Annotated in this window: 31 protein-coding genes, 3 tRNA genes, 2 pseudogenes and 1 riboswitch; of the genes and pseudogenes, 6 read left to right on the top strand and 30 right to left on the bottom strand. The window is 61.4% G+C overall.

The window, feature by feature from the left end; translation table 11 throughout:
- Positions 1 to 121: pseudogene (locus ACYVL5_RS20375) on the top strand (IS1595 family transposase); the annotation flags it as partial.
- Positions 122 to 279: 158 nt separating this feature from the next.
- Positions 280 to 2,211, top strand: coding sequence for an alpha-amylase family protein (locus ACYVL5_RS20370; protein ID WP_460597409.1), 1,932 nt, complete (start codon positions 280 to 282; stop codon positions 2,209 to 2,211).
- Between the two features lie 273 nt (positions 2,212 to 2,484).
- Here the strand turns inward: ACYVL5_RS20370 and ACYVL5_RS20365 are convergent, their stop codons facing one another.
- From ACYVL5_RS20365 to ACYVL5_RS20305, 13 genes are all read right to left on the bottom strand, one after another.
- Complete coding sequence (locus ACYVL5_RS20365; RefSeq protein WP_460597408.1) at positions 2,485 to 3,645, bottom strand: sensor histidine kinase; 1,161 nt, start codon at positions 3,643 to 3,645, stop codon at positions 2,485 to 2,487.
- Between the two features lie 730 nt (positions 3,646 to 4,375).
- Positions 4,376 to 4,966 (bottom strand): PAS domain-containing protein, encoded by a 591-nt coding sequence (locus tag ACYVL5_RS20360; protein ID WP_460597407.1) that lies wholly within the window; start codon positions 4,964 to 4,966, stop codon positions 4,376 to 4,378.
- Positions 4,967 to 5,255: 289 nt separating this feature from the next.
- Positions 5,256 to 6,491 (bottom strand): group II intron reverse transcriptase/maturase, encoded by a 1,236-nt coding sequence (gene ltrA / locus ACYVL5_RS20355; protein ID WP_460597406.1) that lies wholly within the window; start codon positions 6,489 to 6,491, stop codon positions 5,256 to 5,258.
- Between the two features lie 764 nt (positions 6,492 to 7,255).
- A complete protein-coding gene (locus tag ACYVL5_RS20350; protein WP_460597405.1) occupies positions 7,256 to 9,358 on the bottom strand; it encodes a hybrid sensor histidine kinase/response regulator in 2,103 nt (700 codons plus the stop codon).
- Positions 9,355 to 9,963, bottom strand: a complete 609-nt coding sequence (locus ACYVL5_RS20345) for a DUF1638 domain-containing protein (protein WP_460597404.1) — start codon at positions 9,961 to 9,963, stop codon at positions 9,355 to 9,357. Before ACYVL5_RS20345 ends, ACYVL5_RS20350 begins: the two co-directional genes overlap by 4 nt.
- On the bottom strand, positions 9,960 to 10,973 hold the full coding sequence (locus tag ACYVL5_RS20340) for a uroporphyrinogen decarboxylase family protein (RefSeq protein ID WP_460597403.1): 1,014 nt from the start codon (positions 10,971 to 10,973) through the stop codon (positions 9,960 to 9,962). The genes ACYVL5_RS20345 and ACYVL5_RS20340 overlap by 4 nt, the downstream gene beginning before the upstream one ends.
- A gap of 17 nt (positions 10,974 to 10,990) precedes the next feature.
- The gene (locus ACYVL5_RS20335; RefSeq protein ID WP_460597402.1) at positions 10,991 to 11,659 is read right to left on the bottom strand and encodes a cobalamin B12-binding domain-containing protein; all 669 of its coding nucleotides are present in this window, start codon (positions 11,657 to 11,659) and stop codon (positions 10,991 to 10,993) included.
- Between the two features lie 267 nt (positions 11,660 to 11,926).
- Positions 11,927 to 13,597, bottom strand: coding sequence for a sensor histidine kinase (locus ACYVL5_RS20330; protein WP_460597401.1), 1,671 nt, complete (start codon positions 13,595 to 13,597; stop codon positions 11,927 to 11,929).
- A 51-nt stretch (positions 13,598 to 13,648) separates the two neighbouring features.
- Positions 13,649 to 14,551, bottom strand: coding sequence for a GGDEF domain-containing protein (locus ACYVL5_RS20325; RefSeq protein ID WP_460597400.1), 903 nt, complete (start codon positions 14,549 to 14,551; stop codon positions 13,649 to 13,651).
- Between the two features lie 598 nt (positions 14,552 to 15,149).
- On the bottom strand, positions 15,150 to 18,608 hold the full coding sequence (locus ACYVL5_RS20320) for an IPT/TIG domain-containing protein (RefSeq protein ID WP_460597399.1): 3,459 nt from the start codon (positions 18,606 to 18,608) through the stop codon (positions 15,150 to 15,152).
- A 147-nt stretch (positions 18,609 to 18,755) separates the two neighbouring features.
- A riboswitch (cyclic di-GMP riboswitch) is annotated at positions 18,756 to 18,832 on the bottom strand.
- A 1,059-nt stretch (positions 18,833 to 19,891) separates the two neighbouring features.
- A complete protein-coding gene (locus tag ACYVL5_RS20315) occupies positions 19,892 to 21,259 on the bottom strand; it encodes a radical SAM protein (protein ID WP_460597398.1) in 1,368 nt (455 codons plus the stop codon).
- Positions 21,256 to 24,429 carry a C25 family cysteine peptidase gene (locus ACYVL5_RS20310; protein ID WP_460597397.1) on the bottom strand — a complete coding sequence of 1,058 codons (3,174 nt, stop codon included), beginning with the start codon at positions 24,427 to 24,429 and terminating at the stop codon, positions 21,256 to 21,258. Before ACYVL5_RS20310 ends, ACYVL5_RS20315 begins: the two co-directional genes overlap by 4 nt.
- 533 nt (positions 24,430 to 24,962) lie before the next feature.
- A tRNA-Gly gene (locus tag ACYVL5_RS20305) sits at positions 24,963 to 25,037 on the bottom strand.
- Positions 25,038 to 25,198: 161 nt separating this feature from the next.
- Between ACYVL5_RS20305 and ACYVL5_RS20300 the strand changes: the two genes are divergently transcribed.
- Together ACYVL5_RS20300 and ACYVL5_RS20295 are read left to right on the top strand one after the other, a co-directional pair.
- Positions 25,199 to 25,645 (top strand): acyl-CoA thioesterase, encoded by a 447-nt coding sequence (locus tag ACYVL5_RS20300; RefSeq protein ID WP_460597396.1) that lies wholly within the window; start codon positions 25,199 to 25,201, stop codon positions 25,643 to 25,645.
- On the top strand, positions 25,635 to 25,883 hold the full coding sequence (locus ACYVL5_RS20295) for a hypothetical protein (protein WP_460597395.1): 249 nt from the start codon (positions 25,635 to 25,637) through the stop codon (positions 25,881 to 25,883). Before ACYVL5_RS20300 ends, ACYVL5_RS20295 begins: the two co-directional genes overlap by 11 nt.
- Before the next feature lie 135 nt (positions 25,884 to 26,018).
- Here the strand turns inward: ACYVL5_RS20295 and gluQRS are convergent, their stop codons facing one another.
- The 5 genes from gluQRS to ACYVL5_RS20270 all read right to left on the bottom strand — a co-directional run bounded on the left by gluQRS (position 26,019) and on the right by ACYVL5_RS20270 (position 29,805).
- Positions 26,019 to 26,963 carry a glutamyl-Q tRNA(Asp) synthetase gene (gene gluQRS / locus ACYVL5_RS20290; RefSeq protein ID WP_460597394.1) on the bottom strand — a complete coding sequence of 315 codons (945 nt, stop codon included), beginning with the start codon at positions 26,961 to 26,963 and terminating at the stop codon, positions 26,019 to 26,021.
- Positions 26,964 to 27,091: 128 nt separating this feature from the next.
- Positions 27,092 to 27,406 carry a pyrimidine/purine nucleoside phosphorylase gene (ppnP, locus tag ACYVL5_RS20285; RefSeq protein WP_460597393.1) on the bottom strand — a complete coding sequence of 105 codons (315 nt, stop codon included), beginning with the start codon at positions 27,404 to 27,406 and terminating at the stop codon, positions 27,092 to 27,094.
- A gap of 25 nt (positions 27,407 to 27,431) precedes the next feature.
- The gene (locus ACYVL5_RS20280) at positions 27,432 to 27,779 is read right to left on the bottom strand and encodes a hypothetical protein (protein ID WP_460597392.1); all 348 of its coding nucleotides are present in this window, start codon (positions 27,777 to 27,779) and stop codon (positions 27,432 to 27,434) included.
- 237 nt (positions 27,780 to 28,016) lie between these two features.
- Complete coding sequence (glnA, locus tag ACYVL5_RS20275) at positions 28,017 to 29,429, bottom strand: type I glutamate--ammonia ligase (protein ID WP_460597391.1); 1,413 nt, start codon at positions 29,427 to 29,429, stop codon at positions 28,017 to 28,019.
- A gap of 37 nt (positions 29,430 to 29,466) precedes the next feature.
- A complete protein-coding gene (locus ACYVL5_RS20270; RefSeq protein WP_250678879.1) occupies positions 29,467 to 29,805 on the bottom strand; it encodes a P-II family nitrogen regulator in 339 nt (112 codons plus the stop codon).
- 339 nt (positions 29,806 to 30,144) lie between these two features.
- Here ACYVL5_RS20270 and ACYVL5_RS20265 point away from each other — a divergent pair, with 339 nt between their 5' ends.
- Positions 30,145 to 30,852, top strand: coding sequence for a M23 family metallopeptidase (locus ACYVL5_RS20265; protein ID WP_460597390.1), 708 nt, complete (start codon positions 30,145 to 30,147; stop codon positions 30,850 to 30,852).
- 210 nt (positions 30,853 to 31,062) lie between these two features.
- On the opposite strand, the gene ACYVL5_RS20260 is transcribed toward ACYVL5_RS20265, so the two are convergent.
- The 11 genes from ACYVL5_RS20260 to ACYVL5_RS20210 all read right to left on the bottom strand — a co-directional run bounded on the left by ACYVL5_RS20260 (position 31,063) and on the right by ACYVL5_RS20210 (position 43,620).
- Positions 31,063 to 33,150: a glutamine synthetase III family protein gene (locus ACYVL5_RS20260; RefSeq protein WP_460597389.1), complete on the bottom strand. Its 2,088-nt coding sequence runs from the start codon at positions 33,148 to 33,150 to the stop codon at positions 31,063 to 31,065.
- Positions 33,151 to 33,438: 288 nt separating this feature from the next.
- Complete coding sequence (gene hrpB / locus ACYVL5_RS20255) at positions 33,439 to 35,922, bottom strand: ATP-dependent RNA helicase (protein ID WP_460597388.1); 2,484 nt, start codon at positions 35,920 to 35,922, stop codon at positions 33,439 to 33,441.
- A gap of 6 nt (positions 35,923 to 35,928) precedes the next feature.
- Positions 35,929 to 36,603: an HAD family hydrolase gene (locus ACYVL5_RS20250; protein WP_460597387.1), complete on the bottom strand. Its 675-nt coding sequence runs from the start codon at positions 36,601 to 36,603 to the stop codon at positions 35,929 to 35,931.
- A 203-nt stretch (positions 36,604 to 36,806) separates the two neighbouring features.
- Positions 36,807 to 37,652: a phosphatase PAP2 family protein gene (locus ACYVL5_RS20245; RefSeq protein ID WP_460597386.1), complete on the bottom strand. Its 846-nt coding sequence runs from the start codon at positions 37,650 to 37,652 to the stop codon at positions 36,807 to 36,809.
- A 19-nt stretch (positions 37,653 to 37,671) separates the two neighbouring features.
- On the bottom strand, positions 37,672 to 40,467 hold the full coding sequence (locus ACYVL5_RS20240; protein ID WP_460597385.1) for an SLBB domain-containing protein: 2,796 nt from the start codon (positions 40,465 to 40,467) through the stop codon (positions 37,672 to 37,674).
- 123 nt (positions 40,468 to 40,590) lie between these two features.
- Positions 40,591 to 40,665: transfer RNA gene (locus ACYVL5_RS20235), tRNA-Glu, on the bottom strand.
- A gap of 35 nt (positions 40,666 to 40,700) precedes the next feature.
- Positions 40,701 to 40,774, bottom strand: a tRNA-Gln gene (locus ACYVL5_RS20230).
- A 41-nt stretch (positions 40,775 to 40,815) separates the two neighbouring features.
- Positions 40,816 to 41,367 carry a 2-oxoacid:acceptor oxidoreductase family protein gene (locus tag ACYVL5_RS20225; RefSeq protein ID WP_460597384.1) on the bottom strand — a complete coding sequence of 184 codons (552 nt, stop codon included), beginning with the start codon at positions 41,365 to 41,367 and terminating at the stop codon, positions 40,816 to 40,818.
- Between the two features lie 111 nt (positions 41,368 to 41,478).
- On the bottom strand, positions 41,479 to 42,222 hold the full coding sequence (locus tag ACYVL5_RS20220) for a thiamine pyrophosphate-dependent enzyme (protein WP_460597383.1): 744 nt from the start codon (positions 42,220 to 42,222) through the stop codon (positions 41,479 to 41,481).
- 21 nt (positions 42,223 to 42,243) lie between these two features.
- Positions 42,244 to 43,308: a 3-methyl-2-oxobutanoate dehydrogenase subunit VorB gene (locus ACYVL5_RS20215; protein ID WP_460597382.1), complete on the bottom strand. Its 1,065-nt coding sequence runs from the start codon at positions 43,306 to 43,308 to the stop codon at positions 42,244 to 42,246.
- A 108-nt stretch (positions 43,309 to 43,416) separates the two neighbouring features.
- Positions 43,417 to 43,620, bottom strand: a complete 204-nt coding sequence (locus tag ACYVL5_RS20210) for a 4Fe-4S binding protein (RefSeq protein ID WP_250678889.1) — start codon at positions 43,618 to 43,620, stop codon at positions 43,417 to 43,419.
- A gap of 195 nt (positions 43,621 to 43,815) precedes the next feature.
- Here ACYVL5_RS20210 and ACYVL5_RS20205 point away from each other — a divergent pair, with 195 nt between their 5' ends.
- Positions 43,816 to 44,319: a Ros/MucR family transcriptional regulator gene (locus ACYVL5_RS20205; protein WP_460597381.1), complete on the top strand. Its 504-nt coding sequence runs from the start codon at positions 43,816 to 43,818 to the stop codon at positions 44,317 to 44,319.
- 33 nt (positions 44,320 to 44,352) lie between these two features.
- Here ACYVL5_RS20205 and ACYVL5_RS20200 read toward each other — a convergent pair.
- Positions 44,353 to 44,472, bottom strand: a pseudogene (locus ACYVL5_RS20200) (IS1595 family transposase); the annotation flags it as partial.

Here is a 44,472-nt window from a genome sequence, read left to right as displayed (position 1 = left end):
TCAGTACCGCTTTAACCGTCGTTTCGATCTTGCTGCTATGCTTCCCCGCCTCGCTGCTGCCGCTGCCCGGACTGGCAGCCGACCAGAGCGGTGGTTACGCCTAGCGGAAGATTGGCGCTAATCAGGTAAAGAAATAGGTATTGTGCCCCCGGAAAGAGGAAGTCGGCTTTCCCTCTGAGGGTGCCCCGGATTGACTCGGTTTTTTCCCCTTCAGGGTTGCGGCTGTGCCCTCTTACGATAAAAGTTAGATGATTTTATCTTTCGCCAAGGAGGAGCAGCATGACGACTACCCGGCCTAAAAGAATCAACGATTACAAGCTTCCCAAAACTGCGCAGTTGCATCCATCCCCCACCGATTGGCGCGACCAGGTGATTTATTTTCTGCTTCCGGACCGCTTCAGCGACGGGAAGGAAACGGGCGCGCCGCTTGATCGCAGCAAGATAGCGGCAGCGCGGGTGGCCCCTGAAGGAGGGAGCTGGAGCTGGCTTAACTGGGCGGACTCCGGCGCCGGCAGATGGCAAGGGGGAACCATCAAGGGGGTGAAGTCGAAGATCTCTTACCTGAAGGAGCTGGGGGCCACCACCATCTGGCTCGGCCCCATCTTCAAGCAAAGGCGCGGCCTGACCACTTATCATGGCTACGGCATCCAGGATTTCCTGGAGGTGGACCCGCGCTTCGGCACCCGCCAGGACCTCATCGAGATGGTCGCGGCGGCCCACAAGGAAGGGATGTACGTCATCATGGACATCATCTTCAACCATACCGGCTGCAACTGGGTCTACCCTCCCAATGAGCGCAAGGTCGGTTACACGACGGGGCAGTACCCGTTCGGTGCCTGGCTTAACAAGGATAACCAGCCGATCAAAAAAATCGCCGGCAACGAGGATGCGGTCTGGCCGGCGGAGCTGCAGGACCCGGAAGCGTACACGAGGGCCGGAACGGGGGATCTCGGAAAGGGTGACATCGACGATCCCTATGCGGAGAACAAACGGACCGACTTCGAGGATCTGCGGGATCTCGACGTTATCAAGGACCCCGTCCTCACGAACCTGGCGCGCTGCTACAAGTACTGGATTGCGGAGGCCGACGTCGACGGTTTCCGGATCGATACCATGAAACATGTCCCCCTGGCCCAGGCCCGCAACTTCTGCGGCGCGATCAAGGAGTTTGCCGAACAGGTCGGCAAACGCGACTTCTTCCTGGTTGCCGAGGCGGCAGGCGGGAGCTTCGTCCAGAACCGTTACCTCGACATCCTCGGGCGCAATCTCAACGCCGCCCTGGACATCGGCGAAATGAGGTCCACTCTCTGCGACGTCGGCAAGGGGTTCGCCCACCCCAACGCCTACTTCAGCCAGTTCAACGAGTGGGATGACCAGATGGGCTCCCACCGCACCTTTGGCTCGCACCACGTCTCCATCTCCGACGACCACGACCATGTCTTCGGCGACAAGCTCCGCATCAGCGCCGACTGCTCGGTGGAACATCAGGCGGTCGTCCCCACCGCGACCCAGCTCTTCACCCTCGGGATCCCCTGCATCTACTACGGCACCGAGCAAGGCTTCACCGGTCCCGAGAAATCGGAACGGCAATGGCTGCCGGATTGGGGAAAGAGCGACCGTTACCTGCGCGAGGCGATGTTCGGCCCCAAGCACCCGCACAAGAACTGCTTCGAGGAGGTCAAGAAAAACTGCACCGATTGCAGCAACTGCGTGGACAAGACCATGCCGGGCTTTGGCCCCTTCGGGACCTCCGGCGCCCACTGCTTTAACAAAAAGAGTGCGACCTACGTCCGCATGGCGGCACTGGGCTTGGTGCGCAAGGAGATCCTTGCCCTGCGCCGCGGCAGGCAGTACCTGCGCAAGATTTCCTTCCTTTCCAACGGATACGACTTCCACGGTCCGGGTCAGATCATGGCGTGGTCGAGGGTGTTCGATGAGCAGGAGGCCGTCTGCGTGGTGAATCAGCACGGCGCGGAAAGCCGTGGCGCGCGCATCATCGTGGACGCGGGGCTCAACCCGGAAGGGAGCAGCCTGGTCATCAAGGCGAATACCGAGGAGGCCGCAGCGAAGGCGAGCGGCAAGGCGTACGGTAAGCCGCAGTATGCGGTAGGAAAGAAGCTAAAGGTGGAGAGGGAGCCGGACGGCACGGCCTACATCGAGGTGTATGACCTGCAGCCGGCCGAGGTCCTGGTACTGGTGAATCAGGCATAGTCCACCGGGCCACTCCGGCACAGGCCGCCTGTCGCCGAGGAGAAGCGGGGGGAACGCCAGTGCAATTATGCGTTTCTCTCAGGGACCGCAAAAGGGGGCAGGCTACTTAGGTAACCTGCTCCCTTTCATATTACTGGTGACAACCTTTCGGCGAATTCGGGGGACACATATAGGGCAGGCGGCTGAGGTACTCATGTGTGGTAAAGATATCCCGGGAAAAGCACTTCCCTGAAGGGGCGAGGGTATATCACGAACGATTCCTAGGTGGCCGCATTACAGACGGATGCAAAACCGGGCGCCGCCTTCAACGTTGCTAACGGTGAGGCTCCCCTTGAAATGGCTCTCGATGATGGTCTTCGATATGAAAAGACCGATCCCGGTCCCTTTGTGGTCGTCTTTGGTCGTGAAGTAGGGGTCGAAGATCCTGTCTATCACCTCTTCGGGGATGCCCCCTGCGTTATCGGTAACGGTGACGAATACTCCCTCGCATTCCTGTCCCACGCTGGCCACGATCAACGGCTCCGGCGTCTTCCGTTCGGCAAAGGCGTCCACTGCGTTGTTCATGATGTTCAAAAGCACCTGGATGAACTCGTTGCGGTATCCGGTAACGGTGACCGCATCGTCGACCGAACCGGTGCGGACCGTGATCCGCTCGTCCCTGAAGCGCTTTTCCAAAAGGGAGAGGGAACTCGCCAGCGCCTCGCTCACCTTGAAGCGGCTCTCCTCCTTGTCCTGCTTGAAGAAGTTTCTGAAGTCGTCGATGGTCTTCGACAGGTAGTTGACCTGCTCCATCGATTTCCGGGCGTTCTTCAGCACCAGTTCACCGGACAGAGTCCCCATTTCGCAAGCGAGGGAGAGTTCCTGGGCCAAAAGGCCTATGATGTTCAGCGGCTGACGCCACTGGTGCGCGATGTCCCTGATCATGTCCCCCAGGGCAGCCTGCCGGCTCTGAACCAACAACAGCCGGTCCTTTTCCTTGATGACGGCCGTCCGTTGGGAAACCTCCCTCTCGAGCATCTCGTTGAGGCTTAACAGGGCCTCTTCGTTGCTCTTTCGAACGGTGATGTCGCGGGCGATGGTGGATATGCTGAATACCATTCCCTGCGGATCACGGATGGGCGAGACGGTGAGGGCGACGTCTATCAAACGATCGTCTTTGGTGCAACGCCTCGATTCGTACTGGATAAGACTCTCTCCACGCCAAATCGCCGCCTGGATTTCCTTTTCCTCCCCGTGCCTATCGGGAGGGACAATTCTATTTATGGTCTGGCCTATTATCTCATCAGCTCTATAACCAAAGATTTTCTCTGCGCCACGGTTCCAGGTAATAATTGTGCCATCCAGGTTCTTGCCAATGATAGCATCGTCGGAATGTTCTACTATTGCTGCCAGGAATTCAACGCAAACATCGTCGTCACTTATTGAAGTTTTCATGGCCGTACGCCTAACATTGCGGTTAAAACTGCACAACGCCAAGACAGCCTGTTTTGATGCAACTATATCACCACACAAACCGATCGCAAATGTGACACAGGCCAGCTTCCTGTACTACAGTGCCCATTGGCCTCTTACAGTTAAGCAAGTCTTATTGTACAGAGTTAACAGGACAATAAACAGGGCGAGACCTGCCCAGGGGCCAGAAGGCCGCAAAAAGGGGGGCCGTTGGGGGCCGTTGGGGGCCGTTGGGGGCCGTTCCGGGGCCGTTCCGGGGACACAATACCTAGTAAAGGTCGACACAAGTAGGGCCTGCGGCCGGGGGCTCATGTGTTGTAAAGATATCCGTATTGTATCCCGGTAAGAAAGCCCTAAAAACGAGGGGGCACCGGTTCCGCCGGCGCCCCCGAAGTAATTGCCAAGGTGCTGCTACGTTCAATTCCGGGCGGCTGTCGGTACCCAGAAGTAGGAACTCGAGACTCCGGTCCCGCCGCCGGTCGTTACGGAGATCTTCCCACTGGTGGCACCGATGTGAAGTGGGTGGAAGCCGCCTGCGTCACCTGCGGCAACGCCCGCACCCGAAGCCAAGGGAGCCGATGACGTCAAGGTTACCGTCATTGCATCCGCCGAAAGGACTGCCGTCGCCGGGACAGAAACAGAGGTGTTGGCCACTTGCTGGGTCACCCCGGTCACGGTTCTGGTTCCGTGCATCGCCTCACTGATACCACGCTCATCGCGAACGTGGTAGGCCCTCGACGAGCTGGTCATAGCAATGCGGACAGATGCCGTGGCTGAACAGGGCTTCGGAGTGTTCAGTTATGTAAGTTTCCAGTTGTTGCCATATCGCTTGGTCGGTGCGTATTTTTTTACAGTAGCTGCAGATCGGGATCACACCTTTCAGTACCTTGATCTCTTCTTCCAGCTTTTTCCGGAGCGCCTCCTGGGCCTCCACCCGATCGGTCACGTCGATGCAGCTGCCGATGTAACCGGCAAATTCGCCCCGTTCGTCCTCGAAGGGGACCCCGCGGTCGAAAATCCAGCGGTAAACGCCGTCGTGCCGCTGCAGGCGGTACTCCATTTCGAACACCTTGCGCTGTCTGAAGTGGGTCAGATAGATGTCGAGGCAACGCTCGAAGTCGTCGGGATGCACCCCTTCGGCCCACCCGTTGCCATACTCCTCTTCCATGGACCGCCCTCTGAATTCGAGCCACTGGTCATTGAAGTAATCGCAAAGCGATTCGGTGTTGGCTCTCCAAATCAATATGGGAGCTTGTTCCACTAAGGAGCAGTATTCCGGAAGCGATAGACGTTCACCCGCCATTTCTGTCAACTCCTGTAGGTAGCAAAGGGACTCTGGCGCCTCGCTGTCTGGGCGAGGCCACGACATTCATTTCGATGGCAGCACTGGTTTCAAACTATAGCGGATTTTTTCCAGTGGACTCGAAAAAATGCAGCAAGTGGGGTGGGGAAGCAGGAGGGAGCAATGCCAATCGAGTCCCAGGGGGTCTCGAGTCCCTGGGGGGCTGGTCTGAATTCTGAACTTCTGAGGGGATGTACTTGATATTTGATATTTGCACGGTCCTTCCTTAAGCTGCCGGCCCGGTTGTTCATCACGAAATATCAAATATCAGTTCGCGGTAGGGATGCCGGTTTCCCGGCACCCCGTAGTAGTTGTAATGCCCTTGCACCACGGATTTTAACCAACTTCCTTGCTCTGGAAGCGGTCGATGTCGGTTTCGCAGCAACGTTTCACGTATTTCTCCGATCTTGGCTCGCAGCTTCTTTGCGATGGTCTTTCTTCGGATTGTGAAACGTCCGTCTTTTCTGCGCTTTGCGCAGATGTGGGTAAAACCCAGGAAGTCGAACGTTCCCGGCCGCCCCTCTCCTCGCTCGATTCGATTGCTTTCGGCAAATCGCCCGAACTCTATCAGCCGGGTCTTGCTTTCATGCAACTCCAACTCGAACTTGGAAAGCCTTTCCTTCAACGCGGCACGGAATCGTCTTGCATCGGAGCAGTTTTGGAATCCCATCACGAAGTCATCAACATATCTGACGATATAGACTTCGCCGCGTGCATGGTGGCGACGCCACCACTTTACCCACTGGTCCAAGACGTAATGCAGATAGATGTTCGCCAACAACGGCGAGATCACGGCACCCTGTGGCGTCCCCACCACCGTCTTAGTCCACTCACCCTCCTCCGACACTCCGGCTCGCAGAAACTTCCTGACCAGTCGGAGCATTCTCGGATCGGCGATGCGATGCTCCAAGAACTTCATCATCCACCCGTGATCGACCGAGTCGTAGAAGCCTCGTATGTCCGCATCGAGCACCCAGCCTACCTTCATCCGCGTGATCGCAACGTAGATGGCGTCAAGGGCGTCATGCTGGCTTCGGCCCGGTCTCGATCCGTAGCTGAAGCCTATGAAATCCTCCTCGTACACGGCTTGGAGAACTTGCACAAGCGCCTGTTGGACTATCTTGTCTTCCAGCGCGGCTATGCCAATCGGCCTTTGGCTGCCGTCAGGCTTGGGAATCCACGCCCTCTTGCTTGGCCTTGCCCGATAGTGTCCGCCCTGGATACGGTCATGGAGGCCAGGAAGTTTCTCTTCGAGATTTTCCCCGTACTCCTCCCATGTAATGCCATCTATGCCTGCTGCGGCACTCCGTTTGAGGGCATGATACGACGCCCTTAAAAGGTCGATGGTGACATGGTGCAGGAGGCTCGTAAACTGTTGCCGCGAGTCCCTCTTCGCTGCTTCTCGTACCCTGTCCAGGCCGCTCGACATTGCTTCCGGCCTCGGCGTGCCGGTCATGGTCGTCTGGGCAGAGTTTCCCTTGGCCACGGCGCTTCTCTCCACGGACTCCGCATGCGGTTGGCCCACTCTTTCAGGTTGTGCGCATTCGTTCGTCCGCTTCACAGATACTACCCCCGTGTCCGACTTCCCGTTCGCGTGCATGTCGGGATTGTGGCCTCCGGCCTTTCCCCGACCGGGCCTTGCGCGGGACTACGCTCGACCGCTCACGGTATCTCCCGGTTTCCGTACAATGAGCGTTTGCATACATGCCTTGGGTCTTTGACTCCGCGGGTCCAACGTGTCGCTCGCGCTAGCGCGGCACGCCGATGCTGCCTTCCCCACCGTACTACAAGGTCGGCACCCGGACCGGTGATTTCGGAGCTCGTAGCCATGCCTGCATGCCCCCTGTCAACGCTTCGCCGCCACCTTACGGTAGGCCGACGCATGACTCGGAGTGTCAGCTGGTCGCTAGCCTTTACTAACAGTGGATTTTCACCACCGACTCATTGCCGGCTTTTACCGGCGCTTTCAGTACGTCCCTTCGTAATACCCCTGATGTTGCTTTGCCGAAGGAGATCGCCGAGCTTATGATTGTGAAAGAACGAACTTATCTGATTTTCAAGGGTGACGGTTTCTGCTACACTCGGGCTCATAGCGTCCTTTCTCTGTTAAGATGTATTTGCTGTGGAGCAAAGCCATTTTAATACAGATTGCGACGCTATTATATTTTTAATTACAGCAACTTACACCATTTCGACATCTGCGAAGGTTGAGTTATAAAGATATCGGTACCGTGCCCCAAATGGAGGAACTTATACGTCCAGCATTTCCCGTACCCGCCTTAGCAGATCGGTCGGCTGCACCGGCTTCATGATCAACTCTATCCCGTTTTCCGACACCCCCCGGTCCTCGATGAAGTCGGCGGTATACCCGCTGGAAAAGAGAGCCCGGGTCGCCGGGCTGATGCGCTGGATCTCTTCAAAGGCCTCCTTACCGTTCTTTTTCGGCATGATGACATCCATGATGATCAGCCCGATCCGCTCCTGGTTATCCTTGAATTTCGCGACGGCATCCTCGCCGTCTTCCGCAAGGATCGTCTCGTACCCGTGGTTTCTCAGGACCTGCGACACCAGTTCGCGGACAGCGGGGTCGTCCTCGGCGACCAGGATCGTTTCGCTCCCCCTCCGCGGGGGCTCGCCCCGGACTTCACCGGCTACCGGTTTTCCCTCGCCCTCCTTGAGCGGGAGGTAGATCCGGAAGGTGGTTCCCCTTCCTGGTTCGCTGTAGACATTGATGAAGCCCTTGTGCTGCTTGATGATGCCGTAGGTGATCGCCATGCCGAGGCCCGTCCCTTTGCCGACCTCCTTGGTGGTAAAGAAAGGCTCGAAGATATGTTCCAGGTGCTCCTTTCTGATCCCGGCTCCGGTATCGGACACCGTTAAAAGGGCATACGCGCCGGGTGAGACGTTGTGCTTTCTGGAGTCGGTCAGGGAATCCTCCAGAACGACCCGCTCGGTTTTGACGGAAACGACGCCGCCGTTTCCAATGGCGTCCCGGGCATTGGTGGCCAGGTTGATCAACACCTGTTCCAGCCGCCCCCGGTCGGCGGTCACGGGAAGGTCCCCCTCGCAAAACGAGACATTGAACGTGATGTCTTCACCGATGATCCGCTCCAGGAACGTCTGGACATGCTGGATGATGTCGTTGAGGTCATCGTGTTTCATCACCAGCGCCTGCTTGCGGCTGAACGCCAGCAGCCCCCGGGTGAGATTGCCGGCCTTCTCGGCGGAGGAGGCGATCGCATCGACCATGCTCTTTTGTTTTTCGCTTAAGCTATCGTCTCCCTGGAGAAGGGAGCAGTACCCGGCGACCACCATCAGGATGTTGTTAAAATCGTGGGCTACTCCGCCGGCAAGCTGGCCGACGGCCTCCATCTTCTGGGACTGCCGCAGTTGTTCCTCGCTGCGGCGCAGCGCCTCTTCCGCGAGTTTGTGTTCGGATATGTCCTTGACGAACACCGAAAAAAGAACGTCCTCGACCGGCACGGAGCTGACACTTACCTCGACCGGGAAAATGCTGCCGTCCTTGCGCCTGTGTTCCGACTCGAACCTGCCGGAGCCGGCCTCCCTCAGTTTACGGGCTCGGGCTTCGACCGCATCCTTGGAATCGTTGACATCGAGGCGATCTATGGGCATTCCGATCAGTTCGTCACGGCAGTACCCGCTCATGGCACAGTAGGCTTCGTTCACGTTGACGATTTTCAGCTGGGAATCGATCAGCCAGAAACCTTCCATGGTTGATTGGAGAATGGCACGGTGGAGATTTTCAGCTCTTTCCAGTTCGGCGTTTTTCTTCAGCAGTTGCTCGGTTCGGATGGCAACCTGGTTTTCCAGCGCGATCGCCTGCCGTTCGATCTGGCGAAACGCCATGGAGTTGTTGAGGGCAAGCGCTATGGGAGGAGCGAGCAGGTGGATGATCTCGTCCGTCTCCCCGATACGGTCGATCTCCGGCAGGTCGAAAAGCAGCAGCATGCCGACCCGTTCGCGCCCGGCGATCAGCGGATAGCGCGCCTGGGAGCGGATGCCGGCCCGTTTCAACACCGCCTTGGCAGGGTGGCCTTCGGGAAAGTGTTCAACCAGGCGAGGAAGGTCCTCATCTTGCGCGCCTGGGCAAAAAAAGGGGACATCGCCCGCGGTGACCATCGACAAACGCCGTCGCGGGCTCACCGACAGGATTTCATGGCACTCCGCCTGCTTGTCGTGGACGACAAGCATCACCGTCCTGGCCCCGGTCAATTCCCGCAACTGTTCGGTGAGGAGCTCTCCGAGGGTCTGGGGGGCGGCCGAGGCCAGCAGTTGCGAAATGATGTCGACTGCCAACAGTTGGGCGGAAAGTCTCGCGTCGGTACGGCTCATGACGTTTCCCCCGTGGAGCCGGCCTTTACGGAACCCGCCCGTGCCTGAAGCAGGCTCTCCAGCATGGTGTCCAGGGAAACGGGCTCGACCCGCCAGGGCAATCCGGTATAGCTGGAAAACTCCCGAAGCTGACGCTCGGGGACCCCCACGATGCCGGTGTCCAGATAGACGAGCACTCCCCGGTGCTCCCCCATCAAACCGTGAGCCACTGTCTCGTCAAGCCCCAGCTCCCTTTTCATGATGTGCTCCCACCTCAGGGCCCATTCCGGCAACACCAGAAAGGCCCCCTCCTGCATCAGCTGCCGATACCGTTGCCGTCCGACAAGCAACTGGGCGCAGTTGATGGCCGCCACCCTCCCCACCCGGTACCTTTTGGCTATATCGAGCAGGTGAGCCGAGCAGTCCCCGTACACAAGCACAAGGGTGCCGTTTTTTTCGTCGAGCCGCGCCAGGGCGCTGGTGAGCTCCCGCTCGAGCCTGACGGGTTCCATATGCAGCATCGAGTCGAGAACGAAGAGCTCTCCGCCGATCTTCCCTTCGCGGAGCAGTTCCTCCATTTCATTGCGCAGGACTCCGCAACTAAGCCAGAGGGTGCCGCCGTTCATGGCCGGACTCCGTCACCGGCACCGGCCTCGGCGATTGCCCTGTGCATCGCGTGCAGGCTCTCCGGGGGGGTCGAAAGCGGCACGTCCGCCCCGGAGTTGGAAAGGATGTAATGGCCCGCCGGTGCCGCCTCGCGGATGCAGCGGCAGCAATCCTCGTAAATCCGTGCGGTGCTAACGGAAGCAAAGGCGAGATTGTCGAGGTTGCCGATGAGGTTCAACTGGGGCCCCACAATCCCCCTGGCCTCGGCAAGACTCTCTTTCGACCCGATGGCCACTCCGATAAGCCCCGGCAGCCCGGTCACCAGATCGAGAACGTGGTTGATCCGTCCCCCGGTGTGATGCAGGACCTTGGGCCCGGCAATCTGGGGGAACGAGGAGGTCAAAAGGGGGAGAAAGCGCTCGGCAAATAGTTCGCGGGGGGCAATCTCCGCCGACGCCATCCCCTCGGTGATCACCAGGCAGTCCGCCCCGGCGGCCAACAAGGCGTTTGCCCAGGCGACGAAAAAAGAGGCCAGGTAGCCGGCAATCTCGTCGGCGAGCTCGGGTTCGAACAGCACCGTTTCCATCCACCTTTCCAGGCCAATGACCAGGGAAGCCATGATGCCGGGGCCCGGCAGCACCCCGATGATCGGGACCTGATCCTTGTAGATATCAGCCAGCATCCTGGTCGATTCCAGAACGGCCGCCAGAGTGGGAGCCGTCCGGGGATCGGGGAGCGGCACGGAAAGGGCTCCGGCCGCCGTCGCTACGCCCGGCCTTTTCATGTTGGGAGGCTGGTGCTCGGTCCAGGCGGTTTCCCCGCCAAACGCTTCCGAGAGCGCGGTGTAAACGAACGGGGTCATGACGAGGTCGAACCCGAACTCGTCGTACACCGCCTTTTGTCCCGCCGCATAGGCCACCGGATCGCTGTACAGGGTGCGGAGGTCGACCCCGGTGAGCCTTGCCCCGTAGGCCCCAAGGACCGCGAACACCGGCAAACGGTCCACCGGCTGGCCAATCAGCGTTCCCATGACTCTCTGGTATGAATTCACGGCGACACCCGCTTCCCGGTTTCGGACCGGAGACGGAGAAACAATTGATCGGCGCCGGCCGCGTTGTGGGTGGTGCCATCGCCCCCTACCTCGGCCACCAGTTCGGGGCGCCAGTTGAAAACCGCGCCCCCGACGGCGAGCTTTATGGACCCGGTCAGGTTACGCGCGTCAAGGAGCTCCCGGACCTTGCGTATGTTGAGGGCGGTGGTCTGCATCATGGCCGAAACCCCGATGACCGAGGCATCGACCTCGCACGCCTTTTCGATGAACTCCGCGGCGGGAACGTCATTTCCTAGGTCATGAACGTCCCAACCGGCGGCCTCGAGAAAGAGCCCCACGGAGCGCCGGCCGAGGCTGTGGAAGTCGTCTTCTATGTTGCCTATCACGACGGAGCCTTTCGAGGGCTGCCGCTCGCTCTTTTTCGGTATACAGCGCAAAAGGGTGTCTTCCGCAATTTTGGCTGCCACGAAATTCTGGGCGAGGGACATGGCCTGATCTTCCCACAGCTTCCCGAGCCGGACAATGGCGGGATCAAGGACCCCGGCGATGACCTCCTGGGGAACCATCCCCCCATCGAGGGCCTCGTCTATGATACGCGACGCTCCTGAGCGATCCGCCGCAATCATGACCGCGAACAGTCTGTCGCTTAATCGGGCAGTATTCATGGGTCCCCCTGAGGCATTGGCATCTGTTACGTGGCCAAACCAGAAGAATGGAAAAATATGTTTTGAACTTATGGCTGTATCTGGAACCGGTATTAAGGAGACTGCACCGGAATCAGAGGTAGTATACCACCCTATGTAACAGTAGTGCCTCCTTGCCTTACTGTTATAAGACCAGCCCACCCCGCACTCGGACAGCGAGATGAAGCGAGATAGATTTACTGGTGCAGGTTGGTAACGATGAGACCAGGTCGATTTACAAGGGCACCTTTATATCCTGAGACCTGTATTGCTTTCGCCGGGGAGTCCGCCAAGCGTGAACCAGAAGGTTGCCCCTTTGCCAGGCTCGGATTCGGCCCATACCGTCCCGCCATGGCGCTGGACGATGCGCTGCACGGTGGCCAGGCCGATGCCGTGACCGGGAAGGTGAGCCGTCTCCGTCAGGCGTTCAAAGGGGCGGAAAAGTCTCTCCGCCTGTGCCATGTCAAACCCGGTCCCGTTGTCCCGCACGAAGTAGGCACGGCCGTCACCGCTACCGGCAGCCCCAAATTCGATGACCGCAGGGTCCCCCCCGCCGGTGAATTTCCAGGCATTGCCGAGAAGGTTTTCCATCACCACTTCGAGAAGCCTTGGATCGCCGGGGGCCCGTATCCCTTCGCCAATGATGAAGGTGGCCTTCCTGGCGGGCTCCGACATCCTGAGCGACAGGCTTACCCGTTTCGCTAGTTCCGTCAGGTTGACCGGTTGCCGCATCACTTCGGCCCGCGAGAGAAGGGAGAACCTCAACAGACTCTCGACGAGTTGTTCCATGTGCGATGCGGATCCGCATATCTCCGCCAGGTAGCCGGTAAGCTCTTGATCGGCCAGGCTTTCGGAGCGTTCCATCCCCAGATGGCCGTAGCCGCCGATAACCGAAAGGTAGCGGCGCAGATCGTGGGAAACCGTGTAGTTGAACGACTCAAGCTCCTGGTTGGCGATTTCCAGCAGGCTGGCGCGGGCAGCGAGCTCGCTGTTGAGGACCTCGATCTCCTCCTCCATCCGTTTGCGTTCGGTGAGATCGGTTCTCAGAGCGAGCATCAGCTTTTTCCCCTGCACCTCAATGACCGATCCGGAGTAGAGCCCGAAACGGAGGCCGCCTTCCCTGTCTCGCAGGGTGACCTCACGGTCACGGACCGCCCCACCCGCTTTGAGGCAGTCCACGATCTCCTGCCTGACATGGGAATCGCACCACAGATCGAGCTCCACGGCGGTCCTTCCGATGACCTCGCTCCGGCGATAGCCGTGCTGACGTTCGAACTCCTCGTTTACCTCGAGGTATGTCCCGTCCTCGATGGTCGAGATCACCATGGGAATCGGAGCGGTATGGAACGCCTTGGCGAACTTCTCCTCGGACTCCCTGAGCGCGTTTTCCGCCTCCGAACGCTGGCGGTTGCTCACCCCGATGCTCACCAGGAATTCCACGAAGGAGGTGTAAAACCCCATGATATCTTTGACCTTCTCCCGGGAATAGACGGGGACGCGCCGCAGGGCCTCCAGGTATCCGGCCAGGTCGAACCCGAATTCAAGGGCCTGGCTGCGGAAATAGTTTTCGTCGATCACCTCGTCGTCGTAGAAAAACTGCCCCAGGAAAAGGGTGGCGACGTGCTCGGCGGATATTATGATCGGCACGGCCAGATCCCAGAGGCCGTTTCGGCACTTGTATTGAACAGGCCCTTTCGAGGCGAGTCTCGTTTTGATGTAGTCGTCGCTTTCCCGGCAGCGTTGGGCCGTAACCGGATGGATGCGGTGAAATTTGGTACAGAGGTCCTGCCAGCCGGTAGCGACCAGGATCTCGCCGTTGGTGGCGATAATGCCGACCGGAATGGCAGTGGCGGCATAAAAACGGTCCATGAGCAGCTGCAAGCGACCGACATCAACCAACTCAGAGAACTTCCACCCCATACGCCCCCCTTCCAGCTGCCTCGCACGCGACCGCAAGGCCGGCATCGCGCATCACCCTTTGTCCACCGTCACACAGTTACGCCCCTTCTTTTTACTCCGGTACATGAGCTCATCGGCACGGGCAACCAGAGATTGCTGGTCATCATCCATCCTGGCCAGAGTGCCTCCGACCGACACGGTGACCGCCAGCTTTTCCTCCTGCACCATGACGTAGCTCTTCTCCACCAAAGAGCGGATACGCTCGGCGACCAGATCCAAGGTGACGTCGTTAGCGCCGGGGAGGATAGCCAAGAACTCCTCCCCTCCCCACCTGGTCAACACGTCAATCCGTCTAAGGCTCTTGGCCATCGAATTGGCTGCCATGACGAGGATGTCGTCACCGGCCGGATGTCCATACCGGTCATTGACCGCCTTGAAGTGATCAAGGTCGATGAATACGAGGCCGAACCCCATCCTGTTGTTGTGCAGGTCGTAGAGACGGGTCGACAGGTTCATCTCCGCGTACCGGCGATTGCCGACAGCGGTGAGCCGATCGAGGTAGGCCTCCTGCTGCAGCTTTTCGTACTCGTCCAGTACCTGCAGGGAGGAGGAGTAATCGGTGAACACTTCGACAGCCCCGACCACCTTTCCGCCACTGTCCCGCACCGGGGAGGTCCGGATCAGCACCGGCACCCTGTGCCCCAACCGGTGCCGAAGGTACGCCTTTACCTCTCGCGGCCTCCCATCGGCGATAGTCGCCGCCAGCGGGCATCCATCGAAGCAGAGCTCCCTTCCCACTCCGTTGACGTGGCACAGGATGTTATCGGAACAGCAGGAGCCGACGACATCCTCCCGCGGGTAACCGGTGATACGCTCCGCTCCAGGATTCCAGTAGCTTATACGACGTTCGACATCGACCACGTAGACCCCGTCGAAAAGGCTCTCCAGTATGAGGTCGCTCGCTAGCGTTTCCATGCTCCTTTTCCTTTCACGGTGAAACCTGCATCAGTGGCGTTAGGGGCTCGCAGGGATATCCCACCCGGCATCATCGGCCTTAAAACTAGTCCCGCCAGGGGCAGTACTACGGTGAATATCTAATGATTGCGATGATTTTGGTTCAGGATATTACCTCAAAGCGAAAATTAGTTCCATTTCAATTTGCCCTTTGCGGACTCTTATCGGCACTTTGGCCAACTAACTGATTCAGTGGATGCCACCTGTTTCGTTGCCTGCCCCGCTCTGAAAGACAATGCGGCCCTGATGGATGACATCCGGCATCAGTATCTGGCCGTTTCCGGGGACACACTACCTATAAAAGGTTGGCACATGTAGGGCAAACGGCGGGGATGCTCGTGTGTCGTGAAGATATCTGTATTGTGTCCCCGGAGAAAGAATGCTTGCTTTTCCACTGCGGGACGAAAATGCGGGACAGATCTAGGTACCCCCCAATTAGGCAGAGGCTTTCAGGAAGAAAGCGGCGACGGGTTGCTGGAAGTTTTTTCGCCCCCCTGAAAAACAAGGGGGCACCGGTCCAACCGGTGCCCCCAAAGTAATTGCCAAGGTGCCGCTACGTTCAATTCCGGGCGGCCGATGGCACCCAGAAGTAGGAACTCGAGACTCCGGTCCCGCCGCCGGTCGTTACCGAGATCTTCCCGCTGGTGGCACCGGTGGGTACCGTCAGCACGAGCTTACCGGCGGACATCACCTTGAAGGGGGCGCTGTAGGTACCGATCTTCACGGAGGTGGCCCCTCCCAGGTTGGTGCCGGTCACGGTAACCACGGTCCCTGCCGACCCGGAGGTGGGGGTGAACCCCTGGATGGCGGGAGTGACCGAGCGGGTGCCGACGGAAAATTTCGTGACGCTGGCGGCGGTTCCGCCGGGGGTGCGAACCGTGATCGTTCCGGAAGTAGCCCCCTTGGGAACGCCGGTCACCACTGTGGTGTCCGAGATCACGGCGAATGCGGCGCTCACTCCGTTGAAGGTCACGCTGGTTGCCGCAGTGAAGCCTGAACCGGTCAGGGTGACGGCGGTTCCCACTCCGCCCGAGGTCGGGGTGAATCCGGTGATGACCGAAGCAGGAAGGAAGGTGAAGCCGCTGACCGTCGCCGTCCCCGCCGGGGTGGTGACGCTGATCGCCCCGCTGGTTGCGCCCGCCGGGACGGTGGCGCTGATCTGGGCATCGGAGACCACGGTGAAGGTGGCGGATGCGCCGCCGATCTTCACCTGGTTGGCGCCGGCGAGGTTCGCGCCGGAGATGGTGACGGTCGCGCCCGCTCCCGCCGAGGCGGGGGTGAATGCGCTGATGACCGGGGCGGGGAGGAAGGTGAAGCCGCTGATGCTCGCCGTCCCCGCCGAAGTGGTGACGCCGATCGTCCCGCTGGTTGCGCCCGAAGGGACGGTGGCGCTTATCTGCGCGTCGGAAACGACGGTGAAGATGGCGGATGCGCCGCCGAACTTCACCTGGGTCGCGCCGGCGAGATTGGCGCCGGCGATGGTGACGGTCGCGCCCGCTCCTGCCGAGGCAGGGGTGAAACCGCCGATTACCGGGGCGGAATTGACGGTGAAGGTGCTGCTGGCGGCGGTCCCCGCCGGAGTAGTGACGCTGATCGGGCCGCTGGTGGCGGCGGTGGGGACGGTGGCGGTGATCTGGCTGTCGGAGGTGACGGTGAAGGAGGCGGTGGTGCCGTTGAACTTCACCTGGGTCGCACCGGTGAAGTGGGCACCGCTGATGGTGACTTGGCTTCCGTAGGTGGCGCTCGAGGGGGTGAAGCCGGTAATGGAAGGTGCCAAAGAGGTAACGGTAAGGGTAGCCGTGGCGCTGGTGGCCGATCCCTGGCTGTTGGTCACGACAGCGTAGTACGAGCCGGCGTCGAGAGGCGCTGCCGCGGCGATGGCATAAAGGGCGCCGGTCATCCCGGAAAGGGGAGCACCGTTTTTGTACCACTGGTAGGTAAGCGGGGCGGCGCCGGTGGCCGAGACGCTGAAGCTGACCGGGCTTCCTGCCGTTACCGATTGGCTAAGCGGCCCCTGGGTGATGACCGGAACGCCCGGTGCCGCGGGAAGGACGGTGACGGTGCCGGTGGCCAGCCTGGAGTTTTTGGCGCCATCGTAGGCCGCGAAGGTGAAGGTGTCGGTGCCGGTGAAACCTTCGGCCGGGAAGTAGGTGGCGACGTTGTTGACGAGCCCGACCGTGCCGTTGGCAGGCTGGCTGATGATCCGCAGGACTGCGTTGGTGCCGGTCACCGAAAGGGGGATCGTTATCGGCTGCCCGGCTCCCCCCTGCGCCGAAACGTCGTTGACCGTGGGAGCCGCCGCGGTATTCCAGCTGTCGTCGCTCGGCCCCTTGTGGCAGGTGTAGCATCCGATGGTGGCGCCGCGGTAGAAGGTCTGGGTGCCTCCGGCCGAGAGGCTGCGGGCCCCCTGGGCCCTGGAGAGGACGGTGCCGCGGTTGTCGGTGCCATGGCAGGATTGGCACCAGGCGAGACCGAGCGACCCGATCTGGTCATGATGGCTACTCACCCAGCTCTGCCCGATGGGATGCATCCCGTGCGGTCCGCCGTTGGGGCTGGTCGGCGCGGTGGAGTGGCAGGAGGTGCACTCGACGACCACCCCGGCATGCCCCTGGAGCTGATTGTTCCTGATGTTGTCGTTGCCTTGGGAGGTGGGGAATTCGGCGTGGGTCGACCCGTGGCAGGCCGAGCACTGCAGGCCGCCGTGGCCTGCCGAGAAGCGGTAGAGGGAGAGCCCGGCAGCCGGGGTGTTGGGGGTGGTGGCAAAGGTCTGGTCTGCCGCCACCCGCGGCTGACCGCTGGCGTCCAATGCGCTCGTGTAACGGATCTGGCCGCTGTTCTTGGTGGCGGTGCCGGTATGGCAGCTCTGGCAGGCAGGCTCCATGAACCACCCGGTACGGGAAGGGGAGCCGACCTGGCTCATGGTGCCGTGGCAGCTTTGGCACTGCATGGCCATGGTGCCGTCCGCGGCGACCGCACTTCCCATGGCGCCGCGCAGGCAGCGGGTGGCAGAGCCGGGGTGGCACCGGTAGCAGGCGTCGCGGTTCCCGACGTCGTTGAGGGTGAGGTTGAGCACCGGATCGCTGACCCCGGCGTGCAGGCTGTGCATGGAGGTGGTGAGCTGGGGAACGGTCCCGTTGGCACTGGAGAAGCTCGGCAGCCCCAGGGCCTCGGAGGCGTGGCAGCCGGCGCAGAGGACGGGCTTGCCGGCGTTGGCCGTGGCGTAGAGGCCGGTGGCATCGTACCCCTTGGCGGCCAGGGCGTCGCGGTACAGGGGGGCGTGCTGGGCGAACTGTTTCTCGTCATGCAGCCTCAGGATGTTGAGACGGTAGTCGCGATCCTTGGAGGTGGCGAATACCCAACCGGCGGCCGGCTGGGCGTCGGTCTGCGAATTGGAGCTGTGGCAGGCGGAGCAGTCCATCTCGTCGGAGACCGGGAGCACGATGTCGCTAGTGGCGATCACCGTATTGGTGGAGTCCCGCGCCACCAGGTGCATCAGGGGATAGCTGTTCCTCGCCCCCTTGTCGTCGATGGGGGTGAGGGGGATCCCCTCGGCGCGGAACCAGTTCACCGGGGTGGAGACGCCGGCCGCGGGGGAGTTGGCGGTCTCGAACCTCATCGCCTGCGGAATGTTGCCGGGACCCGGCATGTTCCACCCTGCCAGGCCGTTGTCGGCGATGTAGGGGACGGGGGCGCCGTAGAGGAGCGAGGCGAAATCCCCCCAGTTCCCCTTCCCTACCGAGGTCGTGTTGATGGAACCGTTCGGATCGGCGATCGCCTCGTAGGTCAGCGTGTACCCCTGGCCGGTGGTCACCAGTTTGCCCCCCACGATCAGCTGGGCCTCGATGGTGTTGTAGGGGGGGAGGATGGAGAAGACCGAGTAGTCGCTGTCCATGCAGTGCATCCCGAGGTTGTTCCACCCAAGGATCGCCGAGGTTGCCGCCTGCGCCCGGGTGAACCACCCGGTGAAGATCAGCGAGCATAATGCGAAGATGAGGAAAGCCTTTTTGCCGTGCAACATAATCTGCTCCTTTCTCACTACGTCCTGTTGTTCCTTCCCCTTGTAGGAAACAAGGTGATAGGGCGTGTCCGTTGAAACCATATATTCGGAAACAACGCGTGATCCGGAACAAAAAAAGCCGGATCGCCTTGATATCGTTATGGATATTTCGGCAACCCGGCTGTCTCGGTGAGACCCTGTAGGCTTTCCGCCCCACCCTCGCGGGTGGTTTAGTATTGTCGTGTATCGGCTGTTTTAAATTTCGTTGGCTGTTTAACCCATACGCTATCCGAAGTCAAGCCCGAATTTTTTTCTGCCCGTTGTGGCGCCCGGGCGGTCTACCGTTTCGGCCCTGAAGCCGCCAGGTGGTAGCACCGAGCTATGCCCGAAACGTGCCATTTCCCCGACGAATGATTACGCCGAGTTACCGGGACCGGTCCTTTCCGGCTGTTCAGAGATGGTACACTCGCTGTTCAACAACTGCTCAGCGCGGTTGGAAAAAAAAACCAGAACCGGGACAGATTTATTTTATTCCAATGAGGCACATTCCCCCCCGCCAGATCAGGTTCCAGTTCTCAACACGACTCCCTCCAGCGGTCAGTCGATTTCCGGGTTCCGGGGACAAGATACCTATAAGAGGTCGACTCATGTAGGGCAAGCGGAAGAGGTGCTCATGTGTCGTAAAGATATCCGTATTGAGTCCCCGGAAAATGGAGTTCACCGACTTAACGGGAAGGGTAATGGCCGGGAGACTAAATCTTCCGGCATGGGAAGGCGGGGTGAGCCGAAGGACTTTCGTAGACAGGCATGTCAGATACACCACGGAGGTGTTAGAAAGCAATGGCCTCCTCTTTTATCACCGCTCTCATTGCAAAGGCAATCTAATGTTGCACCATAAATAATAGTTAGAGAGGGATTGGGAATGAGGTCCTCTATGGCGACTCCGCCGGTCACTTTCATACAGGAAGGTGCTATGCCGAACATATCAACAATACTAAAAGGTAATCTTCTGCTGATGCTCTCCGTTGTGGCTTTAGCGTATGGGGAAGACAAATGCAGCCATGAACAATTCATGAGACCCGCCAAGGAAATCCGCGACGTCATCTGTGACTCAGGTCAGCATCCGCACCAGGAAAGGGGTGCAGGCGGTGGAATTTTCACTCAACGGGACGGCCATGCCTTTTCCAGACTTCAACGGACGGACGCGCAATTCAGTACGTCTCGTTCCGGGGATGGTGCGGATCTTTGAGATTCAGTAACACCCCACCCTCACCCTGCCCCTCCCCTTGAAGGGGAGGGAACCTTCAAGATTTAAAACATAAGGGATCCGAACCTTTTAGACTGCCGGTCGCCATGAAGGCTGAGGCGCGACAACCTCCGCGACAGTGCTCGCTAGCATAACCGCACGTCCTGCAGGGGCCGGTCATCTCGGCTTTCTCGAGATTGCGCATTTCATTTAACAAGCGGGACTCACGCCAGATCTCCTCCACCGAATCATTCACGAGGCTGCCAAGCGGAAAGTCGTGCAGAAATGGGCACGGGTACGCGGTGCCGTCGGCCCCGACGCTCAGTTCATCATATCCTGCCGAGCAGATCATTTTCCCCTCCGCTGGGGCCGGGACGAGGTCTTTATCGAGCAGAAACAGGAACGTCGATTTCATCGATATGCTGATCTTTCCCTGCAGTTCCGCCTGCTTCCGGGCGAGGGTCTCGGTGAGCCGGATGGAGCCTTCCCGGTCGAGCCGCAACTTCGCCCCGTGCGTCTTACCACGTCCAGCCGGAATGAAGGGGATGGCCTTGTATCCATCGCACCCCAGTTCCACCGCGAGGTCGATGATCTGGCCGATCGAGTCGATATTGCCCGCGGTAGCCGTCGTGCTGATGCTGGTGGACAACCCCGTCTCCTTGAACCGGCGCAAAGCGGCACAGGCATCTGCGAAGGCACCCCGCTTGCCGCGAAACCGGTCGTGGTCCTCGCCTATCCCATCGATACTCACCTGGATCTGAAAGACCGGGAGATCCGCCAATCCCTCGATGATGGCAGGGGGGACACGGTACCCGTTGGTCGCGATATCGACCCGCATTCCGGTCTTGGCGATGTGGCGGAGAAGCTCCCAGATGTCGCGGCGGGCAAACGGCTCTCCCCCGGCAAGTGAGAGATACAGCACCTTGGCCGCGGCAAGCTTGTCGACCAGGCGAAATGCCTCCACGGTGCCGAGCTCGGATTTTCCCGGGCGGCCTGAGCTGGTAAGGCAGTGCGGACAGCTCAAGTTGCAGGCGTAGGTGACGTCCCAGATCACGCTTTTCGGGGTGGAAAAGGGCAATGCCGTGCCGATGGCGCCGGGCCGGGAGGCGGGAGCCGGAGAGGCACCCTTTTGGGCGACGAACCGCACTGCATGCGCCCGGGTCATCATGGCCAGCGTCTCTTGCCATTTCGCCGCAATCGCCTCACTGCCCAGGTCGAATTCCTGCCTGCAGCGGCTGAGGATATCGCTGACCGTGTATTCCCCGGTGCAAAGCGCCATGAGGCGCGTCTCGACGGGGCCCAGCTCACATTCGACCGCGGTATAGGGGTTGAACAGGATACCTCCGAAGGCTTCCTCGCGCAGCGTTATGAAGGAGAACAATGCAGGCGCCTGGGCGCCCGCATTGTCCGATGGGGCCTCTCTCATTCTGTGTCCATCTCCTTCAACATAAGGATCAGCGCCTTGCGGTTGGCGGGGCTCAGCTTCTCGATCAATCGCTTGACGGCCGGAGTGTCCCGCTTGGCCGCAAGCTCCCTGATATCCTTGACGCCAGCCTCCTTCACGATATCGACGAAGTCTTCATCCCACGGCGGGGGATCGATGGCGGGGCAGCCGCTACCTATGGCAGCCATGCAACCGGAGATGGAAATATTGCACGCTATCTTGCCGCCGCAGGGGATGATCTCGGCCCCGCACGAGATTGCCGGGCCGCAGAGGATGGAGGCATTACAGAGGATGTTCGATTTGCAGAAGATCGCCGCCTTGCAGCCGACCGCGGCCTTGCAGCTGATGGCCGCTTTGCAGACCACGCCGGTCTTGCAGATTACCTCGGTGACCTGAATGGAGCCGAAGTACGGCACGTAGTCGGTGGCGGTGACGACGACTTCCATGGCACCTTTGGCGGGTGGATCGATATGGAGATCCGCCTCCCCCGTCGCATCGGTCGTTGCCGATACCACCCAATCTCCCATGGCGAAGCTCACCACGGCGTCCGCGACAGCACCGCCTCCCGATTGAGCCACCTTCACCAGCACATGCTGGTCACTCCTGGTCACCTTCGAGGGGTGCGTCACCGCAAGTGTCTTGGGATCGCCGATCCATAGCGGCATCTCGGGATCGCCAAGGAGGTTTAAAGCGACGTTGCTCCATTTGTTCTGCAGGTTGAAACGAGAATCGTTGAGCAAAGCCAGGTGCCGCGTCGTTTTCAGGCGCTTGAAGAACTCCCGCTGGTACCCGGCATCGCCTGACCAGCCAAACCGCGTGTAGCCGATGTAGGCGACCGCACCTCCGTTGGTGTTCTTCAGCAGGCTCTCACTCATGGCGTCTTCCCACTCGAAGTCGCCGGTCAAGCAGGAAAAGGCATAGCCGATAAAGGTGTGGTAGCCGTTGGCCAGCCCCAGCGCCATGCCGCTGTCGAGTCCGCAGCAGCCCCCCTGGCTCCCGTGCCCGCTCAAGCTGACGAAGTGCTGCCCCAGGTTGAGCGTGTCGCGGAGACGGGCGGTGGTCAGGTGGGAAATGGGCGGCACCGTCGCATCCGCCGGCGGCAAATCGATTTCGTCCTCGTAGAGGCGCCGGACCGTGTCGATGCCGGGAAAATCGGCCGCCACTTGCTTGCGCAGCGTTTCCTGGTCGGCCATGGAGCTGTCGGCCGTGGGCTTGTCGAAAATGAAGTATTGCGGTGCCACTTCATCGGAGTACCCGTACACCACCACCCACAGGGTCGGCACCGGGAAATGGGTCAATACCCCGCCAATGACGAGGATCGTTTCGCTCACGGCAAGATCGGTGTCGCTTTTGGCGAAATACCACCCCCGTCCCGTGTTGGCGGCCCCGGCATCATAGGGGATGGAGCGGATATCCGCATCGGTCACCAGGGAGAACAAGTTCCACAGCACGTCGGAAAACTGCGTTTCCAGCTTGATCAGGCTGTAAAGAGCGGCCGCAGGATGGTGGTAGCAGTTGTTACCGGGGGGCACCGCCGCGGTTGGCCCGATGTACATCCGCGCATCGTTGAAGTTGAAGTTGGCCGAGACTATGGCCAGACGCCGCGGCCAGTCATGGCTTAACGTGGTGCCGTCGGGGCGGCGGAACTGCTCGTAGGCGATGACTTTCTTGACGAAGGCTTCGGCCTCCGCTACCGAGGCGACGGGTGCGCGTCCCAATCCTACATCCGCGTTGAACCCTAACCCGTCCAGGTTGGTCCCGCCGGTCTGCTGACCGTAGATGCCGTTGTCGATCAGGTCCCAGTCGTGGCGGCCTGCCACGTTGTAATTGGGGCCAACCAGGCTCGAGTAGTAGAGGTCGGTTGGAATGCGGTTCCAGCGGTAAAGCCACTGGAGGGTGGCGTTCACCATGGCCGCGGGTCCGTTCACGCGGACGAACTGGGTCGTGGTCGCCGTGCGGGTCGCATAGGTGTTGTCCGTGGTGTAATACCACCCCGGGGTGGCGGCGCCGGACGTCCCGGCGGAATCATACGGGATGAGGTCGCCGGTCGTGGGATTCACGAGAAGCAGCGGCCAATCGCCCGGCCACCAATCGCCGGCACTGACGACGTGCATCTTGAGGTAGGTGCCGGTCCAGAACGAGCGGTTGTCAGCGGGAGGGTCGGCGGCATCCACCGCGATGTGCCCCTCGGCATTGCCGGCTACGAGACGCTCCGGAACGATGTTCACATCCCCGCCGAGGAGCACCCAGGAAACGTCCCAATGCCCATAGGCCCACTTGAGGAAGTTGCGCAACACCTCCTGCAAGTCGCGCGCACCGGTCTTGAAGTCGCCGTACGTGTTCCCGACGATGTCGCTGATGGTGACCACGCGAGCGGTGAGTCCGCGGCGGCGTTTCCAGTCGGCCAGTTTCTGGAAGCTCGACACCAGGTCCCCTGCCGGTCCGGCGGGTGAAATCGCCGCGGCATTCCAGGTCTGGTTGTCGGTGATGACGAGGTATTCGTACTTGGCCGGGAACGGCGGGAACGGTGGGAACTTGTCCGGGAGGTCACCGATCCAGTCGGGGTTCAACACGTCGCCTGTCAGGATGTCGCGCATCCTGGCGGCTTCCTTCAGCGTGCGCGCCTTGCGGAAGTCGCGGCTGCCGGCGAAATACCCTCCGCTCTTCGGCGCGCTGGTCGGCTCGTAGGTGAGGGTGATGGAGATCTCGGTGGCGAATTCGAGAATCCCTTTCTCGTTCTGATGCACCGGGCGGAGCTCGAGCGAAGCGATGGTCGCGACACCGCGGTGTTCGATCGTGCTGATCGAGGCCACCGGGGCGGGTTGTGCGAGCGCCCGCTGGTACTCCTTGATGTCGGGCGGTGTGATGTGGGGGGCGACTCTCGGGTAGGGGGAGGGAGCAAACTCCCTTCTTTTCTCGGCGTGGAGGGACGGCTTGTGCTTTTCTTTAGGAGGTGATGGTGGATGGATGGGGCGCGGTTCCTGAATCGGGGCGACGAGTTTGGGGCTTTTGGTCACCTCGGTCTTCTTCGTGATGACCGCCTTGACGTCGGTGACGTCACTGAAAGGGGGCAGCGCCACCCGCAGCAGTTGCATCGGGAAACCGGGGGCTCCCGGCTTTCCGGCGACATAGCCATCGTCAAGATCGAGCACGACCCCGAACGGGGTGTCAGTCAGGCGAAGCGTATCGGTTTTGAACTTGACGGTCAACGTGAGTTCGCCCCGATCAAGCGAGGGTTTTCCATTAATCCGCACCATTCTTTTCTCAGCCATGAGTTTCTCCTTTTGAAGTCGAGTGTTCCTTAACCGGCACCTCCCCATCCCACTCGATTGACGGAACCTGCAGAGTATCTCTCCCGAGTCCCACGACTGATGGGAGAGCATTTTCCTATGATGACACCATGTTCGGCGTTTCGTTCTTCGGGAGCCAGCCTCACCCCCCCAATGATAACTCTAAAATTTTTTTTATCTTTCACGGGGTAACGAATTGGTGTTTTACTCACCTCTTAACCCGGCGGGGCACTGCCGTAGCAGTTTAAAAAGGGGAAAATATTTTACGCTATCATTCTCAACGGGGGATGCGAGGAGCACAGGGTGCGTTATTGGGTAAGGAGAAAGAAGAGGGTGGAAGGCGGAAACTGAAAAGCCCCCGGCTGCATCGAGCAACCGGGGGCTTTGAATTTGTTTGGAGCGGGAAACGGGGTTCGAACCCGCGACTTCAACCTTGGCAAGGTTGCACTCTACCACTGAGTTATTCCCGCTCAATGGAGATCCTGTTTATAGCAAAGGAGCTCCTCTCAGTCAACCATTTTTTTCTTCATACTGCAATGATGTCAGCGTAGTTCACCTCGATAAAGTGAGTCCCTTTCGGGGCCGGCTGAGGTATACTCTGGTGTCGAAGTAACTTCAGAAGGAGAGCTGCATGGACAACCGCAAGGCCGAACTGATTGAAACTCTGCTTCCCAAAGACACGAACGGCTACGGGAATATCTTTGGCGGAGTCATCATGAGCATCATGGACAAGACCGCCGGGGTCGCCTGCTGGCGCTATTCCCGGAAAAGGGTGGTCACCAAGTGCGCCCAGGAGATCTGCTTCCATACCCCGGTCAATATGGGGGAGGTCGTCTACTCACGCGCGACCATCGTCCACGTCGGACGCTCCTCGATGGAGGTGGAGGTCGAGGTGGAGGCGGAAAATGTCATGGACGGGACCATCCGCCGGGCCGCCAGCGGCATCTTCACCATGGTGGCGCTGGACGAGAACTGGCACCCTACCCAGGTCCCGGAGTGGCAACCGGTAACCGAGGCGGAGATCGAGAAATGGCGGGCGGCCGAACTGAGAAGGAAACGCCGGAGCCATGAGCAATAGCCGCGGGAAAAGAAAGCGGGCCCGGGCCTGGAGCGGGCGATTGATCGCGCTGGCGACCCTGCTGGCGGTCACCGGCTGCGAGTCGATCAACGACGCGGTGGTCAGGTCCTGGCTGATGGATTCAGGTCTGGGGAACCGGGTCAGCAAGCAGATCAAGGAAGGATTGAAGAAGAAGGAGGCGGCTCCGCCTGTGACGGGGCCAAGATTCCCGGCACCGCAGGGGATGGATCAGGGGTAGGTAGCCTCCTTAGAACCTCCCTCACCCGGCCTTCGGCCACCCTCTCCCCTAAAGGGGCGAGGGTATATCAAGAAAGGCCTTCGGCCACCCTCTCCCCCGAAGGGGCGATGGGATATGGAGGTAGTGCCCTCTCAGCTAAAGGGGCGAGGGGATTTCGTTTCCGGGGAAAGGGGCGGAGTCGCGGGGGATGGCGGCTGGGTCGAAGTGCTCCCTCCCCCAGGCGAGGATCTCCCGAGCCGAAGCGCCACCCAGTGCGGGCGGGGGATTTTGGCCGAGGAAGCGGAGGGCGCCTAACAGCAGTCCGCCTCCTTCCCGCGACAGGTCGCGGCCGGCAGCCAGGGAGACGGCGTTGTCCCGCTTGCTGAGCTTGGCGCCATCGGGGCCGGTGACCAGCGGCAGGTGCCCGTAATCGGGAGTGGGAAACTGGAAGACCCGCTGCAGGTAGATCTGGCAGGGGGTGGAGCTCAACAGGTCGGCCCCCCGCACCACCTGGTTGACGCCGGAGGCGGCATCATCCACCACCACCGCCAGGTGATAGGCGTACGGCCCATCGGCCCGGCGCACCACGAAGTCCCCGCAGGAGGCGGTCAGGCGCTGGCAGTAGCGCCCCATGACCGCGTCGCTAAAGCAGATCACCTCGTCGTACACCTTCACCCTCAGTGCACGTTCGACCTTCTCGGGAGGAAGACCGTCGCGGCAGATGCCGGGATAGACCAGGGTCTCGCCGTGGGGGGCCGAGGAGATCTGGGCGATCTCGCTCCTGGTGCAGCCGCAGCCATAGGCGAGCCCACGCCGGATCAACTCTTCCGCCGCCTCCCGGTACTGCTCGGTCCGCCTGCTCTGATAGAGCACCTCCCCGTCCCATTCGAACCCAAGGGTCTCCAGGGTGAAGAGGATGTCGTCGGCGATCCCCGGCACCACGCGGGGAAGATCGAGGTCTTCCATACGCAGAAGCCACGCTCCCCCCAGGTGCCTCGCCATGAGGTAGCTCCCGAGGGCCGCCACCAGGGAGCCCAGGTGCAGGGGACCGGTCGGCGAGGGGGCGAAACGCCCGATTATGTGGTGATCTTCGTTGACCATAGATGCCGTCAGCCTCATCCTCACCACCCCCTCCCCTTGTAGGGAGGGGGAGCATGAAGAAGTGGGAGATCTGCACCAAGGGGCTCCCTTACCTGGCGGCCCTTGGCGCTATCTGGCTTGGTGTGAGGTTAGCCGAGGAACGAGCAGCAGTAGTCGGCGATGGTGGTGACCTTCATGGTGAAGCTGGAGTTGGCGGGGACTTCGAAGGCCTCGCCCCCCTTGACGGTGACCCATTCGGTGGAGCCGGGAAGGAGCACGGTCAGCTCGCCGGACATGAACTCCATCAGTTCGGGGGCACCGGTGTTGAAGGTGAACTCGCCGGGAAGCAGGATGCCGAGGGTCTTCTTGGAGCCGTCGGGGAAGATGACGGTCCGGCTGGTGCACCTGCCGTCGAAGTAGATGTTGGCCTCTTTGACTACCGTTACGTTGTTGAATTCAGACACGAACTACCTCCTGGATTGATATGTATCAGGTCGGCCACTCTCCCGACTCCCACCGCTCCAGGGCGACCTGCGCCCGGAAACCGATGAGTCCCGGCAGCTTGGCGATTCTCTTCAAAACGGCGACGCATCGTTCGGGGGCCTCGCGGATCGCGAAGACCGCGGCCATGCCGGCTACGGGTGGCGCCTGGTCTTCCAGCAGTACCAGAAACGCCTCCACTCCACCTTCACGGATCACCACCGCATAAAACCGGGTGAGTTCCTGAACCTGGGCGGCGGCGGCTTCATCGTCGAAGGCTTCCATTGCCTCGGCATGCCTGAGAGCCGACTTGGCGAACCATCCGACGACTTTATCTATTTTCTCCTGCCGATTCAATTGCTGCTCCCCGAGCCATCCTTTTGCTGACTCCACGGACGCTTCAAGCGAAGAACAGTAACAGTTTTGTCACAGTGAGACAAGCGAAACTGCCTCCGGATACCCCCATCCTCACCCCGTACCCTCCTCTTGAAGGGGAGGGAGAGTTGGTATCGGCAAGCAAATCTCGGCGCAGGCGCGCCCAAATAGAAAAGGCGGGGTTGCCCCCGCCTTTTTATGCTGCTATCGAGTTGCCGCTTAGATGTCGAAGTAGAGGGCGAACTCGAGCGGTACCGGACGCATACGGACCGGGTTGACTTCGGCTTCGGTCTTGTACTCGACCCACTTCTCGATGACGTCCGGGGTGAAGACATCGCCTTTGAGGAGGAACTCGTGGTCTTCCTTGAGGGCGTTGAGAGCCTCTTCGAGGCTCCCCGGAGCGGACGGGATGTTGGCGAGCTCTTCCGGGGACAGGCCGTAGATGTCCTTGTCCAGCGGCTGGCCCGGATCGATCTTGTTCTCGATGCCGTCGAGGCCTGCCATCAGCATGGCGGCGAAGGCGAGGTAGCCGTTGCAGGACGGGTCCGGAGTACGGTACTCGATGCGCTTGGCTTTCGGGTTGGTGGAGAACATCGGGATACGCAGCGAAGCGGAGCGGTTACGGCTGGAGTAAGCCATGTTCACCGGAGCCTCGAAGCCCGGCACCAGACGCTTGTAGGAGTTGGTGGTCGGGTTGGTGAAGGCGCAGAGGGAGCGGGCGTGCTTGATGATGCCGCCGATGTAGTACAGCGCCATCTGGGAGAGCCCGCCGTACTTGTCCCCGGCGAAGAGGTTGGCGTTGTCCTTCCAAAGCGACATATGGCAGTGCATGCCGGAGCCGTTGTCGCCGTAGAGCGGTTTCGGCATGAAGGTTACCGTCTTGCCGTTTCTGTAGGCGACGTTCTTGATGACGTATTTGAACCACTGGAGCTGGTCGGCCATGTCGACCAGCGAGGAGAAGCGCATGTCGATCTCGGCCTGGCCGCCGGTGGCGACTTCGTGGTGCTGGCACTCGACGCGGATCCCCACCTTCTGCAGCTCGAGAACCATCTCGTTACGGAGATCGTTCTGGGAGTCGGTCGGGGAGACCGGGAAGTAGCCTTCCTTGTGGCGCGGCTTGTAGCCGAGGTTCGGGAACTCTTCGCGGCCGGTGTTCCAGGTGCCTTCCACGGAGTCGACCGCGTAGAAGGACTGGTTGGAGGAGGAGTCGTAGCGGACGTCGTCGAAGATGAAGAATTCGGCTTCCGGCCCGAAGTAGGCGGTGTCGGCGAGGCCGGTCGACTTCAGGTAGGCCTCGGCCTTGCGGGCGATGTTACGCGGGTCGCGGCTGTAGTCTTCCTTGGTGATCGGATCGAAGATGTTGCAGATGAGGGAGAGGGTCGGGATAGCGGTAAACGGATCCATCTTGGCGGTCTTCGGATCCGGGATGATGATCATGTCGGAGGCGTGAATCGGCTGCCAGCCGCGGATGGAGGAGCCGTCGAAACCCTGACCTTCTTCGAAAGTGTCCTCACCGAACTCGCTCATCGGCACCGAGAAGTGCTGCCAGATGCCGACGAAGTCCATGAACTTGAAGTCCACCATCAGCGCGCCATTTTCTTTAGCGAACTCTACTACCTGTTTTGGGGTCATCTACAATCTCCTTTGAATTTAGTAGAAAATCAGGCGACTAGAGGGCGTCTTCGCCCCGTTCGCCGGTCCTGATCCGTACAACTTCTTCAACGGGTGTGACGAAGATCTTACCATCGCCGATGCGGCCGGTCTTAGCGGCCTGCTCGATGGCGTCGACCACCTTGGCAACCACCTCGTCGGAGACGATGATTTCCATCTTGATCTTGGGGATGAAGTCCACGACGTACTCCGCGCCGCGGTACAGTTCCGTGTGTCCCTTCTGGCGACCGAAACCTTTGACCTCACCGATGGTGATGCCTTGGATGCCGATCTCATTAAGGGCTTCTTTGACCTCATCAAGCTTAAAGGGCTTTATAATTGCTTCCACTTTTTTCACGGCCGTTACCTCCGCAGGTTTTTCAATGCGCGCAAATTATAGTAACGTTACCGTCAAATTGCAAGGTTAATAAAGCAACGTGAGCCGGCGTTCAGGGACAAATTAGCAATTTTTTTGCCAAGGTGAATGCATAAAAATACTTCTTTGTTTCCGGATGGTTACCAAAGATGATCGCCTCCCGGCTGCCTGATTTCGACGCGGCCGCTTAACCGTTAGGCAGCCGCCGAGACCGCCTGCCTATTTATTGGGCAAACCGGGTTCACCTTGCCAACTCCCCCTCTGTCACGGTATATTGTGCGCCTTAACCTGTGGAATCAACGCCGTCTCCGGAACCTGCTCATGAAAATGTTTCATCTCTCCAAACATCGTCTAGTCGCGCTGCTCATTTTGCCCGGGACCCTCTGCCTGGCATCGACCTCGGCACGGGCAGACTTCTATCGTTACGTCGGGGAGGACGGGGTGGAAACCTTCACCAACACGCCCAATGCTCCCGGCGCGGTACGGGTGCTGCGCGAGGCGAAGGTGAGGACCAGGCCGGTAAAGGAACGGCCGACGGAAGCGCTCGAGCCGCCTGCTCCGGGCGAGGCACCGCGGCTGCCGGTGAACGGGACGGTGACCTCCAAGGTCGGGTGGCGCCACGACCCGATCGACGGGGCCGTCAGGCACCATAACGGCGTGGACATCGCGGTGCCGGCCGGCACCCGGGTGAAGGCGATCATGGGCGGCAAGGTCCGGGAAAGCGGCCCTCACGGCGGCTACGGTAACCTGGTGGTGATCGAACATCCCGACGGGATGACGTCGCTGTACGGTCACAACTCGAAGCTGGAAGTCAAGGTGGGAGACACGGTCCAGGCCGGCGACGTCATCGCCTACTCGGGCTCCACCGGCCGCTCTACGGGACCGCACCTGCACTTCGAGCTGTGGAAAAACGGCAACAACGTCACCCAGGCCTACCTCGAAAACGGCGTCGGCATCCCGGAGGTCTCGGGAGGCATCAGGAGTTACCTGCACGCCGACGGCTCGATCGTCTTTACCAATCTGCATTAGTAGCAGTCGGCAGTTCTCCACCCCCATCCTCACCCTGTCCCTCCCCTTGAAGGGGAGGGAACGTCGCGCCGGCAACTCCCCACCACCGGTATTTGTTCGCCATCGAAGGGCCGCGTGGACACGGGGTGCCGACCCTACTCCCGGAAACAACAAAAGGAGCCCCCCGATGGGAGGCTCCTTTTGTTGTTTTGCCTATCTGTTGCCGCGAGACTACAGGATGAACAGCATCTCGGCGTAGGTCGGCATCGGCCAGTAATCGGCGGAGACGATCTTCTCGAGGGCATCGCCGTCGGCACGCAGGACGAGCATCTGGGCGAAGACCTTCTCGCGGAAGGCGGTAGCCTGCTTGGCGAGGTCATCGATGGCCAGTGCGTTGTCGAGAGCCTTCTGAAGGGCCTTGACGTTCTTGTTCATCGAGGAGAGGAGCTTGGAGGCCTCTTCCAGGGTTTCCTTCTGGGCCGAGACGTCGATCTTGCTGGAGACGGCGGCGACCGAAGAGATCGACTGGGCGACTTCGGTGATGAAGGAGGTAGCGGCAGGCATGATGCTCTGCTTGGCCATGTCGATCATGGTCAGGGCTTCGATGTTGAGGGTCTTGACGTACTGCTCGACCACGATTTCGTAGCGCGCGTGGATCTCTTTCTCGGTGAAGACCTTGTGCCTGGTGAACAGCTCCACCGACTCCTTCTTGATCAGCTCCTTGAGAGCCTCCGGAGTGCTGGGGATGTTCGGGAGGCCGCGCTTCTTGGCTTCGGCGACCCACTCGTCGGAGTAGTTGTTGCCGTTGAACACGATGCGCTTGTGTTTCTTGGCGGTCTCCTGGAGGAGTTTCTGCAGGTCGGCGGAGAAGTCCTTCGACTTCTCGAGCTTGTCGGCGAACTGCCTGAGGGACTCGGCGATGATGGTGTTGATGATGACGTTCGGCCCGGAGATGGAGAAGGTGGAACCGACCATCCTGAACTCGAACTTGTTGCCGGTGAAGGCGAACGGAGAGGTACGGTTACGGTCGGTGGTGTCTTTGGGAAGCGCGGGGAGAGTGGTCACCCCGATCTTCATGTCGGTACCCTTCTTGGAGGATTTGGCCCCACCCTTCTCGATCTGCTCCATGATGTCGGCCAGCTGCTCGCCGAGGAACACGGAGATGATGGCCGGCGGTGCCTCGTTGGCGCCGAGGCGGTGGTCGTTACCGGCGTTGGCGCAGGTCATGCGCAAGAGGCCCGCGTTCTCGTCGACCGCCTTGATGGTGGCCATCAGGAAGGTCAGGAACTGGGCGTTCTCGTGCGGGGTGTGACCCGGCTCGAGCAGGTTCTGCCCGTCGGAGGAGCTCATGGACCAGTTGTTGTGCTTGCCGGAGCCGTTGACGCCTGCGAACGGCTTCTCGTGCAGCAGGCAGACCATGTCGTGCCTGAGGGCGACGCGCTTCAGGGTGTCCATGACCAGCTGGTTGTGGTCGGTGGCGATGTTGGTGGTTTCGAAGATCGGGGCGATCTCGAACTGGCCGGGGGCGACCTCGTTGTGCTGGGTCTTGGCGGTGACGCCGAGCTTCCAGAGTTCGGTGTTGACTTCCTTCATGAAGGAGACGACACGCTCCTTGATGGTGCCGAAGTAGTGATCCTCCATCTCCTGCCCTTTCGGGGGCATGGCGCCGAAGAGGGTACGGCCGGCCATCATCAGGTCAAGCCTCTCCTCGAAGAAGGACTTGTCGATCAGGAAGTATTCCTGCTCGGGGCCGACGGTGGAGGTGACCCGGTTGGCGGTCTGGTTCCCGAACAGCCTGAGAATCCTCAGGGCCTGGGTGGAAAGGGCCTCCATGGAGCGCAAAAGCGGGGTCTTCTTGTCGAGGGCCTCGCCGGTGTAGGAGCAGAAAGCGGTCGGGATGCAGAGGGTAACGACGTCGGCCTCTTCCCTGAGGAAGGCGGGGGAGGTGCAGTCCCAGGCGGTGTAGCCCCTGGCCTCGAAGGTGGCCCTCAGGCCGCCGCTCGGGAAGGAGGAGGCGTCGGGCTCGCCCTTGATGAGCTCCTTGCCGGAGAACTCCATCATGATGCCGGCATCGGTCGGGGTGATGAAGGAGTCGTGCTTCTCAGCGGTGACACCGGTCATCGGCTGGAACCAGTGGGTGAAATGGGTGGCGCCCCTCTCGATGGCCCATTCCTTCATGGCGGTGGCGACCACATCGGCGATGGTCGGGTCCAGCGGGAGCCCTTCGTCGATGGTTTTCTTCAGGTTCTTGTAGACAGCCTTGGGCAGTCTTTCCCTCATCACTTCCTGGCTAAATACGTTCTGACCGAAAATCTCCATACTAGTTCTCACTCCTTGTCTTTAGTGGTGCGGAAATTATGCAACTTTTCGAGCTGCGACTATTTTAGGCACTTTTTTCCCGAGTTCGGAAAACCCACCTGATTTGCAAGATATGCGCCCTTCGGAGAGCCCTCAGACAGGGCTCAAGGTAACGGCCCGTAGTACCGACTGTTTCACGAACGGGTTTCGTAAAAGGATGCAGAAAAATTAGGCAGTTGTAACCAAAAACTGCCACATTTTTAAGCACGGTGCCTAAAATTGTGGCAGCAGGGGAGATGGGGCGAGGGGTCACATCCTCTTCTTCACGTGGCGGGTGGCCTGGGCGCTCCAGGGGTCGTCGGGCCAGGGGTGCTTGGGATAGCGACCTTTCAACTCCTTGCAGACCTCCTTGTAGGCGCCGTCCCAGAAGCTTCTCAAGTCGCTGGTGACCTGGATGGGACGTCGGGCCGGGGAGAGGAGGTGAATGAGCAACGGAACGCGGCCGAAGGCGATCCGCGGGGTCTCGGCCAGTCCGAACATCTCCTGCAGCTTGACGCTCAGGTACGGGGTCCCCTCGGTGGGGTAATGGAGCTGGACCCGCGAGCCGCTCGGGACCTCGAGGTGGGTCGGGGCTCCTTCGTCGACGAGCTTTTGCTCCCGCCAGCTCAGCATGGCCCGCAGCGGTCCCAGGAGATCGACCTTGGCGAGTTGCCCGAGACTCCTCACCCCGTCCAGGTAGGGGAGGAGCCACTCGGAGAGCCGGCCTGCCAGGGCCTCAGGGGAAAGATCGGGAAGCCCCTCCTCGGGGAGCTCCTTTGCCAGGAACACGACCCGGTTGCGGAACTCGACGGCCTGGCCGCTCCAGTTGAGCCCCTCCAGTCCGGGCCCGGCCAGGATCCCCTCCAGCAGGGCCGCGGCCAACTCTTCCCGCGCCGGGGTGCCCGGCCGCTCGGACAAAAGCAACGCCCCCAGGCGCTCCTCCTCGCGGGCGATCACCCGTCCCTCCCGCTCATCCCAGAAGACACGTTTTTCCCTGGTGATTGCCGCCGCACATACCCTCCTCACCGACTCCGGGGTCACCGCGCTGGCGAGGTGAATATCCCCCTCCGCCCCGCCGCCGGTCACCTCGACCGCCACGATGAAAGGCCGCCCGGCCAGGTTCGAACGGCGGGACAGCTTGCCGCCGGTGCCGTTGGCGAGCAGGTAGCGTCCCGAGCCGGGAGTGCGCTCCTTCCCTACCCGGTCGGGATACGCCTTCATGAGCAGCTCCCCGATCATCCCGGCATCGGGGACCGGTCCCCGGTCGTCCCCGGAGAGGCGAAGGGCGTTGCGGAAGTAGCCGGCGAGCCTTTCGATGGTGGCGCTCAGCTGGGGGTCCCGGCGCTCGCGAAGCGCCTCGACGCGGTCGAGCAGGTCGCTGTCGGAAACGGCTCCCTCGCCGCGGGGTAGGAGGTCCCGCTCGGAGAGGATGGCCGCCAGGGTGCAGGCAAGCCTCCCCTCCCCTTCCGGCTCCGCGGCGATCAGCATGGCGGCGAGCCTCGGATGCATCGGGAGCGAGGCCATCTTCCTCCCGAGGGGGGTAATGGTCCCGCGGTGATCGAGCGCACCGAGCTGGGCGAGGAGCGACCTCCCCTGGGCCAGGTGCCCGGCCGGCGGCTGGTCGAGGAACGAGAGCTGGGCGGGATCGGCCACCCCCCAGAGGGCGAGGTCGAGGGCCAAGGGGGCCAGGTCGGAAACCCGGATCTCGGGCGGTGTGAAGGGGAGCAGGGTCGTCTGGGTGTGCCGGGTCCAGAGCCGGTAGCAGACCCCGGGGCCGAGTCGGCCGGCGCGCCCGGCCCGCTGCTCGGAGGAGGCGGCCGAGATGCGCAGGGTCTCCAGGCGGTTCAACCCGCTTCCGGCATGGTAGCGGAGCTGGCGGGAGTAGCCGGAGTCGATCACCACCCGCACACCTTCGATGGTCAGGCTGGTCTCGGCGATGTTGGTGGAGAGGACGACCTTGCGGCGGTCGGCGGGGAGGATGGCGCGCTCCTGCAGGGCGAAGGGGAGATCACCGTAGAGGACGGCAACCAGCACCTCGTTTCCCAGCCGCTCCTTCAGGCTTCGTTCCACCCGCTTGATCTCCCCGGCACCCGGGAGAAAGACGAGGATATCCCCGGTGGTCTCCGAGAGGGCGGAAAGGACGGCGGTGAAGACGGTATCGGTGAGGCGTCCGGTGGGCTCGACGTTCAAGTAGCGGTGTTCGACCGGGAACTGGCGGCCCGGGCTGGAGACGAGCGGGGCGCCGCCCAGCAGGTCGGCGACCGGGCCGGCGTCCAGGGTGGCGGACATGACGAGGATGCGCAGATCTTCCCGGAGCCCCTGCTGAACGTCCCGGCAAAGCGCCAGGGAGAGATCGGAGGTAAGGCTTCGCTCGTGGAATTCGTCGAAGATGACCGCGCCGACCTCCTGTAGCAGGGGATCGGCCTGGAGCCGCCGGGCGAGGACCCCCTCGGTGACCACCTCGACCCGGGTGGCGGCCGAGACCTTGCGCTCGAAACGGATGGTATAGCCGATCCGGCGCCCGGGCTCCTCCCCAAGGGACGAGGCGAGGAAGCGGGCCGCGTTGACGGCGGCAAGCCGCCTCGGCTCAAGCATGATGATCTTCTTGCCGGAAAGGTAGGGGGCGTCCATGAGGGCCAGCGGGACCCGGGTGGTCTTGCCGGCGCCGGGAGGAGCCTGCAAGACGGCGGCATTGCCCGCCTCGAGGAGAGCCACCAGCTCGGGGAGGATTGCCTCGATGGGAGCCTTGGACATGGAGATCTAGATGAGGTGGCGGAGGCTTTCCAGGTCGACGCCGGCCAGCGAATCCACCACCTTCACGGCTCCCAGGAGCCGCTCTTCGGGATAGCTGTTGGTCACCCCCAGCACCTTGAGACCGGCGCCGGTGGCGGAGGCGATGCCGGCCGGGGTGTCCTCGACGGCGAGGGTGGAGGCGCCCTTGACCGCGCCGGGAAACTTGTGCTGGAGGCGCTCGAGGGCCATGAGGTAGCTTTCCGGGTCCGGTTTGCTGGCGGCCACCTCGTTGGCGGTGACGATGACGTCGAAGGCCCCGGTCAGCGAGAGCTGCTCGAGGACGGGATCGATGTCGCTTCTCAGGGCGCCGCTGCAAAGGGCGAGCGGCAGGGCGCCGGAGATGGAGCGGATCAGTTCGACGACGCCCGGATAGGGGGCGACACCGGCGGAGACGATGCGGATGAAGGCCTCGGCCTTTTCCGCCATCAAGCGGTGAAGCTCTTGGTCGGAAAGGTGGCGCCCGCCGGCCCGGAAGGACTCGCGGAAGGCGTCGCGGTCGTCGAAGCCGAGGTACTCGTCGAGGTACTGCTGCCAGGAGTAGCCGAGCCCCAGGGGGACCAGCACTTCCTGAAAGGCCTTGTAGTGAAGAGGCTCGCTGTCAACGATGATGCCGTCGAAGTCGAAAATTACCGCGTCTAGCATTGGTGCTCCTTATCCCGGGCCGCCTGGAGGACGGCTACTTTGCTGTTTTCAGGTTTTCTGTCGGACCCGCGTGGGCACGGGGTGCCCACCCTACCGGTCGCACTGTCGCACTTCGTGGTGAGTAGGGTGGGGAGCCCTCTGCCCACCGTTTCCCGCCGCACGCGATCTCGGTGGCCGCCGCCCTACCTGGTGGGAGAAGGGGCTCAGAAGCGGCCGGCGAGGGCGAGCCCCGGGGCGCCCCCCATGCTGGCCGGGGTGATGGTCACCTTGGCGCCGTGGAGGTCGTAGTACCTGGTGACGGCGCTCCCTGCCAGCTCGCCGATGGCGGCGCCCAACACCACGTCGCTCGCCCAGTGCTGATCCCGGTAGAGACGGGAAAAGCCGACCAGGGTGGCGCCGGTGTAGCAAAGCACCTTTACTCCCCAGGAATCGCTCTCGGCGGCCAGCACGTGGGCCACGGCAAAGGAACTCGCGGTATGCATGGAAGGAAGCGAATAGTCACCGTCGAAACGGAAAGGCCGGTAGCTCGACTCCCCCTTTTCGGCCTCCGGTCTCGCCCGCCCGGCCGCCTCCTTGAGGATGAGCGTGGTCCCGTCGGCCAAAAGGAGGGCCTCGCCGAGCTTCTGTCCCAAAAGAAGGACCCGCGGCGAATCGGTCAGCGCGCCGGCTCCGTAGAGGGTGGCGGCCACCCCGAGGTGGAGGTAGGGATCGCCGGCCAGGCTCCCCCAGCGGGTGACGTGATCGAGGGTGCTGGTGTGGACCCCGGCCAGATCTGACCGGATGTCCCGATCGTAGACGCAGGCAGTGGCGAAGGCTCCCGCCGCGACGATGGTCTGGACCCAGTAGGGATCGACGGGGCCGGTCGCGAAGAGAAGACTCTCGTCTCCTATCCGCCCCACCTCCTGCTTCACGGCGGCGGTGCTGGTGAAGACGTTCTCGACCGCCAAAACCGGAGTGGCCGGTAAAAGCCCCGCTGCCAGCACTAGCGCGACCAGCAGACGGACGATACCCCGCACGCCCACCGGCACTTTCCCTCCCGACGTCACCATTGGTAAGCCCCCCTACCCGCTACTTGAAGAAGAGCCAGATGGTTCCGGCGGTGAGTGCCACCTGCGAAACGATGGTGGTGATGTCCTTGATCTCCCTCAGCCAGGCTATCCGGTCGAGTTTCTGGGGAACGACCACGGTGTCGCCCGGCCACAGCGTACGGGAGAGGAAGCTCCCGAAGTGCCAGGTCTTGTCGCTTTCATCCCAGCTGAATCCGAAGGAGGACTGGCTCCTGCTGAGCACGGTGCCGTCCGCCCGCAGGACGTACATCTCGGAGGTGTCGGCGTCGTTGAGCGGGCCGCCGGAGCTGGAGAGGTACTTGGAAACGGTGCCGTCGTCGCTGTAGACGAAGGTGGCCGGGCTATAGACCTGCCCCATCACGCTCACCACGCTCGGGGTGGCCGGGACGTCGAGCATGTCTCCACCCATGAGCTCCAGGTCGTACTTGGACTGGGCCAGCTTCTCCGGCGGCAGCAGGCTGATGACGATGCGCCCTTCGGCCTTCTTCAGCTTAAGCGCCTCCAGGCTCTTCATGAGGCTGTCGAGGGCGGCCTTGTTGGCGGCCAGGTCCTCGCTGGAGGAGGAGACCGCGGAGAGCTCGCTCTGCTTTCTCAGGATGTCCTGCTCGCTGCGGGCGATCACCTCGTCCATCCGCTTTTGCTGCAGCACCTGCACCGACTTCCTCGTGAAGCGCGCGCCGCGCAGGTAGGCCCGGTCGGTGAAGCCGCCGGCCCGCTCGATCACCGAGCTCAGCCGTTCTCCCTTGGTGATGGAGTACTTGCCCGGATAGCGGACCTCACCCCTGAGGGTGACGAAACGGTCGGTCATCTCCAGCCACTGGGTGATGCTCCTGACGATGAGGACGTCGTCCGGCTGCAGTTCGAGGTTCGCGGAGGGGTCGCCGGCCAGCGCCTTTTTCAGGTCGAGGTTGATCCTCGTCGGGGTGGCGGAGCCGCGGTTGATGTCGATCCTGGTGAGCTCGGCGTCTTCCATGAGGGCGTTACGCTTGAGGCTTCCGGCGGCGGCCACCAGGTCGCGCACGGTCATGCGGGGGTAGAACGGGTAGTTCCCCGCCTTCTTGACCTCGCCGGTGATGGAGACCATCGGGCGCTCCTGCATCTGCCAGAGCGAAAAGACCCTGACTGCGTCCTGGTCCCTGAGCTCGATGTTCTCCTTGGCATCTCCCGCCAGCGCCTTGCCGAGGTTGGCCGAGAGCTTCTCGAGGTGGCGGTCGGGGAGCACCTGCCGGGTGATTTCGGCCGAGCCTAGGTAGGTGTCGGGGAGGATGGCGTCGTACCCCGGGAGGAGGTCGCGCAGGCGCATCCCTTTACGGTACTGGTACTCTCCGGGACGGGAGACGTTCCCCGAAAGGGTCACCACCTGGCGCGCCACGTCGTAGAACGGGAAGACCTTGACCATGTCGTGGTCGGAGATGGGGATCGAGGCGAGCTCCTGCTCGAGTTGTCCCCCCTTGGGGAGGTAGTCGTGGATCACGCGGGAGCTGTTCCCCTCCAGGCGCTCGACCTGGAGCCGCCCCTTGTCGCCGGAGGCGGTGATCCCGCCTGCCATGTCGATGACCGAGGAGAGGGTGGCGGGACCCTTCAGCTCGTAGATGCCGGGACGCTTGACCTCTCCCGCCACCGCCGCCACCGGGCCGATGACCGGCACGAAGAGGGTGTCCCCGTTTTCCACCCTGACGTCGCGGCTGCGGTCGCCGGAGAGGAACATGGAGTACAGGTCGATGTCCTGGACCGTCCTACCGCCCCTCACCAGCCGCACCTGGCGAAGCGAGCCGTTCTTGGTGGGACCGCCGGCGGCGGAGAGGGCGTTGATGGCCGAGGAAAGCGAGCTCACCGTGTAGGCACCGGGAGCCTGCACCTCACCCACCACGAAAACCTGGATGGTGCGGAGCTTGCCGAGGGTGATGTTGAATTCGTACCCCTTGAAGTAGCGGGAGATGGACTTGTCGACCACCCCGCGGAGTTGGGCGTAGGTGAGCCCCCAGACCTTGACGGCTCCTATCCTCGGGATGGTGATCTCGCCGTTGCGGTCGACCTCGAGGTCGTAGCGCCCCTGGGTGGTTCCCCAGATGTCGATCCGGAGGGAATCGCCCGGGCCGATGACGTAGTCGGAGCCGACCGGGAGATTGTCGCGGGAGGCGGCGCCCGCATTGGTGAAGAAGTCATAGCCGAACTGGGTGAGGGCGGGCTTCACCTCCTTGCCGTCGACGATGCGGGTCATCGCCCTCAATCCGCGGGAGAAGGAGCGCTCGATGGCGGAATTGGACTCCTCGGGAGGAAGCGGGGTGAGGGTGATCTCCTCGGAAGAGGCGACCTCCTTCCCTTCCCTGCTGTAGCCGGAGACCCTCACGTAGTGGACAACGCCGTTTTTCAGTCCGCGCAGGCGGTAGATGTTCCCTTTGATCTTCTCCAGCCGCCGCTCGACCTTGTCCCGCTCGCTGTGGTAGCTGATGGTGTAGGTATCGACCGGGGTGTCGCCCGGCTCGGGGGCATACCAGCTGATGACGATCTCTTCGTCCCCCGCCTCGCCCCTCAACTTGAGCTTGGTGGTGGTCACCTTGCCGTTGGCGTCCACCTCCTTGGCGCGCGTGGTCTCCTTCTTCTGCTGGTCACCGGTGTCGGATGGCTGGTCTCCGGCCGGGGACTGGTCGGAGGAGAGCTGGTTGTTGGACTGATCGGAGGCTTGCTGCTCGGAGGACGGCTGGTCCCCCTGGAGCGCCGGATCGGTGGCGGCCATCGACAGGGGAGTCTGGAAGATGGTAAGGCACAGAAGGAGTACTGCGAGCACTTTTCTCATGAAGACCTCAGCCAGCGTAGTTTAAGACAAAATAAAATAAGCGAGTTGCCTACCGTTGGCAACTGCAAAAACCCGGCGGCGGACAAAAAAAAAACAGCGCCCCGGGGGACGCTGTCTTCTTTATGGTGATCCCAAGGGGACTTGAACCCCTGTTACCGACGTGAAAGGCCGGTGTCCTAACCACTAGACGATGGGACCGAAAAAGGGCGGCCTAAGCCGGAGCCTTTATGGATTGGCTGGGGTACAAGGATTCGAACCTTGGATGACGGAGTCAGAGTCCGTTGCCTTACCGCTTGGCGATACCCCAACAAGAGAGACCAACTTAATAGCAAATTCGGCAGGAGGAAGTCAAGCTTTTTTCTGCCGGGCCACCGCCCCCCCCGCCTCGATCGCCTTCACGTTGGCGGGGATGAAGCGGTGGTTCCTCTCGGGAAGCGCCTGCTTGAGCGCGTCGGCAACCGTGGTCACCCCGACGGCGGGGATCAGCGCCAGGTACGCCCCGACGGCCACCATGTTGACCATGCGGGAATCGCCTAGCTCCATGGCGATCTCGTTCATGGGAACCGGGACCAGGGTGATGTCGTCACGGTTAAGGCCGGAGACGTCCACCAGCGAGGAGTTGTAGATGCAGATCCCGCCCGGGCGGACCTTGCTCCCGAAACGCTCCAGGGAGGCCTGGTTGAGTACCACCAGGGTGGAGGGGCTCCCCACCACCGGGGAGCCGACCGCGCCGTCGGCGATCACCACCGTGCAGGTGGCGGAGCCTCCCCTCTTCTCGACCCCGTACGCGGGGAAGTAGCTGACGTTCTTTCCTTCCTCTATGGCGGCATAGGACAGGAGGTTCCCGGCGAGGAGCACCCCCTGGCCGCCGAAACCGGCTATCATCAGATCGTACCGCATGATCCCTCCTACTAATTAAATGTGATCGCTTCCGCTCAGCCGAAATGAGGTCTCCCCCTTGTCAAAGGGGGACTTCGAACTGCCTGGAGACCTTTCGAAAGGGGAAGACGACTACTCCTTCCCTTCCTGCTTGAAGATCCCGAGCTGGAAGTACGGGATCATCTCCTCGGCCACGCGGGCGTTGGCCTTGAGCGGCGCCATCCCCCAGTTGGTCGGGCAGGCGGAGAGTACCTCCACGAAGGAGAACCCTTTCCCCTGGGCCTGGTAGCCGAAGGCCTCGCGCATCAACTTCTTGGCCTGGATGAGGTTCTTCGGGGAATCGACCGCCACCCGCGCGGAATAGGCGACCCCGCCCAGCTGGGCCAAAAGCTCGGCCATCTTGATGGGGGCGCCGTCCTTCTTGCGGTCACGGCCGTAGGGGGAGGTGGAGGTCTTCTGCCCCACCAGGGTGGTGGGGGCCATCTGACCTCCGGTCATCCCGTAGGTGGTGTTGTTGACGAAGACGACGGTGATGTCCTCGCCACGGTTGGCGGCGTGGATGATCTCGGCGGTCCCGATGGCGGCCAGGTCGCCGTCACCCTGGTAGGTGAAGACGAAGCGGTCGGGGCGGGCCCGTTTCACACCGGTGGCCACCGCCGAGGCGCGCCCGTGCGGGGCCTCGACGACGTCGATGTCGAAGTAGCCGTAGAGAAAGACCGAGCACCCCACCGAGGCGACCCCGATGGTTTCCTGCTGCACGCCGTGGAAGTCCATGGCATCGGCCACCAGGCGGTGAATGGTGCCGTGGTGGCACCCCGGGCAGAAATGGGTCTGAACGTCCTTGAGGCTCACCGGCCTCTTGAAAACCTGTTCCATGCTGCTTCCCTCGTTAAGGTATTAAATCCTGCCGCAACTCTTCCGGATCACGTCCAGAAGCTCTTCCGGAGACGGGAGCGAGCCGGCCCCCGGCGGGCGGCCGTAGAAGTCGACCTCGGCCTTGCCGTTGACGGCCAGGCGGACGTCCTCCACCATCTGGCCGCAGTTGAGCTCGACCACCAGCACCCTGCCGGCGCGGATGCCGGCCTCGGCGAGCGCCTTCTCCGGGAAGGGGAAGAGGGTGATGGGGCGGAAGAGGCCGACCTTCAGCCCCTCCTCGCGCGCCATGGCGACCGCGGTCTGCGCGATGCGGGAGACGGAGCCGAAACCGGTCACCAAAAGCTCGGCGTCGTCGGCCAGGTAGGTCTCGTACATGACCTCCTTTTCCTTCATCACCTGGTACTTGGCGTGGAGCTTCCAGTTGTGGGCCTCGAGCTCGCCGTCGCCGAGGAACAGGGACTTGACCACCCGCTGCTCCCCTCCCCCCTTGCCGCGGACCGCCCACTGCTTTGCGGGGAGCTCGCGCTGGGGACGGGGGTTGGGGGTGAGTGCTTCCTTCATCTGCCCGACCACCGAGTCCCCCAGCACCATGACCGGGGTACGGTAGAGATCGGCGAGGTCGAAGGCGTGCATGGTCAGGTCGTACATCTCCTGCACGCTGTTGGGGGCCAACACCGGGATGTGGTAGCCGCCGTGCCCTCCCCCCTTCACCGACTGGAAGTAATCGGACTGGGAGGCGTCGATCCCCCCGAGGCCGGGGCCGGAGCGGGAGATGTTGATGATGACGCCCGGGAGCTCGGAGCCGGCCATGTAGGAGATCCCTTCCTGCTTTAAGGAGATGCCGGGGCTCGACGAGGATGTCATGGCGCGCTTGCCGCAGGCGGAGGCGCCCAGCAGCATGTTGATGGAGGCGACTTCGCTCTCGGCCTGGATGAATTCGCCGCCCAGCCCGGGGAGCTCGCGGGAGAGGTACTCGGGAATGTCGCTTTGCGGGGTGATCGGGTAGCCGAAGTAGTAGCGGCACCCGGCTTCCAGGGCCCCCATGGCGGCGGCCTCATTTCCCTTGACGAACAGTCTTTTCGACACGTGGACCTCCAGCATGAAACTGCATGACTCCCTGTCCGGTTGATCGAGGAAAGGCATTACCGACGACCAGCCCGCTCAGACCAGAGTCACAGACTCGATGACATTGACTTATTTGTAGACAGTGATGGCTACGTCAGGACAGATTTCGGCGCAGAGAGCACACCCGGTGCACTGCTCCAGATTCGGAGCTTCGGCCGGTGTGTAGCCCTGGATGTTGACCCGTTCGCAGAGCTGTATCAGCTTACGGGGGCACGCGATGGTGCAGAGACCGCACCCTTTGCATCTCAACTGATCAATCTCAATTCTTGCCATAAGCAACTTCCCTCACATACCGACAGCGGTGTCGGACCCATCCAATTAGCGGCTGAACCTAGCAGAAACCTGTCGCTTACGTCAACTTTTTTTGTTTTGAGTAAATATTTCTCGCTTGCTTTTGGTTGGGCATATAGTTTAATAAATGTTAATAAACTTTTGTACGTTAAAAACAGGGAAAGGAGGACCACCGAGATGGCATCATCACTGCTCGAACTGACGGCCAACATAGTCTCGTCGCACGCGTCGGTAACCGAGATGTCCGGCGAGGATCTGCTTCAGGAACTGCAGAAGGTTCACGTCGCCCTGCAGAAATTAGAAGTGGAAAGCGGCGAAGGTGGTGAGAAGTCCGAGAGCAAGGGGCCCGCCGTTTCTTTGAAAAAGGCCTTTCAACCGGACCAGATAACCTGCATGCTCTGCGGGAAAAGCGGTATGAAGACCCTGGCCCGTCACCTGGCCCAGGTGCACGGAATCAAGCCGGGGGAATACCGGAAACAGTTCGGCATCCCGAGCAACCAGGCCCTCACCGCCAAGAACTTCTCCGAAGCCCGCCGCAGGATGGCCCAGGAGAAGGGGCTCGCCGACAACCTCGCCAAGGCCAGGGCGGTCCGGGCGGCGAAACTGGCAGCCAAGACCGGCGGCGAGAGAAAGCCTGCCAAAGAACCGCGGCAACCCAAGCAGAAGCGGATGAGCGCCTGAGTCCTCTTTTTCCTATGACATAAAAAAACCTGATTAGCGCCAATCTTCCGCTAGGCGTAACCACCGCTCTGGTCGGCTGCCAGTCCGGGCAGCGGCAGCAGCGAGGCGGGGAAGCATAGCAGCAAGATCGAAACGACGGTTAAAGCGGTACTG

The organism is Geomonas sp. Red276, assembly GCF_054784495.1.
The sequence above is the reverse complement of the archived record's forward strand: the minus strand, read 5'-3'. Positions and strand labels throughout refer to the sequence as shown.

What these genes read in the sequence shown, in the direction of transcription:
- hrpB (WP_460597388.1), bottom strand. Translation starts at nt 35,922, where the DNA reads ATGTCCAAGGCTCCCATCGAGGCAATCCTCCCCGAGCTGGTGGCTCTC.
- ACYVL5_RS20320 (WP_460597399.1), bottom strand. Translation starts at nt 18,608, where the DNA reads ATGTTGCACGGCAAAAAGGCTTTCCTCATCTTCGCATTATGCTCGCTG.
- ACYVL5_RS20245 (WP_460597386.1), bottom strand. Translation starts at nt 37,652, where the DNA reads ATGGTGACGTCGGGAGGGAAAGTGCCGGTGGGCGTGCGGGGTATCGTC.
- ACYVL5_RS20325 (WP_460597400.1), bottom strand. Translation starts at nt 14,551, where the DNA reads ATGGAAACGCTAGCGAGCGACCTCATACTGGAGAGCCTTTTCGACGGG.
- ACYVL5_RS20340 (WP_460597403.1), bottom strand. Translation starts at nt 10,973, where the DNA reads ATGGGAACGCTGATTGGCCAGCCGGTGGACCGTTTGCCGGTGTTCGCG.
- ACYVL5_RS20315 (WP_460597398.1), bottom strand. Translation starts at nt 21,259, where the DNA reads ATGAGAGAGGCCCCATCGGACAATGCGGGCGCCCAGGCGCCTGCATTG.
- ACYVL5_RS20350 (WP_460597405.1), bottom strand. Translation starts at nt 9,358, where the DNA reads ATGAGCCGTACCGACGCGAGACTTTCCGCCCAACTGTTGGCAGTCGAC.
- ACYVL5_RS20330 (WP_460597401.1), bottom strand. Translation starts at nt 13,597, where the DNA reads ATGGGGTGGAAGTTCTCTGAGTTGGTTGATGTCGGTCGCTTGCAGCTG.
- ACYVL5_RS20345 (WP_460597404.1), bottom strand. Translation starts at nt 9,963, where the DNA reads ATGAACGGCGGCACCCTCTGGCTTAGTTGCGGAGTCCTGCGCAATGAA.
- ACYVL5_RS20365 (WP_460597408.1), bottom strand. Translation starts at nt 3,645, where the DNA reads ATGAAAACTTCAATAAGTGACGACGATGTTTGCGTTGAATTCCTGGCA.
- ACYVL5_RS20250 (WP_460597387.1), bottom strand. Translation starts at nt 36,603, where the DNA reads ATGCTAGACGCGGTAATTTTCGACTTCGACGGCATCATCGTTGACAGC.
- ACYVL5_RS20300 (WP_460597396.1), top strand. Translation starts at nt 25,199, where the DNA reads ATGGACAACCGCAAGGCCGAACTGATTGAAACTCTGCTTCCCAAAGAC.
- gluQRS (WP_460597394.1), bottom strand. Translation starts at nt 26,963, where the DNA reads ATGGTCAACGAAGATCACCACATAATCGGGCGTTTCGCCCCCTCGCCG.
- ACYVL5_RS20360 (WP_460597407.1), bottom strand. Translation starts at nt 4,966, where the DNA reads ATGGCGGGTGAACGTCTATCGCTTCCGGAATACTGCTCCTTAGTGGAA.
- ACYVL5_RS20240 (WP_460597385.1), bottom strand. Translation starts at nt 40,467, where the DNA reads ATGAGAAAAGTGCTCGCAGTACTCCTTCTGTGCCTTACCATCTTCCAG.
- ACYVL5_RS20335 (WP_460597402.1), bottom strand. Translation starts at nt 11,659, where the DNA reads ATGAATACTGCCCGATTAAGCGACAGACTGTTCGCGGTCATGATTGCG.
- ACYVL5_RS20265 (WP_460597390.1), top strand. Translation starts at nt 30,145, where the DNA reads ATGAAAATGTTTCATCTCTCCAAACATCGTCTAGTCGCGCTGCTCATT.
- ACYVL5_RS20225 (WP_460597384.1), bottom strand. Translation starts at nt 41,367, where the DNA reads ATGCGGTACGATCTGATGATAGCCGGTTTCGGCGGCCAGGGGGTGCTC.
- ACYVL5_RS20220 (WP_460597383.1), bottom strand. Translation starts at nt 42,222, where the DNA reads ATGGAACAGGTTTTCAAGAGGCCGGTGAGCCTCAAGGACGTTCAGACC.
- ACYVL5_RS20210 (WP_250678889.1), bottom strand. Translation starts at nt 43,620, where the DNA reads ATGGCAAGAATTGAGATTGATCAGTTGAGATGCAAAGGGTGCGGTCTC.
- ACYVL5_RS20295 (WP_460597395.1), top strand. Translation starts at nt 25,635, where the DNA reads ATGAGCAATAGCCGCGGGAAAAGAAAGCGGGCCCGGGCCTGGAGCGGG.
- glnA (WP_460597391.1), bottom strand. Translation starts at nt 29,429, where the DNA reads ATGACCCCAAAACAGGTAGTAGAGTTCGCTAAAGAAAATGGCGCGCTG.
- ACYVL5_RS20205 (WP_460597381.1), top strand. Translation starts at nt 43,816, where the DNA reads ATGGCATCATCACTGCTCGAACTGACGGCCAACATAGTCTCGTCGCAC.
- ACYVL5_RS20370 (WP_460597409.1), top strand. Translation starts at nt 280, where the DNA reads ATGACGACTACCCGGCCTAAAAGAATCAACGATTACAAGCTTCCCAAA.
- ACYVL5_RS20260 (WP_460597389.1), bottom strand. Translation starts at nt 33,150, where the DNA reads ATGGAGATTTTCGGTCAGAACGTATTTAGCCAGGAAGTGATGAGGGAA.